Consider the following 57671-nt stretch of genomic DNA (forward strand, 5'->3'; position numbering starts at 1 on the left):
AAAAAATCTAGAAGAAAGTTAGCCGAGGCGTATTTGATAGGAGTGAGAAAGTTGGACCAAGCATTACGTGTTTTTATTACAGTTGTAGAGCAACGAAATTTTACTCGTGCTGCTGAAATACTTCATATGACACAGCCAGCAGTTAGCAGTTATATCCAAAACTTAGAGCGCATAATGGGAACAAAATTATTAGAAAGAACTAATAAGTTTGTTAGGCTTAATAAAGCTGGAGAAATTGTTTACCATCATGCGAAGGATATTTTAGGTCTTTACACGCGAATGGAAAATTTATTAGATGATTTGAAGCATACTGCAAGAGGCACTTTATCTATTGGCTCTAGCTATACTTATGGGGAATATATTCTACCTTATAAGATTGCTACTTTATTGGAGATGTATCCACAAATAAATCCAAATATTATGATAAAAAATTCCCATGAAATTATTGAATTACTCCTACAAAACCAAATTGATGTGGGAATTATAGAAGGGGAAATAAATAATGAAAAAATTAAAATAACCCCCTTTGCATCTGATTATTTATCAATAATTGCAGCATCTGACCATCCTTTATTGGATTTATATAACATAACTCCTTTCGATTTGAGCCATGAGACTTGGCTTGTTCGCGAGGAGGGGTCAGGAACACGGGATATGCAAGAAAAGGGGTTTAAGCAGCTAGGCTTTTATCCTGAAAGACTGATGACTTTTAGTAGTACACAGGTTATAAAGGAATCGATTGAAGCAGGTTTAGGAATTTCTTTACTTTCTCATTCAACTATAAAAAAAGAATTAGAATTAAATAAATTGCAGCTAATGAATATAAAAGGGTTTCCAATTACGAGGAATTTTTCACTTGCAACGACAATTGCAGAATTCCACACAAAAGCAACAGAGGTTTTTATTGAGTTATTAATTAAGTAACTTGATTTTTTATATTAATATACAGAAAAAATTTTAATTTTTTAACCTAGATTTAACCTTTACATGTTATGGTTTGAAGCAAAGGAGTTAGACAAATTAAATGAGGAGGTAAGAAAAGTGAAGAAAACGTTAATTGGTAGTGCGTTGGCTTTTGGTTTATTGATAGGTAGCGGAGGGGTCTCAGCTAATGGAACAATTCCGCCATTAAATATTCAAGGGATGGATATTGAAACGGCTTTAATGATGGTTCAATCTCAGCGAACGAGCTTATTAGATGAACAATTAAAAAGTCAAATCGAGAATGTGCAGCAAAGGAATGAGGATATTGCTGTATTGAATGAACAAATAGCGCTATTAAATCAAGAGGCGGCTACGGCGAATTCAACTAGACAAGCAGAATTAGCGCAACAAATTAATGAATTAAAAGCTCAAATTTCTACACTAGGCAATTCACAGCAAATGGATATGCTACGTCTGCAAAGTTTAAATAATAAGCGTAATGAGGCATTTGATGTGATGACAGATTTTGTGAAGAAAATGCAGGATAGTCGCTCGTCGATTATTAACAATATGCGCTAATGAAGCGAACAGGAGGGGCAGAGATGGAGAAAAATCAATTATTTATTTTAGCGACAGCGGGGGTTGTCACAGCGAGCGCTGTTGCAGGGGGTGGGCTAGCAGCACAAGCCGCTGAAGTCCCATTTTCAGATGTGCAGGAGAAAAACAGTCATTACGAAGCGATTATAAATTTGGCCGAGCGCGGCATTATTCATGGCTATCCCGATGGCACATTTAAACCGAATGAAGCGGTGACATATGCACAGGCTGCGAAAATGATTGCAGGCGTTATTGGCATGGAAGGAACAGGCGAGGAGCTTCTACAATTATCGGGTATTTTGGACAATCCAGCCCATATTAATCAACCTATCACACGTTATAAGATGGCTGCGATTATTGCACAAACATTGCAGTTACCTACTTCAGAGAGTGTAGCCATGCCATTTATAGATGTGGAGGTAGCTCATCAACAAGCAGTAGCTGCGTTATTTGCCAATCATATTACAAAGGGGACATCTACTACTACTTTTAGCGGTAATCAATTTGTGACACGTGGTCAATTAGCAACATTTATCGTTAGAGCAGAGCGTGCAAGCGAGCATGCACGCTCTGTTAATCAGGTTACGGGGGCTACTATTACCGTACAAAATATTGAAAATGGAGAGCTGGTAACAGATGCGCAGAAATGGTCCATTGGCACAAATGCACAGCCCATTTTAAACGTTAAAAATGCGGCTGCTTTAGCTGGGGCAAAGCTAGATGTCATTATTGTAAACGGAGAAATTACTGAAGTGTTGGCAATCGACCTAAATGCATCGGGAGAGTCCAACGCCCATGTAGTATTGGATGGTGGCAATGCCTCTGTTGGTTATATTGTAGTCAATGCTGATTTTATTGAATTAAAAAACATAACAATCGAGGCAGACCTTCGTGTTGCGGGGCAAACTTCCTATATCGCGTTAGACGGAGTAAATGTCTATGGAGAAATGTTTTTACAGGAGAATGAGACACCTAAAGTAGCATCGCTAACTAAGGTAGCCACTAATTTCTTTGTAACGGTAACGGAAATTAACGGCAGCTTCATCAACGCTATTTTTGTGGGATCAGGGGCGGTGATTAATTCTAATGATTCACTACCATATATCAATTTCATTAGCCCATCATTAGAAATAAATGTCCCTCATGTTGGTATGGTTGATATGAATCCCAACATGTATCCAAATCAGGTTTTGGATGGTTCAGCTGTAATTGATTTATTGTCAATGAATCCAGATTTAATGGGGGCGATTCTGGATAATTTGAATAAAATTCGAGCAGAGAATGAGCAATTTTTAGAAAACCTAAGGTCTTCAATGGAGAATAGCGACATGCTCAACGAGCTAGGAGCGAATATTGACATGTCCAACCAGCTAGATGCGCTAATAGCTTCAATTATGAGAACTGCACAGCAACAATTACCTGAAGAACGAATAAGAGAAATTGTCGAACAGCTTGCCCCTAATTTATCACAACAAGATAAAGAAAAAATGCAAGGAGTAGCTGATTCCTATGTTAGAGATGAGTTGCAAAAGTTAAGGCTAGAAGAATTGAAAAAGCAGCAAGAGGCGAGACTGCAGGAGCTAGAAAATAAAAAGAAACAACTAGAAGAGGAGAACCGCAGGAGGGCAGAAGAATTGCGTGCTAGATTACAAGGTAAATTAAAAATAGACAATGTTCTTCTACCTGAGGCAGCAAATGCTGGACTTGTACTTGGAGAGGGAGTAGAGGTAGGAAATATTACAACAGACCTTCCATTAGATCAATTGCGCCAACGAATCGAAAACCGAGGGCAAATCCGCACAATTACACAGGCCAATGGCCAACAATTACCGTTCACTCCAGCAGTCGTAGATAATAGCTCGAGCGGTAGCAATACTGGTGGAGGCAGCTCTGGCAGCGGAAATACAAATCCGCCACTTGTAATAACGAGCCTTGAAGCAATGATTGGCAATGCGCTTGAACAGCTAGCTGAGGTGAAAAATGGCACGATACCTATATCGGAAAATGGTTATGATATTTCTTACGACCAGGCATGGATACCTCAAAGGGCAGTAAATACACTAGAAATGGCGATTACAGAGGCACAAACTATGGTGACAGATGCCAAGCGCTCACCAATTGCTAATCAACGGGTTGCATCCTTAACAAATATGAATCTTTTAGTAGCTGTGACTCAAACAGACATTAATAATATGGTAGAAAAGCTTGAAAAACTAGGAAATATTCAGCATATTGCTAGTGGTTTGCAGGAGCTTGTGGCAATCCAGCAAGCATTAGACGGGGAAGAGTTAATGATTTATTTGGATGGAGAAGAACCAAGTGTTGGCATAGTGTACGAAGCTATTTGGTCCATTCTATATGATAAGTTTGAGGAAGAGCAATTAGCAACTATATTCGGGTTACTAGAGGAAATGCGAAATGCTATTCAAATAACTGGTGATACAGTAACATTTATATTAAATGAAGCGATTTCTTATACCGACCCTGTAACACAGCAAACAACAGAGCTTGTACCAGCAATAATTGCGCAGTTAACAATTAAACAAGAGGTAAACTCACCAACAACTATCATAATTAATGCAATAGGGGCTGGGAAAGATGATTTGGAGCTAGTCCTTACTTGTGCAGAAAGTGTTCCAGTAGAGCTAGTAGACAAAATGGTAGAAGTTACGTTTGATACTACAACAATTGGTGGTGCAATCAGTGGGATAGATGGGAATCAAATTTTTATCACACTAAATGCCCCATCTGAGGGATATCCGAGAGCGATTACACTTGCAGACTATGAATTTATTTTACAACCTATATATTAGAAAAATGTGCGAACGCATCGCTCATTAGATAGCCTGTTAATATAGGATAAAATGGCTTAGACATGTTAGAATCATTCTAACATGTCTTTTCAATAGGTAAGGGGTATTCATATGGAACCAATTATTCAAGCTGGCAATAAAAAAGTGTATCCGATTATTTATAAGCCATCCCAAAATTCGCGTGATAGTATCAACTGCTTTTTAGTAGAGGATGCCTATAGTTTGACGTTAATTGATGCGGGGATAGAACATCCTGTTTATAAGCAGTTTTTCAAGGAGCAGCTTGCGGCATATGGCTTTCAACTACAGGATATTTCACAAATTTTATTAACACACCATCATAATGACCATACCGGGATGGTTAATGATATTGTCGCATGTAAAGAAATCCCTGTTTATGCAAGCGATAAAGCGGTTCCGCGATTGCGTTTCGAGCCCGATTTTTTGCATTATAAAATTGTTTTTTTCGAGCGGTTGTATAGAGCGTACGATGTGTTACATATGCCAGCGGCTATGCAACGTATGGCGAAGTTAAAGGCAACTTATGAGCAGCGCGAGCAATTGAAAGTGCAGGCAGAGATACTTCCGTTGCATCAATCGCAAATGCTAGGTGATTTTCGCATTCATTATTTCCCGGGACATTCGCCTGATTCAATTGCTTTTTATGATGAGAGTACAAAATGGCTATTTGCTGGGGATATTATGTTTGCTAACAGTATACCGAATGCGCTAGTAGATTTTGATGAAGAAGGGGCAATGCTCCCAACTGTGCAGCAACAGCGAGAATCCTTTTATGCTTTGCAAAACTTTGAGCTAGCGCATGTGTTTGCAGGTCATCAGCCGAGCTTTACAAATGCAAAACAAGTAATCGAGCAGAGCTTGCGGCGAATGGAGCTGAAATGGCTACGTATCGAGCAGGCAATGCAGCAAGGGGAACGAACAGGTCAACAATTAGCACAGGCGGTGTACGGCACGAAGCTTGAGAAAGCATTTATTTTTGTACTATCGGATATTATTGGTTATACGCATTATGGCGAAATGCAAAAGAAGATGACCATTCATAAAGAAAAGGAAGTTTGGCTATTTAATAATGAGAGGAGATAAAATATGCGAACAATAACAGACCATATTGGGCGACAGGTGACATGTTCTACCCAACCACAGCGCATTATTTCCATTTGCCCTGCCATTACCGAAACATTATTTGCTATAGGCGCAGAAGAGCTACTAATCGGGCGTACGAAGTATTGCATTTTTCCGAAAGGACAGGTAGAGAAATTAACGGCTGTCGGTGGTACGAAGCAGGTTGATATCAACTTGATAAAGCAGCTAAAGCCGGATTTAATACTTGCAGAGAAAGAGGAAAATACAGCGGAAATTGTGACACAGCTTGAGCAAATTGCCCCAGTGTTTGTAGCGGAGGTGCAAGCGATTGAGGATGGTTATCGTCTTATAGAAACGCTCGGTATGTTAACAAATAAAAATAATAAGGCGACGAAGCTTGTACAGGCAAGCAAAGCGGGCTTTGCCTCTTTACCTCAGCAAAGTCGAGGGCTAGCGGGCTATGTTATTTGGCGCAAACCGTACATGGTAGTTGGCGATACGACGTATATTCATGATGTTTTAGCGCGCCTTGGCTTTGAAAATCCGTTTGCGCAGCTAGACGGACGTTATCCAATTGTATCGCAAGAGCAATTTAAAGCAACACAGTTAGATGTATTATTTCTTGCATCAGAGCCATTTCCTTATAGTGAGAAGCATATTGCTGAATTTCAGGAATTTTTACCTCATACGAAAATTGTACTTGTGGATGGCGAAATGTTTTGGTATGGCGCAAAAATGGTAGAAGCCTCAAGCTATTTAACTGCGCTTGTGAAGCAGCTATAAATATTAGTACATATAAGAAAATCAAAACATAAAACGAGGTAGGTCATAGTGCATTCACAAATAACAACAATTGTCACAATATTCATTACAGCAGGTGTGCTAAATCTTTATTTGAGCTTGCATGTATTAATTAAGCGCCATCATTATACTAAAATTATTTATCTATTTATGGCTTATACCGCATTAATAGCTGTTTATTGCTTTGCGGCAGGATTTGGTTTATTAGCTACATCTATAGAAGAAGTGAAGGTTTGGACTGTTTTTCAATATTTAGGTATAGCAGTAACACCACCATTAGGATTGCTTCTTATCATGCAATATTTGGGGTTTCGCGTAACGAAAAAGGTTTTTATTGGCTTGCTGATTGTTCCTATCATTACATTGTTAATGGTAGCAACGAATGACTATCATCATCTGCACTACAAAATGTTTGAGTTTGATGCTATTTTAGGTAAACCCTACATTTACCAAGAAATTGGGCTATGGTATTCCATTCATGGAGCATTTATTTTTGCTAGCATGCTAGTTGCTTTTTTTCTATTGCTTTTCCATTGGAAAGAAACAGATAAAGTTTATCGTCCACAATTAATCGCATTAATGGGAAGTCAGTTTCTCCCTATGACAATGGCTTTTATCTACTCCCTAGGTTTAACGCCTGACGGTTTTGATCCTGTGCCAGCAGTACTAGTAATCTCATCTTTATTATTTTTATGGGCAATCCGTTCATCAAGTCTGTTTCGTAATATGCCGGTAGCTAAAGATAGGATTTTTAACAGCATTAATGACGGTGTTGTTGTATTAGACGACCATCATCGTTTGATTGAGTTTAATCAAGCATGTAGTCAAATGTTTCCGCAGTTAAAAAGATCCATGCTCGGAATGAGCTTTCAGGATGTATGGGATTCATTATTAAAAACACCTATGCCTTATACACTTGACACGTTAGCCACAATGCAGGAAGTTTCGCTACCAGAAACAGGACGTACCTATCAAGTGCGTTTATCTGCCTTACAGCAGCCGAATTATCAAAATGGCTTAGTGATTATTTTCAATGATATTACAGAGCTAAAGGATTTACAGCTCAAGCTAGAGCAATTAGCTTATTATGATGAATTGACGCAAATCTATAATCGTCGAGCTTTTTTTGAGAAGTGTATGCAACTATATACGGTGGCAAAGGAGCAAAATGCCCCTTTTACAGTGATGTTAATGGATGTGGACTACTTTAAAAAGGTAAATGATACATATGGTCATGCAATTGGTGACCAAGTGTTGGCACATGTTGCACAAGTCTGTAAATCGCAGTTAAAGGACAAGGAATTGTTTGCACGTTATGGCGGGGAAGAATTTGTCCTTGCATTGCCAAATTATTCAGTAGTAGAGGCGGAGCAATTAGGAAATCAAATACGCCAAGCTATAGAGAATACACCATTAGTTAAAGATGACATCGTAGTAGCTACGACAATTAGCGGCGGTTTAGCTGAAGCAGCAAAGGAAATAGAAGAAACTTTATATCAATTATTGAATGCGGCAGATAAAGCATTATATAGGGCCAAGCACAATGGACGAAACTGTATATATGGGGGGCCTGACAGGAAATAAGCGGTTTCATTATTTGCTTTAATAATGAAGGACTAGGCTCGAAAAGTAATGATAACTCTCGTATTGCTAGTATATATTTTAATAATGGCGGAATTGTGATACACTGCTATAAGGTAATAAATGATATAGGAAAATAGGGCGTCTATTTTTCTACAAATCTTAATATATAATGAGGAAGGTAAAAATGAGTAACAGACATACACAATCAGATGTTATCTTAATTGGTGCCGGAATAATGAGTGCTACTTTGGGGGCAATCCTTAAAGAATTAGCGCCAGATTGGAAAATTACAGTGTTTGAGCAGCTTGATAAAGCGGGTGAGGAAAGCTCTCACGAATTAAATAATGCAGGGACAGGACATGCTGCATTATGTGAGCTGAACTATACTTCTGAAAAATCTGACGGCTCAATTGACATCAGCAAAGCAATTAATGTAAACGAGCAATTCCAAGTTTCAATGCAGTTTTGGTCATACTTAGTGCAAAATAAACTAATCGACAACCCGCAAGATTTTATTATGCCGCTACCTCATATGAGTATGGTGCAAGGTGCAGATAATGTAGTGTTTTTGAAAAAACGTTTTGAAACAATGATTCAAAATCCACTATTTAAAGGTATGGAGTTTTCAGATAATCCAGAAACGCTAAAACAGTGGATTCCACTTATTATGAACGACCGCAAGTCTAATGAGCCAATTGCCGCTACTAAAATTGATACAGGTACGGATGTGAACTTTGGTGCTTTAACACGTATGCTCGTTAAAAACTTAGAAAACCAAGGTGTAGAAGTAAACTTTAAACATAGTGTACACAGCATAAACCGTATGAAAAATGGATTATGGGAAGTAAAAGTCCATGATAAAGACGGCTGCAGAATGGAATACCATAAGGCGAAATTCGTCTTCCTCGGCGCAGGTGGTGGAAGCTTAGAGCTATTGCAAAAAACAGGTATTCCTGAAGGGAAGCATATCGGTGGTTTCCCAATCAGTGGATTATTTTTACAATGTAAAAATGAAGAAATTATTAACCAACATCATGCAAAAGTATATGGGAAGGCAGCGGTTGGCGCACCACCAATGTCAGTTCCACATTTAGATACACGCTATATTGATGGAAAAAAATCCCTGTTATTTGGGCCGTTCGCAGGCTTCTCACCGAAGTTCTTAAAAACAGGCTCAAATATGGATTTAGTAGCATCGATTAAGCCGCATAATATTTTAACATTGCTTGCTTGTGGCGCGAAAGAAATGTCTTTAACAAAATATTTAATTCAACAGCTATTATTATCAAAAGAACAACGCATGGACGAGCTACGTGATTTTGTTCCTAATGCAAAATCAGAGGATTGGGAAGTAATTGTCGCAGGTCAACGTGTACAAGTAATTAAAGACACAGAGGCAGGCGGAAAAGGCACGCTACAATTTGGTACGGAAGTTGTTAGCGCGGCTGACGGCTCAATTGCAGCATTATTAGGTGCTTCACCAGGTGCTTCAACAGCCGTTCCAGTTATGCTTGAAGTAATCAAGCGCTGCTTCCCACAAGAGCTGAAAAAATGGGAGCCAAAAATTAAAGAAATGATTCCATCATTCGGTCAAAAATTAATGGACAACCCAGCACTTTTAGAAGAAATTCACGCTTCAACAGCAGAGGTATTACAATTCAACAAATAATTAAAAACGGGGACGTCTGAAAAGCGTGCAAAGCACTTCTTTTCAGGCGTTTCTTTTGTGTTCTATTAAAATAAATAAGTAGAAATTACATATTCGTTGTATCAATAATGAGTTAGTCTTTTCGACGGCTCCATTTTTCATGGGTAAAATTAACCTACTAATTGACAGATAAGATTAAGGTAAAAAATTTTTTAGGTCTAAACATGAAATAAATCAGAGAAAAAACAGTTGTCTAATGGGAATTTGTGCAAGGAATTTATGGTACAATTGTAGTAGTATGTATAAAGTAAGCCTTCATCCTTACAGATTGTTGATTTTATATTCTGGGGAAATACTTACATAACCAATAACTGTATGAATCGGAAGTTATATCCTTACAGCCAGTTAATATTGAATAAATAGAATCATAAAGAAAATAATTATAGAGGACTTATAATGTTGTATGAAAAATAAAAATATAAAAGTTATAATGGCTCTTTCGATAATGCTACTCCTTCTTTTCACTACAGCAAATGTGGTGATTTCCTATATGAAGATGAAGAATACTGTAGAAGAGTCCATTATTAGTCAAAGCCTTTCAATTGGTGAATCAATTGCTCGGTCGATTGATATGAAAACATATAAAAGATTTTTAGGAAATCCAGAAAAAAATAATTACTATTGGGCCATTAGAAGTTATTTAAGCGATGCTAAAGATAAAACGGGTGCGTTATATATGTATACAATGGAAATTAATAATCCAAGTATCGCAAGAGCAATGGTTGTTGGTCAGCCTGTTAACGAAGAGCAATCTGATGATTATCCAATAGGGGAAATTTGCTTAATACCTAAAAAATTCGTAAGGGAGGCATTTTTCCAAGGAACGCCGTTTGTAACGGATTTTGTGGAAGACTCAAAATACGGCACGTATTTAACTGTAGGTGTCCCAATTAAAGATGAGGCTGAGCAAGTAATCGGTTATTTAGGAATTGATTTAAGTGCAAGTTCCTTAGATAACATTAAAAAGGATATTTTAGAAAATAACATTTTACTGTTTATTTTTAATGGTGCTTTAATTATTATTACTATCACTTCATTCTTTTTAATTCAACGCTGGTATCAAAAGGAGCTAGCGAAGGAAGTTGATGAAACAGAAGATACATATCAAACAGAGATTAAATCATTAATTACATCTGTTTCTTCTTTAAGACATGATTTTACGAACCATATTCAAGTGTTATATGGCTTTTTACAATTAAGAGAAGCAGAGCAAGCAAGGCAGTATGTTGAGGCTTTAAGCAAGGAAGTGCAAACACTGGAATCGATTAAATTAGATATTAATCACCCAGGTCTTGCTATCTTGTTACAAACGAAGAAGCTAGCTGCACAAAATAATCAAATTGATATGAGTTTTACAGTTGCGCAAAGCTCCTTTGATTATATAAAAACGATAGATTTAATTAAGATTTTATCAAATCTTATTGATAATGCGATTGATGCAACGATTGTATTACCAGAAGAACAGCGAAAAATTGTTGTAGATTGCACAGTCGATTTTAAAAAGTACATTTTCCAAATAACAAATACAGGGCCTAAAATTTCGCCAAATGCGCCAATTTTTGAGCAAGGATACTCTACAAAACGAGAAGAAAAAGATAAAGTGCATGGACAAGGGTTATTTATCGTTAAAAGCATTGTTGAAAAATATGATGGACAAATTTCACTTTATTCTAAAAATGATTCAGAAACAGTTGCGTATGTGGAGATTCCATTGAAATTTTAGTGTAACTAGAGCGGTTTGAAAAACTTGTTTTAGTCTTTCCAAACAACTTTGGATATAGTATGTACTTTCTTTTTTAGATTATGAAAGCTCCTCCCAATGGGCATAATACTTTATAAGAAATAGAGATAGTTTGCTCTATTTTCTGCTAAATATGACGGAGGAGGAGAACAATGCCACAAGTAGAAGTGAACTGTACAGTGGTGAATTGTATTTTTCATGCCAAAGGTGATCTTTGCGGCGCAGAGCGGATTCAAGTGGATATGGATGAGCGTATAAGCAAAAAAAGTAATATGGAGTTTGCGCGCGATTTTGATTTGCATGCTAACCCAGAAAAGGCTCGCTATTCCTTTGAAACGTGCTGTAATACATTTAGACCTAAGGATGTATAGGTGTAAGGAAACGTCCCCAAAGTAGTGCCACAGCACTGCTTTGGGGACGTCCATTTTGTTTATTTTAATATACTTTATCCCCATTAAAGATAGAGTTTTTCACGATGACATAGTCAACAGTTCGAATGGCATCAAGCTTTGTGCCGCCAGCATATGAAATGGATGATTGTAAGTCTTGCTCCATTTCAATTAATGTCTCCTTTAATGGCCCCTTGTGGTCGACGTACATTTTTTTCCCTTCGACATTTTTCTTTTCACCTTTTTGGAATTCAGAGGCTGAACCAAAATATTCTTTGACTAGTTTGCCATCGATTTCAATTGTTTCACCTGGTGATTCCTCATGACCTGCGAATAATGAACCAATCATAACCATCGTAGCACCAAAGCGTACAGATTTTGCGATATCGCCGTGTGTGCGAATGCCGCCATCTGCAATAATTGGTTTTGTTGCAGCCTTTGCACACCAGCGTAAAGCTGCTAATTGCCAGCCGCCTGTACCGAAGCCCGTTTTAATTTTTGTAATACAAACTTTACCCGGTCCAATCCCTACTTTTGTCGCATCAGCACCAGCATTTTCAAGCTCTCGTACAGCTTCAGGAGTTCCTACGTTTCCTGCGATAACGAAGCTGTTTGGTAAGTGCTTTTTCAGATGCTGAATCATGCGAATAACAGCATTAGAATGACCGTGTGCGATATCAATTGTAATAAATTCAGGCACTAGGTTGTCAGCCGCTAATTGCTCAACAAAAGCGTATTCTTCTTCTTTTACACCAACACTAATTGAAGCAATCAAGCCACGGGCGTGCATATCTTTAATAAAATTAACGCGTGTTTCAGGATTGAAGCGATGCATAATGTAAAAATAGCCCTGTTCAGCTAACATTAAAGCAATTTTTTCATCAATGATTGTTTGCATATTAGCAGGTACTACTGGTAATCGAAATTTATGTCCGCCAAGTGTAACAGACGTATCACATTGTGAACGGCTGTCTACAATACATTTATTAGGAATTAATTGAATGTCTTCATAATCAAATACGTTATCCATCATATAAACACCTCTAAAAACGAATATTTTTTTTATTATGAGCGAAAATGTTCGCCATTTGGTAATTTACCCGATTTTAGAACAAATGTCAAAGGAAACGTAATGAAAAGATAAAATTATGGGGCTAATTTCACCTTTTATTGTTAAAAAACACGCTATTTGCTACTATATGAAGTATATTTGTTTTAACTTGATTCAGTAGAAATCCCCCACTTCTATAAGTGGAGGGATGAATGCAAAAAAATATTTTAAATCAGAGGGAGACTCAAGTTCCCTGCTGATTCAAGTTAAGCCTCTGGCGGATGTCACAGATTTTGAAGGGGAGTTTTTAAACGAGCTCGAAAAAATTTGGACGCAATTATGCGAAGGCGTAATTGACTTCAGCAAATATTTGGTTACTTGTGTCAATTCTGAATGAAGTGTATAGCTAATGTCTTCAATACGGAAAAACAAGTAGCAGGGGTGTAATTAATTGTTTAGGGGGGATTTAGAAATGGCAACAAGTGTTCATCAAGAAACAATTCAAATTACGAAAGAGGCATTATGGCAATTTATTCAAGATAAAGAGAGCTGGGCAGTATTAATTCCGGGTTATCTACATCATGAATTTCCTACTGCACAGCAAATGATTTGGGTATTTCAAGGGGATTTTGGCATTATACAGAAGGCTGTAAAATTACAATTAGACGAAACAGCAAGCGTAGCTGGGGAGAAATTAGCTTTTAACTTAGTCGGCTTATCTGACAATATTAATGGTAGTGGCTATTTTGAAATAGCTCCAGCTGCTGACGGTAATTATTCATTAACTGGGAGCCTAACGATGACTGCTGGTGGCTTTTTGGCCGCGATGATTAATCCTGTATTAGAAGGCTTTGTACCAAAGACGGTGGAAACACTCGTACAATCAATGGCACGAGAAGTGAGTAAGGTAAGTAATTAATTTGCTATGTACACAGTGAGGGCTAGTTGGAAAGCTATGCGGTGAGACTTTCATCAAAATTTGAAAAAATTTATAAATTTTTCATTAGCTATTATGATGCATGTTTGATGAAAGGAGGCAAATGCGATGAAAGAGCATGATTTTGAAAAGTTATTACGAATAAATACTGCTGGCTTTCAATATGGTTTTCCAAAGCTGGCGCATTACCATCGATATGAGCCTACGCCATATACAGGACTTGAGCAGCTTTTTGAGGATTATACATTGCCCGACAATGCTACTTTTGTTGATATTGGCTGTGGCAAGGGACGTGTTCCCATTTATATTCATTATCGCTTCCATATTCCTGTTGTTGGTATTGAGATGGATGAGAAATTTTTTATTGAAGCACAACAAAATAGAGAAGCATATTTAGAAAAGGCGCAGAAAAAGCATGTACCTATTACATTTTTTCGTATGATAGCAGAGCGATATATTGTGAAAAAAGAGGATAATGTATTTTTCTTTTTCAATCCATTTTCTATTGATATTTTCCGTAAAGTAGTAGCGAACATACTATACTCATTTGAATATAGCCCAAGAAATATTCATATTATTCTATACTATCCTGCAATTGATTACTTGTTTTACCTTGAACAAGAAACGCCTTTTACACTACGGAAAGAAGTGCGTTTAAAAGGGGAGTCAAATGTTAATGAACGTATATGTGTTTATACGCTATTATTTTAAATGTTGAACTTCTATGTTAGTTGAAGCTATCGTAGGAGTTCGTACCTATAGGGTGAAACAACCTCTACTTAAACTACTTTGACTTCATTTTAAATTTTGAAAGGGGGGTTTTACAGCCTGTTAATATGGGGTAAATTTGGAGAAAATCAAGAGCAAAAAATATTAAAAAGGTATGGACGTAATAATAAAAATCAAGTACAATACAGGAGCCTGAAATATCTGAATACTTAATTTAACTAGATATTTCGGAATATTTAAAATTATATTGTGCAGGACGAATGTTTTATGTATAATTATCTGAAAATACTAAACATTAGAAAATTGATGAGAGGGTGTTTTATAATTATGAAAAATTATAAACTAAAGAAATTTGCTTCTATATTCTTAGCAACTTCAGTTTTGGCTGGTGCATTAGCAGGTTGTGGCGCTGATTCTGGCGGAAGTTCGTCATCAAACGGTGGATCATCAGGCAGTGGTAACTCTGCTTCTGGCGATACAATCAAAATTGGGGCTAACCTTGAATTATCTGGTGCAGTAGCATCATACGGCTCATCAATTGGTGATGGCGCAACATTAGCGGTAGAGGAAATTAATGCAAATGGCGGCATTAACGGTAAAAAAATTGAGTTAATCAAAGTGGATAATAAATCTGAAAACTCTGAGGCAACATCTGCTGCGATTCGTTTAGCAGAGCAGGAGAAGGTTGTTGCAATGATTGGTCCAGCAACATCTGGGAATACAGTAGCAACTGTACAAATTGCCAATCAATATAAAGTTCCTGTTGTAACAGCATCTGGAACTGCACCAAACGTAACAGAAAATGCGGACGGTTCAATTAATGAATTTGCATTCCGTACATGCTTTATCGACCCATTCCAAGGAACTGTAGCGGCAAACTTTGCAACGAATGAACTAGGTGCAAAAAATGTAGCAATTTTTGCTGATAATGCTTCTGACTATGCAAAAGGCTTAGCTGCATCGTTTAAGGAAACAATTGAAGCGAACGGTGGAAAAGTTGTCATTGAACAAGCTTATGTAGCAAAAGATGTAGATTTCAAATCGACATTAACGAATATTAAAGGGGCAAACCCAGATTTCATTTTCATTCCAGGTTACTATGAGGAAGTAGGCTTAATTGTTAAGCAAGCACGTGAGCTAGGTATCACAGCGCCATTAATGGGGGCTGATGGTTGGGATTCACCGACTTTAGTTGACTTAGCTGGAAAAGATGCATTAAACAATACATTCATTACAAATCACTATTCATCCGAAGATCCTGATGCGACAATTCAGAAGTTTGTAGAAGCATTCAAAGGGAAATACAACCAAGCTCCAAATGCTTTCCACGCTTTAGGATATGACACTGTATACTACTTGAAAGATGCAATTGAGCGTGCGGGTGATGATGTGACAGGCGAAACGATTAAAAATATGTTAGCTGAAACAAAAGATTTAGGCTTAGTGACAGGTACATTTACAGTAGATGAAAAACACAACCCAGTTAAATCGGCAACAGTTCTTGAATTCAAAGACGGCAATCAAGTGTTCAACTCTAAAGTGAATCCTTAATCGTTAAGTGACATGAAAGGGGGGCGAGCGTTGGCCTCCCTTTTTTACCGTTAAATTAAAGGAGTGAGAATAATGGAATGGATACAGCAACTCGTAAATGGGATTTCACTCGGAAGTATATATGCGTTAATTGCCCTTGGATATACGATGGTTTATGGAATTATCAAATTAATTAACTTTGCACATGGTGACGTTTTCATGCTTGGTGCCTTTATCGGCTTCTTTGCAATTGCTAGATGGGATATGCATTTTATTCCAGCTTTATTAATGGCGATGATTTTATGTGCAGTAATAGGGGTTATTATTGAAAGGGTAGCTTATAAGCGTCTACGCAATGCAACACGTATTGCCGCATTAATTACAGCTATCGGGGTATCTTTGTTAATTGAATACACAGTTATTTTCTTCCGTGGTGCATCACCGGAGGCATATCCAGCAGTTTTTGCAAGTACATCTATAGAGGTTTTGGGTGTACAAATTGATACAAAATCTATTTTTATTTTGACGGTATCAATTGTTTTAATGCTATTATTACAGTTTATTGTACACCGTACGAAAATCGGTAAGGCGATGCGTGCCGTTTCGCATGATGCTGATGCAGCACGTTTAATGGGTATTAATGTAGACAATACAATTTCAGCGACATTTGCAATTGGCTCGGCGTTAGCAGGAGCAGCAGGGGTTATTTTCGGTATATATTATACGAGAATCGACCCATTAATGGGCGTATTACCGGGCTTAAAAGCATTCGTTGCAGCCGTTTTAGGCGGTATTGGCATTATTCCGGGTGCAATGGCTGGTGGTCTTGTGCTAGGGGTAGTAGAAACAGTTGTTAGTGCACTCGGGTTTTCTTTATGGCGGGATGCAGCAGCATTCGTTATTTTAATCTTAATTTTAATTTTACGACCAGCGGGCATTTTCGGTAAAAATGCTCGTGAGAAAGTGTAGGTGAGCTGGGATGAAAACGTCTAAAGTTTTTTGGGGCTATGCAGTAGGGGCAATTGCGCTTTATGCAATTGTACAAACTCTTATTTCTTTCGGTATGGTCAATATGCATTATCAAAATATGCTTATTACAATGTGTATTAACATAATGTTAGCAGTTAGCTTACATCTTGTTATTGGTGTAACAGGGCAGTTTTCGATTGGACACGCAGGATTTTTAGCAGTAGGTGCTTACATATCAGCAATCTTTACGATGAAGCTTGGCATGCCATTTGTAGTTGCCATTTTAGCTGGTGCAGTTGTTGCAATGTTAGCAGGTCTATTAGTAGGTATTCCAACTTTACGTTTAAGAGGGGACTATTTAGCCATTGCTACACTCGGCTTTGCAGAGATTATTCGTATTGTCTTTTTAAATATTGATTATGTTGGTGGGGCAGCAGGGATGCAAGTAACGCATCAATCAAACTGGACTTATGCCTTTATCGGTGTAGTTGTTACGATTTTAATTATTTCTAACTTTACAAATTCACGTCACGGTCGAGCATGTATTTCAATCCGCGAAGATGAGATAGCGGCGGATGCGATGGGGATTAACACGACTTATTATAAGGTAGCAGCATTTGCACTCGGCTCGTTTTTCGCTGGGGTAGCAGGCGCCATTTATGCGCATAATTTCTACATTATTCAGCCAACTGCTTTTGGCTTCTTAAAATCCTTTGATATTTTAATTTTAGTTGTACTTGGAGGATTAGGTAGTTTATCTGGTTCAGTTCTTGCGGCAATTTTCTTAACATTCGTTTCGACATATTTACAAGGATTCCCTGAGACACGTATGATTATTTATTCACTTGTATTAATTTTAGTGATGCTATACCGTCCGAAAGGCTTAATGGGGACAAAGGAAATTACAGATATATTTAAGTTCGGTAAAAAGGGAGGTACGAAAATATGAGTACACTTCTTAAAGTCGATGGCTTAGGTATTCAATTTGGCGGTTTAAAGGCTGTACAAAATGTGAATATGTATATGAATAAAGGAGAGCTTATTGGATTAATTGGACCAAATGGTGCTGGTAAAACAACGACATTTAATATGTTGACAGGTGTGTACGCACCAACGGAAGGAATAATCAATTTTGATGGTAAGCAAATTCAAGGGTTAGACCCATATAAAGTAACACGTGGGGGCATTAGCCGTACGTTCCAAAATATTCGTTTATTTAAAGAGCTGTCTGTGCTAGATAATGTAAAGGTAGCAAATCACTCTTTGGCGAATCATAATATTTTGACTTCTATTTTCCGACTGCCAAAGCATTTTTCTGGTGAGGAAAAAATGGAGGAGGAATCTCTCGCATTTTTAAAGATTTTTGGCTTAGATGTGTATCGAGACGAGTTATCGAAAAATTTACCATACGGGATGCAACGCCGGTTAGAAATTGCACGTGCACTTGCGGCAGGACCACAACTTTTATTATTAGATGAGCCAGCAGCGGGGATGAATCCGCAGGAAACGAAAGAATTAATGGATCTTATTGCATTTATTCGAAAAGAATTTAATTTAACTATTTTATTGATTGAGCATGATATGAGTTTAGTTATGGGGATTTGTGAGCGGATTTATGTGCTCGACCATGGTCAGCTAATTGCCGAAGGGTCGCCAGCAGAAATTCGTTCAAATCCAAAAGTGATTGAGGCGTATTTAGGAGAGGAGGTAACAGAAGATGCTGAAAGTGAATGATATCAGTGTGTATTATGGTAATATCCAAGCATTAAAAGGTATCTCCTTGGAAGTAAATGAAGGTGAGATTGTTACGTTAATTGGTGCGAATGGCGCTGGGAAAAGCACGCTCCTTCAGACGTTATCTGGCTTGCTTAAGCCAAAAAAGGGCTCTATTGAATATTTAGGCTCAGCTATTGATGGTAAGGCAGCACAATCCATCGTAAAGGCAGGAATTTCCCATGTACCGGAGGGGCGTCGCGTTTTTGCTAATATGACGGTAGAGGAAAATTTGGAGCTAGGTGCCTATTTGCGTAAAGATAGGGAAGGCATAAAAAAAGATATGGACCATGTTTATGAGCTGTTTCCACGTCTTTTAGAGCGTAATAAACAGCTAGCAGGAACACTATCGGGTGGCGAGCAGCAAATGCTTGCAATGGGACGTGCTCTAATGGCTAAGCCAAAGCTAATTTTAATGGATGAGCCATCAATGGGTCTTGCACCTTTAATGGTAAAAAATATTTTTAACATTATTGAAATGGTCAATAAAGAAGGTGTGACGGTGCTATTAGTTGAACAAAATGCGAATATGGCACTATCTGTTGCACACCGAGCTTATGTTTTAGAAACAGGTAAAATAGTTTTATCGGGTTCAGCAAAAGAGCTACAGGAGAGCGATGAGGTAAAAGCGGCTTATCTTGGTGGGCTGTAATAGGGGGGAGTTGTCTTGCACAATTTGCAAGGCAGCTCTTTTTTCGTTAATGTGATAAATGAAAGGGGAGATAATAAATGACACAGTCAGCACAGTTTTACATTGAGCAGTTGCAGCTTGAAGCACATCCAGAGGGCGGCTATTATAAGTCCAGCTTCCGTGCTAATGAGGAAATAGCAACGCGCGATGTTTTGCGCCCAATTTATACGAGCATATATTTTCTATTGCGTTCACAGGATATTTCTCATCTACATCGTTTACAGTCGGATGAATTATGGTATTACCATGCGGGAAGCCCATTAACGGTACATATGATTTATCCAGATGGGACGTATGAGGCAAAGAAGCTTGGTTTAAATATTGCTGAAGGAGAAACACCGCAAATTTTAGTGCCGAAGCATACGATTTTTGGCTCGTCCGTTGATGAGGCAGCTACATTCAGCTTAGTCGGTTGCATGGTTGCACCCGGTTTTGATTTTGCTGATTTTGAGCTGTTCACACAGGATGAGCTATTAGCCAACTATCCACAGCATGAGGCGGTTATTCGCAAGATGGCGTATGTGAGCAAAGGCAATACCAACTCTTCAATATGATTTTGAAAAGTCATGTTATTTTAAACCCTATCTCTTTTGTCGAATGAACATTATTTTTGTCTGAAAAAAGCATTGTCATCATTCCTTATGATAACCTTGTTCGTGGAAAGAGATATTATGAAAGCTACATCATTTTTAAAAAGTCGTATTAACATTAATTTTTGTTTACCATTTAGTATGATGGGAATCGACACTACAAATGCGCAAATAAAAAAACGAGAAGTAGAAGAAAGGGGCTGTCCAAAAAGCCGTGCATAGCCGGCATTTTGGACAGTAGCGATGATGTTTCGCATCATATAAGCAGAGAACGCCTCTTTTAAAAATGGGGTGAACATTGGCTTTAGCAGCGTTATCCTTCAGTAAAAGGGAAGCGATGAAAACATTTATTTCAATTAGGTGTCAAAACAAAATGGACTTTTCGGACAACTCCTAAGTTAGAACAAGACAATAAGATACTTCATTTACTCATCTCATCTATCTTTCTTTTCAGAAAAGGATATAAACTAAATAACAGAAAAAATCCTATGCTAAGCATCAACGACATACCTATATCTCTACCAATGACATAATAAATAATAAAAAATATAATAATAGATAACACTGCTAAAAACAAAATATCTTTCATGAAATAACCTTCTTATCTCAATATTACCAATAAAAACCTTCGAAATCGCTCTATATCGTCAGATTCTTCAATTTTCAATGCTCGTTTGTTATACTTCTCAAATAATTTAGATGTCATTTCTTTCAACATACTTGCATATTTCTGTTTATTCCAAAGCGAACATAGCAAGTGGGTATAAATTGCTATGTTCGTTTCTTTAAGAAATTTTAAATATATTTCAACTTAAAATCAACACCATTCTGTACCAAACTAATGCACAAGAACGTTCAGATTTATAACAAGAATTTCATCTAACAGTTATTTAGACTATTCAAACAAAAGAATTTTAAAAAGCTCCTCCTTTTATGATTCTGAAATTCTTTAGTATCAAAACCAGAAAACCTTTATATCATTGAGTCTTCACCTTCTATTACTACCAATCAATAAAATCAGGATATTTCAAAGAGATTTGTAGTTCATGCAATGTATGCTTTGTTTCTTTTGCAGCCTGCATAAGTTGGTCTAATAATAACTGGTAATCCTCGCCCTCTACAACTAAACGAATGGCAAATGCCGAAAGATGTGCTGCCCGCTCTTCCTGTGACAAAGCAAGGTACTCGATATTAAGCACATCGACATATTGCGTTGCATAGCGGAAATAGGCAGGTGTTTTTTCATTTAGTACATGTAGGAAAACGGCATAATGCTCCTCGTCAATCAATTCTAGTAAACTGTCTGCAACGAGCGCTTGGAAGTTGCGTACGGTTGCGATATGCTGATTCCAAGGAGAATCGTCGATTAGCTCTTGATGTAAACGGATAAAATCGTTACATGCAATGGCTGTAAATAATAACTCTGGCCATAAAATATTAGCTGCAAAGTAAATGTTTTTTTCGGGCATCATCATTTTTTGCTTTATTTGCATGCCACGATTAACACCGTTTGCTACATATTCGATTTGTTCTTCGCCCTTTGTCGCCTGCCGAAGCTTATAGCACATATTCAAGATGCGGTTGCGTGCTCCTTGGTAATCATAGTAGCGCTTGGCATCACCTGCAATATAGTAAATCGCATTAACTAGCTGGTCGATGTCCCAATAATCGCCGCTAATGCGCGCCCCTGTTAATAGTGGTGTTGGTTGAATTGTAAGCATCATCTTTCCCCCAGACTTGTGCTACGATTGTTTATAGTTTAGTTGCTTGAATAATACTTTTCGCTCTTGCTCTGTTAAGTCTCGCCATTGCCCGACTTTTAAGTTGCCTAAATGAATGTTCATAATGCGAATGCGCTGTAGTCTTTTAACTGAGTAGCCAAGCGCCGTGCACATGCGGCGAATTTGGCGATTTAAGCCTTGCTCTAAAATAATTTTGAAAACATTGTTCGATATTTTTTCGACGCGACAAGGTAATGTTGTCGTATCTAAAATATCGACACCAGATGCCATTCTTTGTAGAAAGTTCTCCGTAATTGGCTTATCCACTTGGACGATATATTCCTTTTCATGATGGTGCTCAGCACGTAAAATTTCATTGACGATATCTCCATCATTCGTTAATAATAGTAGTCCTTCTGAATCCTTATCTAAACGTCCAATATGAAAAATACGCAGTGGGTGATTAATGAAGTCCACTACATTACCCTTAATATGTTTTTCGGTTGTGCTCGTAATGCCAACGGGCTTATTTAGTGCAATGTAAACGAGCTGTTCTTCTCTTGTAACGGGCTGACCATCTACACAGACAATATCCCCCACCTGCACCTTACTACCAATTGTAGCGAGCTCTCCGTTAATCGTAATTCGTCCTTCCTCAATCCATTTATCTGCACCACGTCGTGATACCGCACCTGTTTCAGCTAAAAATTTGTTAATACGCATCGATTCTCAATCCTTTAATTTAGATAATGTAGGGGTGTCTGAAAAGCGGTGTCGCAACACTGCTTTTCGGACGTTCCGATAGTAACGCTTTTCTTTGAAAATGGGATAAACACTATATCCTCCGTGCTTAAAATGAAAAGCAGATTTTCATTTTATTTGAAGGTAGAGGTAATCTATCATTACTATGTCGAAAAGTAGATAACTTGCTTTGGTAGCTTGCAAGTAGAAAGGTTAACGTTCCTTTGCCTAACTAATAGGTCACCTTTATTAAAAGTATAGCAAAAAATATTAGGAGAGACTGTATTTCTTGCTTTTAATGTAATGGACCGAAAATGAAAGATGAAAAGTGAGAGTAATAAAATTTGAAATATTCCACTTTTTCTGACAATATAATATATAAGACTACCTTTCTACTAGCACAAGTTACAGCATAGCATATAGGGTATGATCTAATATTCATAACGAAGGGGAGAGAATTGAATGGTATATGCATTTCCAAACACTGAAGGGGCATTGATTCATTTTAAGGAACGTTATGACAATTATATTGGAGGGAAATGGACGCCACCTACGAAAGGGCAATATTTTGATAATCCTACACCTGTGACAGGGAAAGTGTTCACACAAGTGGCGCGCTCTACAGAGGAGGATATTGAGCTTGCACTCGATGCAGCACATGATGCCAAAGATGCGTGGGGCAGTACTTCACCAACAGAACGTAGCAATATTTTATTGAAAATTGCGGACCGTATGGAAGCCAATCTTGAAATGCTGGCTGTAACTGAAACTTGGGAGAATGGGAAGGCAGTACGGGAAACTTTAAATGCGGATATTCCGTTGGCAATTGACCATTTCCGTTATTTTGCTGGTGTCCTCCGTTCACAAGAAGGCTCACTCAGCCAAATTGATGATAATACGGTAGCTTATCATTTCCACGAGCCGATTGGGGTAGTAGGACAAATTATTCCATGGAACTTCCCGATTTTAATGGCGACATGGAAGCTTGCACCTGCGTTAGCGGCAGGAAACTGCGTTGTGCTAAAACCAGCAGAGCAAACACCTGTCTCGATTTTAGTGCTAATGGAGCTAATCGCAGATTTATTACCACCAGGTGTTGTTAATATTGTAAATGGTTTCGGCTTAGAAGCTGGTAAACCACTAGCATCGAGCCCGCGCATAGGGAAAATCGCCTTTACAGGTGAAACGACAACAGGACGCTTAATTATGCAGTATGCATCACAAAATATTATTCCTGTAACGCTTGAGCTAGGTGGTAAATCACCGAATATTTTCTTTGAGGATGTTATGGCGCATGATGATGAGTTTTTAGATAAAGCGGTAGAAGGCTTTGTAATGTTTGCCTTAAATCAGGGGGAAGTATGTACATGTCCTTCGCGCGCACTTATTCAAGAATCCATTTATGACCAGTTTATGGAGCGCGTGCTGAAGAGAGTAGAGGCGATTAAAACTGGTAATCCGCTTGATCCAAATACGATGATGGGAGCACAAGCTTCTACAGAGCAAATGGAAAAAATCCTTTCTTACTTAGATATCGGTAAGCAGGAGGGAGCAGAGTGTCTAATTGGTGGTGAACGTAACCAATTGGATGCTGATTTTGCAGATGGATACTATATTAAGCCGACTGTTTTCAAAGGCGATAATAAAATGCGCATTTTCCAAGAAGAGATTTTTGGACCTGTTGTCGCTGTAACGACATTCAAAACAAAAGAAGAAGCGCTTGAAATTGCGAATGATACATTATATGGTTTAGGCTCAGGTATTTGGACGCGTGATATGAATACAGCTTATCGCTTCGGACGTGGTATACAGGCTGGTCGTGTTTGGACAAACTGCTACCACCAATACCCTGCACATGCGGCATTCGGTGGCTATAAGATGTCTGGTATCGGACGAGAAACACATAAAATGATGTTAAGTCACTATCAGCAAACGAAAAATTTATTAGTAAGCTATGATCCAAATCGTGCAGGTTTCTTCTAATTTAGAGGAGGTGCTAAAAAATGGTTGAGCGTGTAATCGCGACAGATGCAGCACTCGATTTAATCAATTTATTAGTTGACCGCCATGGACCTGTCATGTTCCACCAATCTGGAGGCTGCTGTGATGGCTCTTCCCCGATGTGCTATCCGCAAGGGGATTTGTTACTAGGGGACCAAGATATATTACTTGGCGAGATTGGTAGCGCGCCGTTTTATATTCATAAAAATCAATATGATTATTGGAAGCATACACAGCTCATTATCGATGTAGTCGATGGGAGGGGCGGCATGTTTTCATTGGAAGGTGTGGAAGGCAAGCGCTTCCTGACAAGGTCGCGTATTTTTACACAGGATGAGCAGCAACAATTGAATATAGGGCATTAATATAAAGACCGATTCGAATTTTCGAATCGGTCTTTATTATCGCAAAACATTTGAATTTCCACGTGTTGGGATGTAACATAAAAAGAAGATTGCTCTTGAAGGAGAGGTTGTACATGGGAAATGCAGTACCAATGAGCTATTCGCGTACAATTCAAGCACGTCTTGTGCTTCCACCAGATACGAACCATCATGGCTCAATTTTTGGGGGACGTGTATTGGCTTATATTGACGAAATTGCTGCAATTGCAGCGATGACACATGCAAAGGGGGAAGTTGTCACAGCCTCTATCGATTCGGTTGATTTTGTTTCGCCTGCCTATGTAGGGGATGTATTAGAGTTAGAAGGTTTGGTGACATCGACAGGACGTACATCGATGGAAATTTATGTGCGCGTTGTAACCCGTAATTTAAAAACACGTGAGGAGCGTTTAACGACGGAATCCTTCGTAACAATGGTAGCCATTGATGCTGAAGGGAAACCAAGGGAGGTGCCTGCCGTTTATCCCGAGACAGAAACGGAAAAACGGTTGTTTGAAACTGCACCGAAACGTAGGGAATACCGTAAAGCAAAACGTGCACTGCAATATTAAAGGAAGCTGTTGGAAAAGGAAATTTTCATTTTTTCTTCTCGTTTAGAGGAAGTACCGCTAAACTTAGTGTTTTTTTATTTTCAAAGAAAGCTCTCTCTATATTGATGAACAAATGTTTTGCTAAAACAACAACGAAAGCGTCCAAAACGCCGGCAACCGCACGGATTTTTGGACGCTCCCAATCAATCTTCTAACTTATTAATTTGCGTCACGATTTGCAATAATTCATCGGAGGATGTAGCAACGATTGTAGACGCTTGTGTTAACTCTGCAATTAAGTTTGAAATTGTACGAATATCATCTGTAGTATTCATATACTGCTGTTTAATACCAGATACGGCCTCAGTAATTGAAGTAAATGATGCGGCAAGGTTTTGCTGTGTTTCGACAGTTTGCTGCACTTGTGAGTCTACATCTTGTACAGAATTAGCCATGCTTAAAATGTTGTTTTCTGTTTCTTTAATTAAGTGTGCTACATTTTGGACAGCCGTTTTTGTTTCTTCCGCCAGCTTTCTGACCTCGTCTGCCACAACCGCAAAGCCTTTCCCGTGTTCACCTGCACGTGCAGCCTCAATGGAAGCGTTTAATGCCAGCAGGTTTGTTTGGTCTGCTATACCTGTCACAAGACCAACAATTTCTGAAATCTTTTGTGAAGATGTACGTAGGGCAGCCATGGAGGCTTCTAAAGTTTCTACCCCTGTTAAAATAGTATCCATTAAACGTGTTTGCGTTTCTAGGTGACTTCTTCCTAAATTTGATTTCTCTTCTGTTTCTGCAACAAAAGCCAGGCCTTGCTCAGTAGCAGAGCTAATGCCACCTGCTTGATGAGAAATTGTTTGGAGTGACGCAGATGTTTCCTCACTCGTATAACTTAGTTCACGCGAAGTGTCTTGCAGTGTATTAATCAATGCGTGCTTAGATGCCTCGAGCTCTAGACGGATGCGCTCCTCTTCGTTTTCATAAGCTTCAATAACAAGCTGCTGCTCAAAGTTAATTACTTTAGAGAAGGCATTAATAGCTCTAATACACTCCCTTTTTGATAAATCTAAATCATTAATAAATTCGATAAATGTTGACATTAATGATTGGAAGGATGCTATATACCATTTCGATTTCAAGCCAATTCGCACATGTACATGTGCAATAACTTTGCGCTCTTCTATATAGGCTGTATTAATTTTACTATCGAAAATATCGTTTAAATGCTTAGTTAATGTGCCTTTTAGGCGGTCGATATGCGAATTTTCTTGAATGATTGCTACTAAATTGGATTGTAAGCTAATTGCTCCATAAAATTGCTCGACCATTATAGGGACTAAATCTTTGGCAAATGGTTGAAGCTGCTTCAAAATAGCTAAGTCCTCTGTTGTCAATTTAAGCAATTGTAGTTGTTTCGCTAAATCAGGGTAATTATTAACATCTAGTTGAACTTGTTGTATATACTTTGCTGTTTCGAAAAAAGTTGATTGTTCCGTAGTCTTTTTTGTAAACCAATTCGCCATTATTTTCTCCATCCCATAATTTATGTAGTTCCTCTATCTTAAAAAATAAAAAACATAACGTTCCTATTGTACTATTTTAAATACGAGTTTTGCAATCTCTTATCGGAAGTATATACGTGATTCGATTTGTTTTTTTAGAAGCTACAAGGTAAAATTAAATGTATCAACTAATGAAGGAGTAACGAACAATGAAATTTCATAAGGGACGTTTAAAGTATGTCGTTCCACTTACAGCTGTTGTCGGAGTTTCATCCACAATGATGCTATTTAATAGATTTGAAGATGTGCCTTCATTGCACAAATTTTTGATTATTGTAGGAGCTGTCTTTTTCGCGGCTGTTATTTCCTATTTCCTTTTCCCACAGGCTGGAGATAATCCAGATGATACAGGACCTTATTAATTAGGAACTTAAAAAAATGAAACTTTCAATGATGTTCTACCGTATATAAAGTACAAACTTTTTAAAATGAGAGGTTGATACATTATGGAAGACAAATGGTCAAAAGTAATTATTCATGCAAGTGCATTTTTTGCACCTGTGTTAGTACCTATTTTATTTTTCTTAATTAGTACAGATAGTGAAGTGAAGCGTTTATCGATACAGGCATTATTATTCCAAGGTGTGATGTGGGTGCTTATTACAATTTCTGCATTTTTATCTTGGATATTAATTGGTATTCCATTCTTAATTATCTTCTCTATAATGCTATTTGTGGTGCCGATTATCGGTATTATCAAAGCGGTCAACGAAACAACATGGGAGTATCCAATTGTCGGACGCTGGGTATAAGTTTTAAAAGTATAAAAAATGGCAAAACTTCGAATGTAGAGGTTTTGCTTTTTTTGTGCTAATTTTGTCCTTCTTAATTGAATTTTTACATTGTAAGGTCTTTTAATTGCATTTCGATTTCGCTGTTTTTATAATTAAGTCAAAGATAGTCAAAGTCAGTTATGGAATTGAGGTGAGAGACAATCGTGCGGAATATATCTGATATAATTGAAGGTTATTTAAAACAAGTTCTCGAATTAAGTGGGCAAGAGCATATTGAAATAAAACGCAGTGAGCTTGCAGATAAATTTCAATGCGTTCCGTCTCAAATCAATTACGTTATTAATACAAGGTTTACAGCGGAACGAGGTTATTTAGTAGAAAGTAAGCGTGGCGGCGGGGGCTATATTCGTATTTTACGTGTTGAGATTCACTCTAAAGCAGCACTTATTGACAATATGATGGAGCAGGCTGGAGAAGCGGTAACGCAACAGGCAGTTGAGCATATGGTATATCGTTTAATAGACGAAGAAATTATTACGAAACGAGAAGCCAAGTTGATATTAGCAGCAGTCGACCGTTCCACATTAGCATTGCCGTTACCACTACGTGACCAAGTTCGTGCATATATAGTAAAGGCGATGCTTATTACGTTGAAATACGATAATAAATAGGTAGGTGATTAGCATGATTTGTGAACATTGTAAACAGAGACACGCAACTGTCACGGTGACAAAAGTACAAAATGGGCAAGCGGTCGCAAAGCATTATTGCGAGCATTGTGCATCCAAATTCCATCCGTTCCAGACAGATATACAGGAGGAACCTGTCAGCCTGCATCAGCTTATTTCAAATTGGTTTGGTGTACCGATGTGGAAAAGCACGCAAGCAGAGGAAAAAAAGACCACACCAAGCACATGTCCGTCATGCGGCTTCACATATCGCCAATTTTTAAAGCAAGGGAAGTTTGGCTGCGCTGAGTGCTATGATACATTCCGGGAGCAGTTGCCCCCCGTGCTTAGCCGTTTACAGGCAGGTACATCACATACAGGGAAATCAGTAGTCATTAGTATGGAGCAGCTCAAGCAAAAAGTAGAGGGCATCCGTCAGCAAATGCAGCGAGCAATTGAGGAAGAGCGCTTTGAGGACGCTGCTAAAATGCGTGACGAAATAAAATTAATTCAGCAAAAGCTTGATGCTGGAGGTGTAGACGTATGAATATCGAGCATTTTTTAAAACATGCGCCTAAGTGCATCGCCGAATATGGTGAGCATTCAGATATTGTCATGACGACTCGTATTCGACTTGCTAGAAATATCGCCAATACACGCTTTCCGCTTAGCTTTTCACAGCAAGAAGCAAATGACGTACAGGAAAAGCTTATGAAGGCATTGCTCACACCACAAGAGCAATTAAATTTTTCTTATTTTCGAATGGCGGACTTATCACAATTAGAGCGTCAATTGTTAGTAGAAAAGCATTTAATTAGCCCTTATTTAGCAAAGCATAAAGAATCAGGGGCGGTCCTTTTATCATTAGATGAATCGACAAGTGTAATGGTTAACGAGGAGGACCACTTACGCATTCAAGTTTTGAGCCCGGGCTTGCAGTTGATGGAGACGTATGAACAGGCGAGTAAGCTAGATAATCGCTTAGGTAAGCAAGTGAGCTATGCATATGATGAGCAGTTTGGTTATTTAACGAGTTGTCCAACAAATGTAGGTACAGGTTTACGGGCATCCATTATGATGCATTTACCAGCATTAACAATGTCTAAGCAAATGAATGTCCTCATCCAAATGATGACACGTTTAGGGATGGTTGTGCGTGGTATATATGGAGAGGGCAGCGAAAATTTGGGTAATATTTATCAAATATCTAACCAAGTAACGCTTGGTAAGTCAGAGCGTGAAATTTTAGAGGAGCTGCAAAAGGTTGTTGAACAAATTATCGGGAAAGAGCGCGCTGCTCGTCAAAAATTACTTGAGCGAGCGCGAGTGACATTGGATGACCGCGTTAATCGTGCATTAGGAACGTTACGCTATGCTCGTGTATTAACGAGTGAAGAGGCGGCATCCTGCCTATCAAGTGTGCGATTAGGTGTTGACTTGAAGTTAATTGAAGGAATCTCACCAAACAGCTTAAATGAATGTGTGATGCTAATTCAACCAGGCTTTGTTCAACAATATGCAGGTACAATGCTCGATGCGGTAGACCGTGATATATATCGAGCACAATATATTCAGAGGAAATTGGGTAAAGATAGTTTAACTACAGGAGAAAAAGGAGAGGAAACATATGATGTTTAATCGATTTACGCAACGTGCACAAAAGGTTTTACAATTAGCGCAGGAAGAAGCTATTCGTTTAAATCACGATGCGATTGGCACAGAGCATATTTTACTTGGTCTCGTACGTGAAGGCGGTGGCATCGCAGCAAAAGCGCTAGAAGCAATTGGTGTTAGCCCTCAAACGATTGAAGCAGGTATTGAAGAGCTCGTAGGGAAGGGAACTGAAAAAGTAGGCTTAACAGTGAGCTATACGCCACGAGCTAAAAAGGTAATTGAATTATCTGTTGATGAATCACGTAAATTAGGTCATTCTTATATTGGCACAGAGCATATTTTATTAGCGTTGATTCGAGAAGGGGAAGGAGTAGCCGCACGCGTCTTAGCTAATGCGGATGTGAGCTTAAATAAAGCGCGTCAACAAGTGCTACTATTACTGGGCAATAACGATGCAAATCAGGCTGGAGGCGGCGCGGCAAGTCCGACTGCGAGCACACCAACTTTAGACGGCTTAGCACGCGATTTAACTGCCATTGCACGTGAAGGCTCATTAGACCCAGTTATCGGTCGTTCGAAAGAAATTACACGTGTCGTTGAAGTATTATCACGACGTACAAAGAATAACCCAGTGTTAATCGGCGAACCAGGTGTAGGTAAGACGGCGATTGCAGAAGGTTTAGCACAGCAAATCGTTAACAACGAAGTACCGGAAACTTTACGCGACAAACGCGTTATGACACTTGATATGGGAACTGTCGTGGCAGGCACAAAATACCGTGGTGAATTTGAGGATCGCTTGAAAAAAGTAATGGATGAAATTCGCCAAGCAGGCAATATTATTTTATTCATTGATGAATTGCATACATTAATTGGTGCAGGTGGAGCAGAAGGGGCAATCGACGCTTCGAATATTTTAAAACCATCTTTAGCGCGCGGCGAATTACAATGTATTGGTGCGACAACATTAGATGAGTATCGTAAATACATTGAAAAAGATGCTGCTTTAGAGCGACGCTTCCAGCCGATTCAAGTTGATGAACCGTCTGTTGATGAAACGATTCAAATTATTTACGGCTTACGTGACCGTTATGAGGCGCATCACCGAGTGAAAATCACAGATGAGGCAGTGGATGCGGCAGCGAAATTATCGGACCGCTATATTTCAGACCGCTTCCTACCTGATAAAGCAATTGACTTAATCGACGAGGCAGGCTCAAAGGTGCGTTTACGCTCATTTATCGTACCGCCAAACTTAAAGGAGTTAGAGGAACGTTTAGAAAGCGTACGCTCTGAGAAAAATGCTGCTGTATCAAGCCAAGAGTTTGAAAAAGCTGCTGCTTTACGCGACTCTGAGCAAAAGTTAAAAGAGGAATTAGAGCAAACAACGAAGGAATGGAAGGAATCTCAAGGTAAGGCGGAATCTCAAGTAACGGTGGAAGATATTGCTGAAGTTGTGTCAATGTGGACAGGAATTCCTGTAAATAAAATTGCGCAGGAGGAGTCTGCAAAGCTGTTAAATTTAGAGGAAGAGCTGCATAAGCGAGTGGTTGGTCAAGGAGAAGCAGTTGAAGCTATTTCACGTGCCATTCGTCGCGCTCGTGCAGGCTTAAAAGATCCGAAGCGTCCAATCGGCTCATTTATTTTCCTCGGCCCTACAGGGGTAGGTAAAACAGAGCTTGCCCGCGCATTAGCAGAAGTAATGTTTGGAGACGAGGATGCGATGATTCGCATTGATATGTCTGAGTATATGGAGAAACATGCGACTTCTCGTTTAGTTGGTGCACCTCCAGGCTATGTAGGCTTCGATGAAGGCGGTCAGCTTACGGAGAAAGTGCGTCGTAAACCATATTCTGTCGTGCTACTTGATGAAATTGAGAAGGCACATCCAGATGTATTCAATATTTTATTACAAGTGTTGGAAGATGGGCGTTTAACGGATTCGAAAGGACGTCTCGTTGACTTCCGCAACACAGTTGTCATTATGACATCAAACGTAGGTGCGGATGCGTTGAAATTCCAAAAAAATCTAGGCTTCAGTGTTGGCAACTCAGCGTCTAGACATAAAGATATGAAGGGCACAATGCTGGATGAGCTGAAAAAAGCATTCCGTCCAGAGTTCTTAAATCGTATTGACGAAATGATTGTATTCCATTCATTAGAAAAAGAACACTTAACAGAAATCATTTCATTAATGGCAGCATCTTTAACGAAGCGTCTACAAGAGCAAAACATCGAGCTAGAGCTGACAGACGCTGCGCTTGCAAAAATCGCAGAGGAAGGCTACGACCCACAATATGGTGCCCGCCCATTACGTCGCGCACTACAAAAACATGTGGAAGATCGCCTATCCGAGGAGCTATTAAAAGGCACAGTATTGACAGGCGGCAAAATTGTTTTCGATTATGTCAATGATGAGTTCGTTGTACGTGCCAAGGAAAATGCTGTGGAGGCTTAATTTAACGTCTTTCAGCGGAAATCTCCCACCACTGTAATTGGTGAGATGAATGCAAGCATTAGACTGATTTTAGCTAGTGCGCAAACACTCGCTGAAGCATAGGGACTCAGTCTAAGAACATTGCATCCTAAGATAACGACTGAGTGACCAACATCGTGTTGGGCTAAAGCCTCTGGCGGATGTCACAGGACGTGAAGGTTTTAGGTTAACTTCCGTTAAATAGCATAAAAAATCTGGACACAATTGCGCTGAGGCGTAATTGATAGAAGCACGAGAAATCACCTTGATTTCTCGTGCTTTTTCGCAATGCTAAGTTTTTTGCGTTCGCATTTCCAATGATTGTGTGCGAATTGTGACTTTAGACCTGTTCGGAAAGTGTAATCGATGACAAAATGGTTTATTAAACTTTAGAAAATCAGTAAAATGAATGGGAAGGCAAAATAAAGTCTCCGGCGAACATCACGAATTTTGAGGAAATTTCCTTCGTAAGCTGAAAAAAATCTAGAGCCGAGGCGCAATTGATAATATGGGGTGATAGGACTATGTTTACGATATTTCAATCAAAAAAAGAGGATATCGAGCAATTTAAAACAAAAATTGATGAACTAAATGCGCAGCTTGATAAAAAGGATCACGAGTTTCAAATTTTTTTAAATGAGTTACATAAGGAAATGATTTCGACAATTGAACAACATGATAAAGTAAACAATCAGCATGTTGTACTAGGTGAAATGGTTGGAGAAATTTTAGATGAGTTTAATAAAGTTGAAAATAGTACAATCAAATCAAACCATATTGCAGAAAATGCATTGAGTAAAGGGAATATTTTAATTTCTGCCTCTGACCAAATGGCGACATTGTCAGTTGAGAGTAAGCAGGCAGTACATGAAGTGGAGCAGCTAATTGATTTATTAGGTGAGCAATCGCAAAAAACCTCTTCAAGCATGAGCGATTTAAGTGAGCGTTCTAAGCAAATTGCGGAAATTGTTAATGTGATTGGAGAGATTTCAAATCAGACGAACCTGCTCGCTCTAAATGCTTCAATTGAGGCTGCGAGAGCCGGGGAACATGGAAAAGGCTTTTCTGTCGTTGCCGAGGAAGTAAGGAAATTAGCAGAAAACACGAAAACAAGCACCGAAGACATCGCAAACTTAACAAAGAAAATCGAAGAGCAAATTGCCCAAGCCTATGAAGACAATAAAAATAATATGCAGCTAGTGACGAATGGCATCGAAAAGAGTGCAGCAACATCTGCGCAAATTGAAAGTTTACTGCATATGATTACGAATGTCCAAACAGGCATTGATGAACTATTAGGCTATATGAAAGAGCAAAAAACCTCAAATGAAGATGTAATGGATAAATTCAAAATGACAACATCTCTATTTGATGACACGAATCGTGTATTAACAAACCATATTGACGAATCTGAAATCGTCACACGTAAATTATTAGAGGCAGTGGAGCAAGTAAAACATTTTCATATTAGAAAATAACGAAATTGGACGGTAGCTTGCGATAAAGCTGCTGTCTTTTTAACTTCTATTAGGTGACTGGACACAAGCTGATAAAAAGGAACTTGGTCTAAGACTATCGCATCTTACTGGCACGACTAAGTGACCAACATCGTGTTGACCAGACTTGCGGCGGGTGTCACAGACTTTGGAGGGAGGCTTGCGTGAATAGGCAGTATTTTATTACTTTGCTATAATAAAGCTAAAAACATCGGAGGTATCATGGCAAAAAAGAAGACAAAATTTATATGTAATGCATGTGGCTACGAATCGGCGAAGTGGATGGGGCGCTGTCCGGGCTGTGGGCAGTGGAACACAATGGTGGAGGAAGTGGAGGTTATTGTCAAGGGACCTCGCGGAGCCTTCCAGCATTCTAGTGCAACAACGCAAAAGGCTGTGCCGATAATGACTGTGGAAACGGTGGAGGAAGCACGCATTGTTACCGAGATGACGGAATTGAACCGTGTGCTGGGGGGCGGTATTGTTGCGGGCTCGCTTGTGTTAATTGGGGGAGACCCGGGCATTGGAAAGTCGACTTTATTGCTTCAGGTGTCCGCGCTACTTTCCAATCGTGGGCAGCGGGTGCTTTATATTTCTGGGGAGGAATCGATTCGCCAGACAAAGCTGCGCGCAGAGCGTTTAGGGGTAAAGTCACAGGAGCTATATATATATTCTGAAACGAATTTAGAGTTTTTGCATCAAACAATCGAAGAGGTGCAACCGAAGTTTGTCATTGTCGATTCGATTCAAACAGTGCACCATCCAGAGGTGACGAGTGCGCCGGGAAGTGTTTCGCAAGTGCGTGAGTGTACAGCGGAGCTAATGCGCATTGCGAAAACGAAAAATATTGCGATTTTTCTTGTGGGACATGTGACGAAGGAGGGGCAAATTGCTGGTCCCCGCCTTTTAGAGCATATGGTGGATACGGTGCTTTATTTTGAAGGAGAGCGCCATCATAATCACCGTATTTTGCGTAGCCAAAAAAACCGCTTTGGCTCAACCAATGAGATTGCTATTTTTGAAATGTTGCACGGTGGTCTAAAGGAAGTATTGAATCCATCTGAATTATTTTTACAGGAGCGTTCACAAGGTGTAGCGGGCTCGACTATCGTTGCATCGATGGAAGGGACGCGCCCTATTTTAGTGGAAATTCAATCACTTGTCACACCTACAAGCTTTAATTACCCAAAACGAATGGCAACGGGCGTAGATCAAAACCGTGTGCAGCTATTAATGGCAGTACTAGAAAAACGCATGGGTATGATGTTGCAGGCACAAGATGCTTATATTAAGGTAGCGGGCGGTGTGAAGCTAGATGAGCCAGCGATTGATTTAGCTGTTTTGACATCGATTGTTTCGAGCTTTAAAGATGAGGCTGTTCGCGCTACAGATTGCTTTATCGGAGAGGTTGGTTTGACGGGGGAGGTACGTCGAGTTTCACGTATCGAGCAGCGTGTGCAGGAGGCAGCAAAGCTAGGCTTTCAACGAGCTTTTATTCCAGCATCGAATATTGGTGGCTGGGACTTCCCACCCGGTATTCAAGTCGTTGGTGTCGAAACGATAGGTGATAGCTTGCGTTTGTGCTTTAATAATTTGTAATGACTGTAAAGGCTGTTAGGAAAGTCTGATTTCCTGACAGCTTTTTTTACTTCTTTTATTTTAAAATGTAAAGAAAGCTGCGAGGTCTAGTGTTCATCATCTTTTTAAATGGGATACTTGCTTTTAAACACGGAGCTTTATTTTAACCAAACAAGAATGAAACGTCCCAAAAGCAGGTGAAGTGCAGTTTTTGGGACGTCCTATCAAATTTCTTGCAAATTAGTGGGCTGTTCATCGCAATAATAAGAGGAACAATGTATAATTATGCTCAAAGAGAGGATGTGATGTGATGTTAAAGAGAGTTATTCAAATTGCCTTTTTATTAATCGGGGGAGCGTTAGGCTTTATTTTTTTACCGCCATTATACGAGTTTATGCATTTATCTTCTAATCCGTGGCTTGACAATCCTATTGTTTCGATTATTTTAGGTGCTAGTTTACTATTTGTTTTATCATTTTTATTATCTGATTATTGCGTCCGTTTAATTGTTTGGATGGAGGAAGTGCTTTTCAAATTGCCGATAGGTGATTTGCTATTTGGAACATTCGGCTTAATTGTTGGGCTAATTGTGGCGTATTTTATCGGCTTTGCGATTGAGCGTATCCCACTACCAGTTGTGCCAGAAGTGTTACCGATTCTTTTCTCAATTATACTCGGCTATTTAGGGTTCCGCATTGGCTTTAAGCAGAGGGAGGAGCTATTGCAGCTATTTACCCCTAAAAGTAATATACAGAAGAAAAAAACTACGGTACAGGATGATATGGCCATGTCGAAGTTATTAGATACGAGCGTTATTATCGATGGGCGTATTGCAGATATTTCTGCCACAGGCTTTGTGGAGGGAGCGTTAGTTGTGCCGCAATTTGTGTTAACTGAATTGCAGCATATTGCTGACTCTTCAGATACATTAAAACGCACGCGAGGTCGCAGAGGTCTAGATATTTTAAAGCGACTACAGGATGAGCGAGCATCACAAGTGCTAATTGTAGATGATGATTTTGAAGAGGTTCAAGAAGTCGACTTGAAGCTAGTGCGCTTAGCGAAGCAGCGCAGCGCACAAATATTAACGAATGATTTCAACTTAAATAAAGTATGTGAGTTACACAACGTGCAAGTATTAAATATTAATGATTTAGCGAATGCAGTGAAGCCTGTTGTTATTCCAGGGGAGGATATGCAAGTCGTTGTTATTAAAGATGGCAAGGAGCATAATCAGGGGGTTGCTTATTTAGATGACGGTACGATGATTGTTGTAGAAGGTGGTCGCAGCTATATCGGGCAGGCAATTACAGTGACCGTTACAAGCGTGTTACAAACATCGGCAGGGCGCATGATATTTGCTAAGCCAAAAGAAAGTTAGGAAGTGAGCAAATGCGATATGAAGTAGTATTGCCTGCTGCGGGCAGTGGAAAGCGAATGGGCGCAGGGCAAAACAAATTGTTTTTGCCGCTTTTAGAAAAGCCCATTTTAATGCACACATTAGAAATATTTGAGCAGGATTGTAATTGTACGGGCATTTGGCTTGCAGTAAAGCCAGAGGAACGAGCATTTATTGAAGAATTGCTTGCACGCTATAGCATTACGAAAGTAAAAGGTTTGCCTGCAGGCGGTGAGGAGCGACAGCACTCTGTGCACTCATGCTTGAAGGCAATGGAGCAAGTAGAGATTGTCCTTGTGCATGATGCTGCACGCCCATTTATTACCCAAGAAATTATTGCGCAATTGGCAAAGGTGGCGTATGAGAAAGGGGCAGCCATTGCGGGTGTGCGAGCGAAGGATACGATGAAGAAGGTGCGTGGCACAGTGATTGCTGAGACAGTTGAGCGTGATAGTCTATGGATGATTCAGACGCCGCAGGCATTTCGCTTCGATTTGCTAGCGGAGGCTGAGGATGTAGCAGAAAAAATTGGCTTTTTAGGTACGGATGAAGCGATGCTAGTAGAACGACTTGGACATGAAGTGCATATTGTCGAAAGTAGTTATGAAAATCTGAAAATGACAACACAGGAAGACTTGCTATTTGGTGAGGCAATTTTGCGTAAACGAGCTTTGCAAAAATAATTAAAGTGGCTAAGGACTGTTTTCATACAGTTCCCTAGCCACTTTTTAATTACCCACTTTCGATAATTGTTTTTCGATAATGGAACGATTTTTTTCTTTGAACAGCTCATTATGTGATGATACCATCCCGTAGCGGTACGCGCTAGGCTCTAAATAAGTTTTAATGGAGTTAACGGCATTCGCTGCATCCTGGAAAGTGCCAATCAGAAGATTGACCTTGCCTTCAAATGCTAAAATGTCACCTGCTGCAAAAATGCCAGGCTGTGCTGTTTCTCCAGTAGCCTTCCCTTCGAAATAATAGTCATCCTTTTTTGGAAGAGCTATTGCTTCATCAAAATCCAATGATGCTTCACGATTATAACCATGACTAATAATGACTTCATCAATTTGGCGGATAGAGTTTTCTTGTGTTTTTGAATTTTCACATGTTACATACTGGATAGCTGTTTTGTCAGCATTGGAAGTGAGCTTTGTAATGGACGTGTTACATTCAATTTTAACACCTGCATTAATTGCTTCTTGTATTGTTGCCTCATGTGCCGATAGCTTTTCGTTTCGGTACACAACCGTGATACTTTTCGCGATTGAGCTAAGCTCAACTGCCCAATCAATGGCTGCATTGCCCCCACCTGAAATAATAACTTCTTTGTCAACAAAGCGTTGAAACGATTGCACGGTATAGTGCAAGTTTGCCATCTCATATTTTTCAGCGCCCTCTAATGTGAGCTTTTGCGGATTAATAATGCCCCCACCGACTGCTAGAAGAATCGTTCGAGAGTAATGACATTCACCCATTGAAGTATGAACGATGAATAAATCATCCTGTCGCTCTATCAAATCAACTTTCGTATTCGTTAAGATTGTTGGGTCAAATGTTTTTGCTTGTTCAATTAATTGCTTAACGAATTGCCCTCCAAGTACAGGTGGATGGCCACCAATATCCCAAATAAGCTTTTCGGGATAAAGCAGTACCTTCCCTCCTAATTCTTGTTGACTTTCGATAAGCTTTGTTTTTAAGCCGCGCAACCCACTATAAAAAGCGCTATATAAACCTGCGGGACCGCCGCCAATAATTGTTACATCATATACATTTTGCACTATATTTCCACATCCCTAAAAAGTATTTAAAACCTAAAAGATGATATTAATTTCTCCGTTGATAACGATTATCATTATCGAGTGACTTCATCATAGCATGAAATTTCAGAAAAGAAAAGTCGGGTCCAAGTGCAATATAGTGCGGGAAATTAAAATGATTATACGTTAGTAAACTTCTGTGCTTGCAAAGCGCGACAATCTTTTGTACCCTTATAAAAACACGAGTATTGATATATGATTAATCAGAGAATAGACTAAAAATTGAAGGGGTGTTTTGTTGTTATGAACTTAAATGAATGGTTGAATGAAAAAATACCAGCAATTACGAGCTCTTTAAATGATATAAATAAGCAGTATGTTGATATTGAAAATTCTATAGGCTTTATCGGACGTGATCAAATCTATAAAATTTTAGATAACTTTCATGAAGTATTATTTCCGGGCATTTACACAACGCCACCAATTGATGAGATGCGCATTAATATTGTGAGTAGTAATAAATTGCGTGAGGCAGCATTAGATTTGCGTGATATTATAGAAAAAGTGTTGATTTATAATATGGAAGATAGCGACCCAGCAAATTGTGGGACGTATTGCCGTGAGCAGGCGGACAAAATTGTGATGAATTTAATTGCTAGGTTCCCAACAATTCGCAAAATGCTGCAAACGGATATTCAAGCTGCCTACAACGGAGACCCAGCGGCACTTTCAACAGAGGAGATTTTGCTAAGCTATCCATCAATTGTAGCAGTGTTTACTCATCGCATTGCGCATGAGCTGTATGAGATGGGTGTGCAAATTGTGCCACGTATTATGTCAGAGTATGCGCATCGTTTAACGGGTATTGATATTCACCCGGGGGCATCGATAGGCGAGTCATTTTTTATTGACCATGGTACAGGGGTTGTTATTGGAGAAACATGTACAATTGGCAACAATGTGAAAATTTATCAAGGTGTGACGTTGGGAGCGTTAAGCTTCCCGCTTGATGCGAATGGAAATCCAATTAAAGGAATTAAGCGCCATCCGAATATTGAGGATAATGTAGTCATTTATGCGGGTGCGACGATTTTAGGTGGAGAAACGACAATCGGTCATGATTCGGTGCTAGGAAGTAATATTTGGCTAACGCATTCTGTCCCACCGTATTCTCGTGTTTATAATTCACAACCATCTCCAAATATTAGTAATAGTCAAATGAAAAACATTGAGTATCATATTTAAAAATTTTAGATAAATTTTTTTGTGCCAAAAGCGAGGCGACAGGCACAAAAACATGTGCTCTTATGGTTATTCGTCACAAAGGGACCGTCTCAAAATGATTTTTTAGACGGTCTCTTCCCTATTTCAGCGCAAATTTTGGTATGATAGGGAATAGAACAGAAGCTTTTATGTGATGACTTTGGGTCACCTTAAATAGTAGAATAAATAAAAATTAAAGGAAGATGAATATGTTTCGAGTAGGGCAAGGCTATGATGTACATGCATTTGCGGAGGGGCGCAAATTAATTTTAGGCGGGATTGAAATTCCACATGAACGCGGTCTTTTAGGGCATTCTGATGCAGACGTATTATTACATACGATTACGGATGCGGCACTTGGCGCAATTGGTGAGGGAGATATCGGACGTCACTTTCCGGATACAGACCCTGAGTGGAAGGACGCTGATTCGGCAAAATTGCTACAGTATATTTGGAAGATTGTCGAGGAGAAAGGCTATGTGTTAGGGAATGTAGATGCAACAATTATGGCACAGCGTCCGAAAATGGCACCTTATATTGAACCTATGCGTAATCGAATTGCGGAGCTGTTAAATGCAGACGCATCACAAGTGAATGTAAAGGCGACGACGACAGAAAAGTTAGGCTTTGTTGGTCGGGAGGAAGGAATTGCAGCTTTAGCTACGATTTTGTTAATTAAAAAACAATAATGGGTGGCTGTTTGAAAAGTGGTTTAACATGCAACTTTTTGAACAGCTATTATTGCTTTTTAGAGTGTAGGTCATGATTTAAAAAGCTGTTTTATATTCATCGCTTGGTCGTTTATAATGAGTGCTTTGCTTTTTTACTCCTATACTTTTAATTGTATAAGGACAGTGGTAAAATGGACAAAGTTGAAAACGGTCGGAAATCCGTTAAAATTCAGGAGGTTTTTTTATGACGAAACAAGTTCGTGTTCGCTATGCGCCATCGCCAACGGGTTTTTTACATATTGGCGGAGCGCGTACAGCATTATTTAACTATTTATATGCCAAACACCATGATGGTAAATTTATCGTGCGTATTGAAGATACGGATATCGAGCGTAATGTGGAGGGCGGGGAAGCATCTCAGCTCGACAACCTGCGCTGGCTAGGAATTATACCTGATGAATCAATCGATATCGGCGGACCGTATGCACCATATCGCCAAATGGAGCGCCTTGATATTTATAAAGAGCATGCGGAGCGTCTACTGGCCGAAGGAAAAGCATATAAATGTTTTTGTACATCAGAGGAGCTCGAGGCATCACGTGAGGCACAAAAAGCAAATGGTGTTGCTGCGCCGACATATGATGGTAAATGCCGTCATTTAACAGCGGATGAAGTAGCGAAGAAGGAAGCGGCTGGAGAAGCTTATACGATACGTATGCGCGTACCAGCAGACACAACGTACAAGTTTACAGACTTAGTGCGCGGTGAGGTTATTTTTGAATCAAAGGATATCGGCGATTGGGTGCTAGTAAAAGCAAACGGTATTCCAACATATAACTATGCGGTCGTATTAGATGACCACTTCATGGAAATTTCACACGTCTTCCGTGGTGAGGAACATTTATCAAATACACCGAAACAAATGATGATTTTTGAAGCCTTTGATTGGGAATATCCACAGTACGGGCATATGACATTAATCGTTAATGACGAGCGTAAAAAGCTCTCGAAACGTGATGAATCAATTATTCAATTCGTAGCGCAATATAAAGATTTAGGTTACTTACCAGAGGCAATGTTCAATTTCTTTGCACTGCTAGGCTGGTCTCCAGAAGGGGAAGAGGAGATTTTCACGAAAGCGCAATTTATCGAGCTATTTGATGAAAAACGTTTATCTAAATCACCTTCTATGTTTGATAAAACGAAGCTTACGTGGATGAATAATCAATATATTAAAAAGCTAGATCGTAAAGAAGTTGTCGCATTGGCATTACCGCATTTACAAAAAGCGAATCTTTTACCTATGGAACTAAATGAAGAGCAAGCTGCTTGGGCTTCTGAATTAATTGGTTTATATCACGACCAAATGAGCTTTGGAGCTGAAATTGTCGAGCTTTCTGCGCAATTCTTTAAAGATGAAATCGACTATGATGCAGAAGCTACAGAGGTGTTAGCGGGTGAGCAGGTACCTGAAGTAATGACATCATTTAAGGCACAATTAGAGTCGCTAGCGTCGTTTGATGCAGAATCAATTAAGGCTGCGATTAAAGCTGTACAAAAAGAAACAGGTCATAAAGGGAAAAATTTATTTATGCCAATTCGTGTAGTAACAACTGGTCAAACACATGGCCCAGAGCTACCGAATGCTATTGCATTAATTGGTAAAGAGAAAGTTATTGCTCGCGTAGAAAAGTACGCGAATTAAATGTTTGATTTTTTTACTAATTTCTGTACAATAAAGCTACTATATATGAAAGCTTTGATAAGGAGAAGTACGTCGCGCATGCTCGACAAGAGAGGACTACCACCGGCTGAAAGTAGTCTGAGCCTAGGCAACACGGAAATGCACCTTTGAGCGCTTCGCTGAAACGGAAAGTAGGCAAGCCGGAGTCGTCCATCGTTAAAAGGACTTTAAAGCGGAAAGTGGACTAATCTTGATTTTAGCATCGCTGAATCAAAACAACGCTTTTGACAGATTGCGAAAAAATTTCCCTAGCGAAATTCAAGAAATCTGACCGAAGCATAGTTGATTTGACCCTTTCAAGCAGAGTGGAACCACGCTAATTATGCGTCTCTGTCACAATTTTGTGGCGGAGACGTTTTTTGTATTGATAATTATAAACGCTAGGCATTTGCGTAAATGGCGATGTCAAGAGGGCTTGGAGAATGATGAAAAGGAGAGAAAAAGATGAGCATTTCGATTTTCAACTCATTAACACGACAAAAGGAAACATTTGTGCCATTAGAAGAGGGCAAGGTAAAAATGTACGTGTGCGGACCGACTGTTTATAACTATATTCATATCGGGAACTCACGTCCTGTTATTGTGTATGATACAGTGCGTCGCTATTTTCAATATGCAGGCTACGAAGTGAAATTCGTATCTAATTTTACAGATGTTGATGACAAAATTATTAAAGCGGCTAATGAGCTAGGTGAAGAAGTATTTGAACTGACGGAGCGTTTTATCGGGGCATATTTCGACGATATTACAGCACTAGGTTGCCGTAAAGCAGATGTGCATCCACGCGTAACGGAGCATATGAATGATATTATTGCATTTATCCAAGTATTAATTGATAAGGGCTATGCATATGAATCAGCAGGAGACGTTTACTATCGAACGCGTAAATTTGATGGTTATGGTAAATTATCACACCAATCCATTGATGACCTAAAGGTTGGTGCGCGTATCGAAGCGGGAGAGAAAAAGGAAGACCCGCTTGATTTCGCCCTTTGGAAAGCAGTAAAGCCGAATGAAATTTTCTGGGCTAGTCCTTGGGGAGATGGTCGACCGGGCTGGCATATCGAGTGCTCTGTAATGGCACGTGAGCATTTAGGTGATACAATTGATATCCACGCAGGCGGTCAAGATTTGACATTCCCGCACCATGAAAATGAAATTGCACAATCAGAGGCGCATACAGGAAAAACATTTGCGCGTTATTGGATGCATAATGGCTATATTAATATCGATAATGAAAAAATGTCGAAGTCATTAGGGAATTTTGTATTAGTGCATGATATTCGCCAGCAAATCGATCCGCAAGTGCTACGCTTCTTTATGTTATCTGTACACTACCGCCAGCCAATCAACTTTGCACAAGATTTAGTTGAGGCAGCACGCACAGGCTTAGAGCGAATTCGCACAGCGTATAACAATGTAGAGCATCGCCTTGCGCGAGCGGCTAATTTAGTAAACAATGCTGAAGGGTGGCTAACGCAAATTGCGGCAATCCAGCAGCAGTTTGAGGATGCAATGAATGATGATTTTAATACAGCCAATGCGATTACGGCTTTATTTGAATTAGCTCGTTTAGCAAATATTTATGTAGCTGAAAGTAATACAGAGCAAGAGGTTTTACAAAAATTCCTTACAACATTTGACCGACTTGGTGATGTTTTAGGGATTGTGTTAAAAGCGGAAGAAGAGCTGCTTGATGAAGAAATAGAGGCGTTAATTGAAGAGCGGAATGCAGCGCGTAAAAACCGTGATTTTGCACGTTCTGACGAAATTCGTGACCATTTATTGAGCTTGAATATCGTATTGGAAGATACGCGTCAAGGTACACGCTGGAAACGAGGGTAATAGGATGTCAGAGCTTCGAAAAGAAGATGTTAAACAATTGAATGCGCTAGCACTTGCCTATATGGGAGATGCGGTGCTTGAGCAGAGGGTGCGCGAACACCTTCTGCGCATGGGGCGAGTGAAGCCGAATACGCTGCATCGTGAGGCGACCAAATATGTATCTGCAAAGGCGCAATCAATGGTCATATATCGTTTGCTAGAGGAAAATTATTTGACGGAGGAAGAGCTTGCGGTATTTAAGAGAGGTCGCAATGCTAAATCAGGCTCCATACCGAAAAATACAGATGTGCAAACATATCGCAACAGCTCGGGCTTTGAAGCGGTGCTCGGTAGCTTATATTTATTAGGACAGTTGGACCGAGTGGATGAAATAATTAATTATGCAATTACAATCGTAGAACAGTAGAGAGGAGTGTCGTAGATGGCAGAGCAAGCTGGTGAAATGATTGCAGGAAAAAACCCAGTATTAGAGGCATTGCGTTCAGGTCGCGAAATGAACAAGCTATGGATTGCAGAAGGTGTCAAAAAAGCAGGCATTCAGGAGCTGTTAGATTTAGCACGTGAGCGTGGTGTGCTCGTGCAGTTTGTGCCGAAGAAAAAGGTGGATCAGCTGTCGGATGCAAACCATCAAGGAATTGTAGCGTCTGTTGCAGCCTATGATTATGCAGAGCTAGAAGATTTATTTTCAGCCGCACAAGCAAAAGGCGAGGATCCATTTTTCTTAATTTTAGATGAGTTGGAAGACCCTCATAATTTAGGCTCTATTATGCGAACGGCAGATGCGGTTGGTGTGCATGGTATAATTATTCCGAAACGTCGCGCGGTTGGCTTGACAGCGGTTGTTGCAAAGGCTTCGACGGGAGCAATCGAGCATGTGCCTGTTGTACGAGTAACGAATTTAGCGCAAACTGTAGATGAACTAAAGGAGCGCGGGATATGGGTTGCTGGTACCGATGCAAAGGGTTCCGCGGATTATCGCAAAATGGATGCTACATTGCCGTTAGCGATTATTATAGGTAGTGAAGGGAAAGGCATGAGCCGTCTACTGAAAGAGAAATGTGATTTTTTATACCATTTACCGATGGTTGGTCATGTTACTTCGTTAAATGCTTCAGTTGCAGCGGCCCTGTTAATGTACGAAGTATACCGTAACCGCCAAGCTTTATAATATGCAAAATGTTTTGCTAGTAGACGGCTATAATATGATTGGAGCTTGGGCGGAATTGCGCCCTTTGCGCGATAAAAGCTTAGAGGATGCCCGTGATCGTTTAGTAGAATTGCTTGCTGAATATAAGGCGACAATGGGATGGCGGGTCATTATTGTATTCGATGCGTATCTTGTACCCGGTACTGAGAAATTGCATATGAAGCACGATGTCGAAGTGCTATTTACGCGGAAAAATGAAACGGCAGACGAACGTATAGAGAAGCTAACGAATGAATTAAAGGGTAGAAAAGTACAAATTCATGTAGCAACCTCTGATATGACCGAGCAAAATGTAGTGTTTGGACAAGGTGCGTTGCGCAAATCTGCTCGCGAATTAGAAATTGAAATTCAAATTGTGCAAACCAAAATTTCATCCAAAGTAAAAAAAACACAAATAGAGAAGCCAGCTTCGCGCATTTCTTTATCTAAAGATGTGGAGCTTGCATTTGAAAAGTGGCGACGCGGCTTGAAGTAGGTTAGCTAGATTTTGATAAGTAACTTCATAGATGATGGGATGACTAGCCAATTTATCCCGCATTAACGGGCGGTAAGACGCCCATTTCAAGATTTAAGTGAAGATACGCTTAGGATAAGTGGGAGATGAACTGCCCGTAAAAGTCCGATTGGTTCACCTAACAATCAGTGGAGGATGAGGAAAACCTCCACTGAGATTGAAGTTTTACTTTATCTGTTATGCCAAATTAAATTAAGCTGAAATCTTTGGTGGATTGCTTGAATAATGGAGAAAAGACTTGTGCAATATAAAATTCATTGACTTCCGCCAAACATATGAAAAAGATGGACAAGCGTTAGCTAAGGGATGATTGATTTTCTGTTTAGTTCAATTATACTGTTGCTAATGATTCTTAAGTGACTGAGGTGAAGCGATTGCTTAAAAGTAGTAAGATGCCAACCATACAGCAATTTGAAGAGCTTTCTGACGAGGAGCTTGTAGATCAAGTTCGACTAGGAAATACAGATGCGTTAGATTTTTTAATAACAAAATACCGCTTATTTGTGAAAGCGAAAGCAAGGTCCTATTTTCTTGTTGGTGCTGACAAGGAAGATATTATACAAGAAGGCATGATTGGTCTTTACAAAGCGATACGAGACTTTAAGGGGGACAAGCTTGCTTCGTTTAGAGCGTTCGCTGAGCTATGTGTTACAAGACAAATTATTACAGCCATTAAAACAGCTACACGCCAAAAGCACATCCCACTTAATTCTTACGTGTCGTTAGACAAGCCAATTTATGATGAAGAATCTGAGCGAACATTGATGGATATCATAACAAGCCCGCAATCTGATGACCCTATGCATGCGATGATTAATCAAGAGGAATTCAACTATCTAGAAGAAAAAATGAGTGAAGTGTTAAGTGAGCTAGAGCAGCAAGTACTGGCACTTTATTTAGAAGGACGTTCATATTATGAAATTTCTGAACTGCTGAACCGTCACGTCAAATCAATCGATAATGCGTTGCAGCGAGTGAAGCGGAAATTGGAGCGTCATTTGGAAGTTGAAGGGATTCGTTGACGCAAGAAGCTTGTTGACAAGCATCATTGTTAGGTGTTAGTCTTGAAAAGACAAAATGCCGAAAAGGTGATACAAATGGCAAAAAAAGTCATTATGAGTTGTGAGAAATGTGGCTCAAGAAACTATGCGATGCCTGCTAAAGAAGGTACAACAAAGCGACTAGAGCTGAAAAAATTTTGCGCACACTGCAATGAACATACGGTGCATAAACAGACAATATAGAGGATATCATTGATTTTGGAGGTTAAGCTAGGATGAGTAAAGTTACAACCTTTCTGCAAGAAGTAGGCGCAGAAATGCGAAAAACAAGCTGGCCAAAAAGTAAAGAGCTAACGAAATATACAGTTGTTGTTATAGTGACAGTTATTTTCTTTGCTTTATATTTTTCGGTAGTTGACCTAGGGATTTCAGAGTTATTCCGTTGGTTCTTAAGTTTGTAAAATAATATTGATGATGAAATAGCCCGTCCGTAGTCATAACGGGTTTTTTCATTTGGCGAAAAATCTTGTCCGGATTTTTGGAGAGGTTTGATGGAAGTTAACGTCATCTTCTTAAAAAACTGTGACATCCGTTGAATTAAAATAACAAAGGAGGGACGGACGAAAAGTCCTTGTAGCTATGGAGAAAAATTGGTATGTAGTTCACACCTATTCAGGTTATGAAAATCGTGTGAAAGCAAATTTGGAAAAGCGCGTTGAAACGATGGGGATGCAAGATAAAATTTTCCGTGTAATCGTTCCAGAGCAAGAAGAAGTAGATGTAAAAGAAGATGGTAAAAAGCGTACAGTTATGCGAAAAGTTTTCCCAGGCTATGTGCTAGTGGAAATCATTATGACGGATGACTCTTGGTATGTCGTGCGTAACACACCTGGCGTAACAGGCTTTATTGGTTCTTCAGGTGGCGGTGCAAAGCCAACGCCGTTATTGCCAGAAGAGGCAGAGCGTTTACTCGCTCAAATGGGTATGAAGGATACAGCAATTGGTGATATTGCCTTAGAGGTTGGCGAGGTTGTGGAAGTATTAGAAGGACCGTTTGCTCATTTCCAAGGGAAAGTGGAAGAAGTAGATGTGGAAAAATCGAAAGTAAAAGTTAGTGTGGATATGTTTGGACGCGAAACGCTGATGGAACTTAGCTTCGAACAAATTCGCAAAATCTAATCTAATTGAGCATAGATAATATACTTGAAATAGATTGTGGTCTACGTAAATTGACAATGTGTGGAAAGCAATAAAATGAAATTTGACTATTATTTGTGCTTGCGTATATGATATAAAAGTGTTATCATTTCATAGGTCAGACTGTAAATTGTTTTCAGTCGGCAATTGATAGATTTTTAATGTTATCGGCAAATTAGCTGACAGACAGATATTTGAGTGGGAGGGGCAACCCAATTACCACATCACGGACTTAAGGAGGTGTGTCTCGTGGCTAAAAAAGTTATTAAAGTTGTAAAACTTCAAATCCCTGCTGGTAAAGCTAACCCAGCTCCACCGGTTGGTCCTGCACTAGGTCAAGCAGGTGTAAACATCATGGGATTCTGTAAGGAGTTCAATGCTCGTACTGCTGATCAAGCAGGTCTAATCATTCCTGTTGAGATTTCAGTATTTGAAGACCGTTCATTTACTTTCATTACGAAAACTCCACCTGCAGCAGTTCTACTTAAAGTAGCAGCTGGTATCCAATCTGGATCAGGTGAACCAAACCGTAAAAAAGTAGCGACGGTTAAACGTGATAAAGTTCGCGAAATCGCTGAACAAAAAATGCCAGACCTTAATGCTGCATCAGTAGAAGCGGCTATGTTAATGGTTGAAGGTACTGCACGTAGCATGGGTATTGCGATCGAAGACTAATTCCCATTTACTTGATGATGCATTTGTTTTTGGAAGGTTGCGGCACTCGAGTGGTGCGCAACCTTTATTCGTGGGAGGTAAAATTCCGCTATAACCACAATCAAGGAGGAAATTATAATGGCTAAAAAAGGTAAAAAGCTGCAAGATGCGGCTAAATTAATTGACCGTACAAAACTTTATTCTGTAGAAGAAGCAATCGAGCTAGCGCAAAAAACTAGCACTGTAAACTTTGATGCAACTGTAGAAGTAGCATTCCGCTTAGGGATTGATACTCGTAAAAATGACCAACAAATTCGTGGTGCAGTAGTGCTTCCGCACGGTACTGGTAAAACTCAACGCGTATTAGTTTTCGCTAAAGGTGAAAAACTTAAAGAAGCAGAAGCTGCTGGTGCAGATTATGTAGGCGATGCTGAGTACATCCAAAAAATCCAACAAGGCTGGTTCGACTTCGATGTAATCGTAGCTACACCAGACATGATGGGTGAAGTTGGTAAACTTGGTCGTGTATTAGGTCCAAAAGGCTTAATGCCAAACCCAAAAACAGGTACAGTTACTTTTGATGTAACGAAAGCAATCGAAGAAATCAAAGCTGGTAAAGTAGAATACCGCGCTGAAAAAGCTGGTATTATCCATGCTCCGATTGGTAAGGCTTCTTTCGAAACAGAAAAATTAGTAGAAAACTTCTTAGCTGTATTTGACGTAGTTCAAAAAGCAAAACCTGCTGCAGCTAAAGGTACTTACATGAAGTCTGTAAACGTAACTACTACAATGGGTCCAGCTGTTAAAATTGACGCTGCTAACGTAGCGGTTAAATAATAAAAAATAGTTGACAACAATTCAACCATTTGTTAATATGGTTTCTGTTGTGAATTATCCATTTGTACCGTAGACAGTAGGAGTGCATTGTGCGCTTAATTTTCCTACCGAGGACAACGGAATTCGGAATCTTTTTAAGATGATGACTTTCTGCCTCTATGTCTATTTTGATATAGGGGCTTTCTTTTGTCGGTATAAATGACTCATTCTAATAGGAGGTGTCATCAAATGAGCAAAGCTGTTGAAGCTAAAAAAGTTCAAGTACAAGAAATCGCTGACAAGTTCCAAGCTGCTGCATCTGTAGTAGTGGTTGACTACCGCGGTCTTACTGTTTCTCAAGTAACAGAACTTCGTAAGCAACTTCGTGAAGCTGGCGTAGAGTTCAAAGTATATAAAAACACTTTAACTCGTCGTGCTGCTGATATTGCAAACGTTGGAGGAATTAACGAACATTTAACAGGTCCAAACGCTATCGCATTCTCAAATGAAGATGTAGTAGCGCCAGCTAAAATTATTAACGAATTCGCTAAAAAGAACGAAGCGTTAGAAATTAAAGCGGGTATTATCGAAGGTACTGTTGCATCACTTGAAGATGTTAAAGCTCTTGCAGAACTTCCATCACGCGAAGGTCTACTTTCTATGCTTTTATCTGTACTTCAAGCACCAGTGCGCAACTTCGCACTTGCAACAAAAGCTGTTGCAGACCAAAAAGAAGAGCAAGGAGCTTAATTGCTACCGAACTTCACAAAAAATCGGCTTAATCGCCTAAAACTTAAAACATAACCTAATGTAGGAGGAAATTAAAATGAATAAAGAGCAAATCTTAGAAGCTATTAAAGCTATGACAGTTCTTGAATTAAACGATTTAGTAAAAGCAATCGAAGAAGAATTCGGTGTAACAGCAGCTGCTCCTGTAGCTGTGGTTGCTGGTGGTGCTGCAGGTGCTGCTGAAGAAAAATCTGAATTTGATGTAGTATTAGCTGCCGCTGGTGCTGAAAAAATCAAAGTAATCAAAGTGGTTCGTGAAATCACTGGCTTAGGCTTAAAAGAAGCTAAAGAGGTTGTTGACAACGCTCCTAAAGCTCTTAAAGAAGGTATTGCTAAAGAAGAAGCTGAAGAAATCAAAGCTAAACTTGAAGAAGTTGGCGCTACTGTAGAAGTTAAGTAATTTCTTGTTAGCATCTCTTAAAATAGACAAGCTCGTCATATGACGGGCTTGTTTTTTTACCTAATTCTTTTTAGCAAGGAGGCGTTACTAAGTGTCAGAGCACTATTATTCTAATAAGCCGCAAGTTGAAAGTAAACCGCGTAAGTGGAAGTTTACACTGCTTGGCTCAGAGTTTATATTTGAAACGGATGCCGGTGTTTTTAGTAAAAATGAAGTAGATTTTGGCTCCCGTGTATTAATTGACACATTTGAAATGCCTGCAATTAAAGGAGCGGTTATGGACGTAGGCTGTGGGTATGGTCCCATTGGTTTAGCTTTAGCAAAGGCGCACCCGGATCGCTTTATTTATATGATGGATATTAATTCACGTGCTGTAGCGTTAGCGCAAAAAAATGCGGAAGTGAACGGGATTCAAAATGTGCAAGTTATCGAAAGTGATGCACTAGCAAATGTAGCGCCTCAAACAGAAGTAGCAGCTATTTTAACGAATCCACCTATTCGCGCAGGTAAAGAAACGATTTTTAAATTTTATAACGAAGCATACGCTATGTTGGTAATTGGTGGCGAGTTATGGGTCGTTATTCAAAAAAAGCAGGGAGCTCCGTCGACTGTAAGTCATTTAGAGGGACTTTTTGCTGAAGTAGAGGTCGTTGAGAAGAAAAAAGGGTATTGGATTGTGCGTGGAAAAAAGTGAATTTTAACTTTTGTCAAGTCAATTCACGCTAAAATATTGACTTGACAAATTGACTGTGATAATATAATAAAATGCAAAATTATTATTTTGAAGAAGTATGCCCTTTTGTATGAATTTGATTTTAAGTAGGGTATGTTTTGCGAGAATTTAGTTTATCATAATTTATTAAGAGCTCTCATCTTTTAGATAGGTGGCGGGCTGAATTATTTATCTTGCTTTCTTTCAGTGGGAGATTCAATTTTCGCTGATGGAGAGAAGTGCAGTCTAAGAGCGCCACATCCAGTGGTAGCGACTGAGTGACCAACATCAAGTTGGCCTAAAGCCTCTGGCAAATGTTACAGTTTTTTAAGAGGAGTTTTCGTACTCATTCGAAAAAAACGGACTAAAGTTAGCTTGAGGTGTAATTGAGTTTAACCGAAAATGAGCTTTTTATAAAGACTCGTTTTCTTTTTGTCTTTCGAAATCATACACTATTTGTATGGTTTTGCAAAGACCTATTATCGCTTTATTGAGGGGTGAATGAGTTGACAGGTCAACTAGTTCAGTACGGACGACACCGCCAGCGTAGAAGTTTTGCGCGTATTAAAGAGGTGCTTGAGCTTCCGAATTTAATCGAGATTCAAACAGCATCTTATGAGTGGTTCTTTGCAGAAGGATTGCGTGAAATGTTCCACGACATTTCGCCAATCGAAGATTTTACAGGTAATCTTTCACTTGAATTCATCGATTATGCTTTAGGGGAACCGAAGTATGATGTGGATGAGTGCAAGGAACGTGATGTAACGTATGCCGCACCATTACGTGTGAAAGTACGTTTGCACAACAAGGAAACAGATGAAGTAAAAGAGCAAGACGTCTTTATGGGGGATTTCCCTTTAATGACGGAAACAGGCACATTTATTATTAATGGTGCTGAGCGCGTTATCGTTTCACAGCTAGTCCGTTCACCAAGTGTTTACTTCCATGATAAAACGGACAAAAACGGTAAAAAGGGCTTTGGTGCAACAGTAATTCCGAACCGTGGTGCGTGGCTTGAATATGAAACAGATGCGAAGGACGTTGTTTACGTTCGTATCGATCGTACACGTAAACTACCGGTTACAGTGTTACTTCGTGCATTGGGCTTCGGTTCAGACCAAGAAATTATCGATATCATCGGTGACAATGAATATTTACGCAATACGCTTGAAAAAGATAACACAGAAAGTACTGAAAAAGCACTTCTTGAAATTTATGAGCGTCTGCGTCCAGGTGAGCCTCCAACAGTAGAAAGTGCGAAAAGCTTATTATTCTCTCGCTTCTTCGATGCAAAACGCTATGATTTAGCGAATGTTGGTCGCTATAAAATGAATAAAAAGTTGCATATTAAAAATCGCTTATTTAACCAAACAATTGCAGAAACATTAGCAGATCCAGAAACAGGCGAAATTTTAGTTGAAAAAGGTACTGTTCTTGACCGACGCACACTAGATAAGTTAATTCCTTATTTAGAAAACGGCATCGGTTTCCGCAAGCTATCTCAAGTTGGCGGCGTATTAGAGGACGATATTACAATCCAAACAATTAAAATCTATGCGCCAAACGATGAAGCACAAAAAGAAATCAATGTTATTTCAAATGCTTATGTCGAAGAAGAAGTGAAAAACATCGTTCCAGCTGATATTTTAGCTTCTGTTTCTTATTTCTTTAATTTACTATACGGTGTTGGTAACACAGACGATATCGACCACTTAGGAAATCGTCGTATTCGTTCAGTTGGTGAGCTATTGCAAAACCAATTCCGTATCGGTTTATCACGTATGGAGCGTGTTGTACGTGAGCGTATGTCGATTAATGACACAGCGTCGATTGTGCCGCAACAATTAATCAATATTCGCCCGGTAATTGCATCTATTAAAGAATTCTTTGGTAGCTCTCAATTATCGCAATTCATGGACCAAACAAACCCGCTTGCAGAATTGACGAACAAGCGTCGTTTATCAGCATTAGGCCCAGGTGGTTTAACACGTGAGCGTGCTGGTATGGAAGTGCGTGACGTTCACTACTCTCACTACGGTCGTATGTGTCCAATTGAAACGCCTGAGGGTCCAAACATTGGTTTAATTAACTCCCTTTCATCATTCGCGAAAATTAATAAATTCGGCTTTATCGAAACGCCGTATCGTCGTGTAGATCCAGATACGGGTCAAGTGACGGAGCAAATTGATTACTTAACGGCTGACGAAGAGGATAACTACGTCGTTGCACAGGCAAACTCATTATTAAATGAGGATGGTACATTTACAAAAGACGAAATCGTAGGGCGCTTCCGAGGCGACAATACGGTATTCAAAAAAGATAAGATTGATTACATGGACGTATCGCCAAGACAGGTAGTGTCTGTAGCGACAGCATGTATTCCTTTCTTAGAAAACGATGACTCGAACCGTGCATTAATGGGTGCAAACATGCAACGTCAAGCTGTTCCGTTATTAAATCCTGAAGCGCCTTTCGTAGGTACGGGGATGGAGCATGTTGACGCGCGTGACTCAGGTGCTGCTGTAGTTGCTAAATACGAAGGGATTGTTGAGCATGTAGAAGCACGCTCAATTCATGTACGACGTATTGAAACAGTTGACGGCAAAGAAGTAAAAGGCGATTTAACGAAATATAAAGTTCAGAAATTCGTTCGCTCTAACCAAGGTACATCTTATAACCAGCGCCCAATTGTTAAAGTTGGAGACCGCGTAAAGCCAAAAGATATTTTAGCTGACGGTCCATCGATGGAGAAGGGTGAGTTAGCACTTGGTCGTAACGTGCTAGTAGCCTTCATGACATGGGATGGCTTCAACTATGAAGATGCTGTTATTATGAGCGAGCGCCTAGTAAAAGATGATGTGTACACATCTGTTCATATTGAAGAATATGAGTCAGAGTCTCGTGATACAAAATTAGGACCTGAAGAAATTACGCGTGATATTCCGAACGTTGGGGAAGATGCACTGCGCAATTTAGATGAGCGTGGAATTATTCGCATTGGTGCGGAAGTACGTGACGGCGATATTCTTGTAGGGAAAGTAACGCCTAAAGGAGTTACGGAACTAACTGCAGAAGAACGTTTATTACACGCAATCTTTGGTGAAAAAGCACGTGAAGTTCGTGACACATCTTTACGTGTACCACATGGAGCAGGCGGTATCGTACTTGATGTGAAAGTCTTCAACCGTGAAGATGGCGATGAATTACCACCGGGTGTAAACCAATTAGTTCGCGCGTATATCGTTCAAAAACGTAAAATCCGCGTTGGGGACAAAATGGCGGGACGTCACGGGAACAAAGGTGTAATTTCACGTATTTTACCAGAGGAAGATATGCCGTTTATGCCAGATGGTACACCTGTTGACATCATGTTAAACCCACTTGGTGTTCCTTCACGTATGAATATCGGACAAGTGCTAGAGCTACATTTAGGTATGGCTTCACGCTATTTAGGTATTCATATGGCAACACCAGTATTCGATGGTGCAAATGAAGAAGATGTTTGGGAAACGATGGAAGAAGCGGGTATGGACCGTGATGGTAAAACAATTTTATATGATGGACGTTCAGGTGAGCCATTCGATAACCGTGTATCAGTGGGTGTCATGTATATGATTAAGCTTGCACATATGGTTGATGATAAGCTACACGCACGTTCGACAGGACCATACTCACTTGTAACGCAACAGCCACTTGGTGGTAAAGCACAATTTGGTGGTCAGCGCTTTGGTGAGATGGAAGTTTGGGCACTTGAAGCATACGGTGCTGCATACACATTACAAGAGATTTTAACTGTTAAATCAGATGATGTTGTAGGTCGTGTGAAAACATACGAAGCAATCGTTAAAGGTGAAAGTGTGCCAGAGCCAGGTGTTCCTGAATCATTTAAAGTATTGATTAAAGAGCTTCAATCTTTAGGTATGGATGTAAAAATGCTAACAATCAACAATGAAGAAGTAGAGCTTCGTGATCTTGATGAAGAAGACGATCTTCAACCGGCTGATGCATTAAACATTGTGCCGACAGATGAGGAAGGCGACACAGTAGAAACTGTAGAGTAACCAGTATCGGGCAGGATTTTGCCCTGCCCGTTTTTTGAATTTTTTCAAATGAAACGATGATGAATGTCGAGCTACGGAAAGGTCTTTATAAAGACTTAGACTAAAGGGAGGTAGGCTCCTTGATAGACGTTAATGAATTTGAATATATGAAAATCGGCTTAGCTTCACCAGATAAGATACGTTCTTGGTCATATGGCGAAGTAAAGAAGCCAGAAACAATCAACTACCGTACATTAAAGCCAGAAAAAGATGGTCTTTTCTGTGAGCGCATTTTCGGCCCTACAAAGGACTGGGAATGTCATTGTGGTAAATACAAACGCGTTCGTTATAAAGGTGTAGTTTGTGATCGCTGTGGTGTAGAGGTTACGCGTGCAAAAGTACGCCGTGAGAGAATGGGACATATTGAGCTTGCTGCTCCTGTATCTCACATTTGGTATTTTAAAGGAATTCCGAGCCGCATGGGTCTTATTTTAGATATGTCTCCACGCGCGCTTGAGGAAGTTATTTATTTTGCATCTTACGTAGTAATTAACCCAGCAGATACAAACTTAGAAAGCAAGCAGCTACTTTCTGAAAAGGAATACCGTGCTTACCGTGAAAAATTCGGTGCATCATTTGATGCAGCGATGGGTGCGGAAGCGATTAAAAAATTACTTGAAAAAATTGATCTTGAAAATGAAACAGTCACATTAAAGGAAGAATTAAAAACAGCTCAAGGACAGCGTCGCACACGTGCAATTAAGCGCCTTGAAGTAGTGGAATCATTCCGTAACTCTGGCAATAAACCGGAGTGGATGATTTTAGATGTACTACCTGTTATTCCTCCAGAGCTTCGTCCGATGGTTCAATTAGATGGTGGACGTTTCGCAACATCAGACTTAAACGATCTTTACCGTCGTGTAATTAACCGTAATAACCGTTTAAAACGTTTATTAGACCTTGGTGCACCTAGCATTATCGTCCAAAACGAAAAGCGTATGTTACAGGAAGCGGTAGATGCTTTAATCGACAATGGTCGTCGTGGTCGTCCAGTAACAGGTCCTGGTAACCGTCCTTTAAAATCACTTTCACATATGCTGAAAGGGAAACAAGGTCGCTTCCGTCAAAACTTATTAGGTAAACGTGTAGACTACTCTGGTCGTTCGGTTATCGTAGTAGGACCGAATTTAAAAATGTACCAATGTGGTCTTCCGAAAGAGATGGCAATCGAGCTATTTAAGCCTTTCGTAATGAAGGAATTAGTAGAGCGTGGTCTAGCTCATAATATTAAGAGTGCAAAACGCAAAATTGAGCGTTTACACAATGAGGTTTGGGATGTATTAGAGGATGTTATACGTGAGCACCCTGTACTTCTAAACCGTGCACCGACGCTTCACCGACTAGGTATTCAAGCGTTCGAGCCGACATTAGTGGAAGGTCGTGCAATTCGTCTACATCCATTAGTATGTACAGCCTACAACGCTGACTTTGATGGTGACCAAATGGCGGTCCACGTTCCATTATCAGCAGAAGCGCAAGCGGAAGCTCGTTTATTAATGTTAGCAGCACAAAACATTTTAAACCCTAAAGATGGTAAACCAGTAGTTACTCCATCTCAAGATATGGTATTAGGTAACTATTACTTGACGCTTGAGCGTGAAGGAGCTCGTGGTGAAGGGTCTGTTTTCTACGGCCCTGACGAAGTGTTAATCGCATACCAAAATGGCCATGTTCATTTACACACACGTATTGCCATCCATGCAAGCTCTGTCCAAAATGAAACATTTACGGAAGAGCAAAATAAAATGTTCTTATTAACAACTGTTGGTAAAGTAATTTTCAATGAAATTTTACCAGAATCATTCCCGTACATTAATGAGCCAACAGATGTAAACCTAGAGCAAAAAACGCCTGAAAAATACTTTGCAAAATTAGCAATCGATGCGGAACAATTGGCTGAATTGGAAGCGACTGAAGGCTATGCTGACTTATCAGAAGCTGAAAAAATTGATGCACAACGCAAAGCAGTTCTACAAAAATACTTTGCAGCTGTACCAGTAGTGCCTCCATTCCGTAAAAAGTTCCTAGGGAATGTTATTGCGGAAGTATTCAAGCGATTCCATATTACGGAAACATCAAAAATGTTAGACCGTATGAAAGATTTAGGCTTTAAATATTCTACTCGTGCGGGGATTACGGTAGG

The 57671-nt window shown here is 39.6% G+C and carries 54 protein-coding genes and 1 other annotated feature (1 of these 55 cut by a window edge); of the genes, 49 read left to right on the top strand and 5 right to left on the bottom strand.

The features are described from left to right. The first annotated feature begins 51 nt into the window (after window positions 1-51). The 9 genes from MHH70_RS11845 (at window position 52) to MHH70_RS11885 (ending at window position 11643) form a co-directional block, all read left to right on the top strand. Window positions 52-924, top strand: a complete 873-nt coding sequence (locus tag MHH70_RS11845) for a LysR family transcriptional regulator (RefSeq protein ID WP_066168677.1) — start codon at window positions 52-54, stop codon at window positions 922-924. Window positions 925-1041: 117 nt separating this feature from the next. Next, window positions 1042-1503, top strand: a complete 462-nt coding sequence (locus MHH70_RS11850) for a hypothetical protein (protein ID WP_342471579.1) — start codon at window positions 1042-1044, stop codon at window positions 1501-1503. Between the two features lie 23 nt (window positions 1504-1526). Continuing rightward, window positions 1527-4334, top strand: a complete 2808-nt coding sequence (locus tag MHH70_RS11855) for an S-layer homology domain-containing protein (RefSeq protein ID WP_342471580.1) — start codon at window positions 1527-1529, stop codon at window positions 4332-4334. A gap of 111 nt (window positions 4335-4445) precedes the next feature. Next, window positions 4446-5438 (top strand): MBL fold metallo-hydrolase, encoded by a 993-nt coding sequence (locus MHH70_RS11860; RefSeq protein ID WP_342471581.1) that lies wholly within the window; start codon window positions 4446-4448, stop codon window positions 5436-5438. A 3-nt stretch (window positions 5439-5441) separates the two neighbouring features. Next, entirely contained in the window at window positions 5442-6221 is a 780-nt protein-coding gene (locus MHH70_RS11865) for a helical backbone metal receptor (RefSeq protein ID WP_342471582.1), read from the top strand. 48 nt (window positions 6222-6269) lie between these two features. After that, window positions 6270-7823, top strand: a complete 1554-nt coding sequence (locus MHH70_RS11870) for a diguanylate cyclase (RefSeq protein WP_342471583.1) — start codon at window positions 6270-6272, stop codon at window positions 7821-7823. Window positions 7824-8007: 184 nt separating this feature from the next. Beyond that, a complete protein-coding gene (locus MHH70_RS11875) occupies window positions 8008-9492 on the top strand; it encodes a malate:quinone oxidoreductase (RefSeq protein WP_342471584.1) in 1485 nt (494 codons plus the stop codon). Window positions 9493-10021: 529 nt separating this feature from the next. Continuing rightward, window positions 10022-11254 carry a GHKL domain-containing protein gene (locus MHH70_RS11880; RefSeq protein ID WP_235616083.1) on the top strand — a complete coding sequence of 411 codons (1233 nt, stop codon included), beginning with the start codon at window positions 10022-10024 and terminating at the stop codon, window positions 11252-11254. A 170-nt stretch (window positions 11255-11424) separates the two neighbouring features. Continuing rightward, window positions 11425-11643: a DUF1540 domain-containing protein gene (locus tag MHH70_RS11885; RefSeq protein ID WP_066168697.1), complete on the top strand. Its 219-nt coding sequence runs from the start codon at window positions 11425-11427 to the stop codon at window positions 11641-11643. Window positions 11644-11707: 64 nt separating this feature from the next. Here MHH70_RS11885 and guaC read toward each other — a convergent pair whose 3' ends face one another. Continuing rightward, the gene (guaC, locus tag MHH70_RS11890; protein ID WP_107943579.1) at window positions 11708-12691 is read right to left on the bottom strand and encodes a GMP reductase; all 984 of its coding nucleotides are present in this window, start codon (window positions 12689-12691) and stop codon (window positions 11708-11710) included. Between the two features lie 229 nt (window positions 12692-12920). On the opposite strand from guaC, the gene MHH70_RS11895 reads away from it, so the two are divergent. From MHH70_RS11895 to MHH70_RS11935, 9 genes are all read left to right on the top strand, one after another. Continuing rightward, window positions 12921-13109: a hypothetical protein gene (locus tag MHH70_RS11895; protein ID WP_107943512.1), complete on the top strand. Its 189-nt coding sequence runs from the start codon at window positions 12921-12923 to the stop codon at window positions 13107-13109. Between the two features lie 75 nt (window positions 13110-13184). Next, the gene (locus MHH70_RS11900; RefSeq protein ID WP_342471585.1) at window positions 13185-13631 is read left to right on the top strand and encodes an SRPBCC family protein; all 447 of its coding nucleotides are present in this window, start codon (window positions 13185-13187) and stop codon (window positions 13629-13631) included. Window positions 13632-13757: 126 nt separating this feature from the next. Further along, window positions 13758-14360, top strand: a complete 603-nt coding sequence (locus tag MHH70_RS11905) for a class I SAM-dependent methyltransferase (protein ID WP_342471586.1) — start codon at window positions 13758-13760, stop codon at window positions 14358-14360. A 342-nt stretch (window positions 14361-14702) separates the two neighbouring features. Next, complete coding sequence (locus tag MHH70_RS11910) at window positions 14703-15929, top strand: ABC transporter substrate-binding protein (RefSeq protein ID WP_066169082.1); 1227 nt, start codon at window positions 14703-14705, stop codon at window positions 15927-15929. 72 nt (window positions 15930-16001) lie between these two features. Next, entirely contained in the window at window positions 16002-16877 is an 876-nt protein-coding gene (locus tag MHH70_RS11915; protein ID WP_342471587.1) for a branched-chain amino acid ABC transporter permease, read from the top strand. Between the two features lie 10 nt (window positions 16878-16887). Continuing rightward, window positions 16888-17826 carry a branched-chain amino acid ABC transporter permease gene (locus tag MHH70_RS11920; protein WP_066168711.1) on the top strand — a complete coding sequence of 313 codons (939 nt, stop codon included), beginning with the start codon at window positions 16888-16890 and terminating at the stop codon, window positions 17824-17826. Beyond that, entirely contained in the window at window positions 17823-18611 is a 789-nt protein-coding gene (locus tag MHH70_RS11925) for an ABC transporter ATP-binding protein (RefSeq protein ID WP_107943508.1), read from the top strand. Before MHH70_RS11920 ends, MHH70_RS11925 begins: the two co-directional genes overlap by 4 nt. After that, window positions 18595-19302 carry an ABC transporter ATP-binding protein gene (locus tag MHH70_RS11930; protein ID WP_107943507.1) on the top strand — a complete coding sequence of 236 codons (708 nt, stop codon included), beginning with the start codon at window positions 18595-18597 and terminating at the stop codon, window positions 19300-19302. The genes MHH70_RS11925 and MHH70_RS11930 overlap by 17 nt, the downstream gene beginning before the upstream one ends. A 77-nt stretch (window positions 19303-19379) precedes the next feature. Further along, window positions 19380-19895, top strand: a complete 516-nt coding sequence (locus MHH70_RS11935) for a cupin domain-containing protein (RefSeq protein ID WP_066168720.1) — start codon at window positions 19380-19382, stop codon at window positions 19893-19895. A 1037-nt stretch (window positions 19896-20932) separates the two neighbouring features. On the opposite strand, the gene MHH70_RS11940 is transcribed toward MHH70_RS11935, so the two are convergent. After that, complete coding sequence (locus MHH70_RS11940; RefSeq protein ID WP_235616082.1) at window positions 20933-21655, bottom strand: hypothetical protein; 723 nt, start codon at window positions 21653-21655, stop codon at window positions 20933-20935. 18 nt (window positions 21656-21673) lie between these two features. Continuing rightward, window positions 21674-22375: a 23S rRNA pseudouridine(2604) synthase RluF gene (gene rluF, locus MHH70_RS11945; RefSeq protein ID WP_066168729.1), complete on the bottom strand. Its 702-nt coding sequence runs from the start codon at window positions 22373-22375 to the stop codon at window positions 21674-21676. Window positions 22376-22855: 480 nt separating this feature from the next. Here rluF and adh point away from each other — a divergent pair, with 480 nt between their 5' ends. From adh to MHH70_RS11960, 3 genes are all read left to right on the top strand, one after another. Continuing rightward, window positions 22856-24376 (top strand): aldehyde dehydrogenase, encoded by a 1521-nt coding sequence (adh, locus tag MHH70_RS11950; RefSeq protein WP_066168732.1) that lies wholly within the window; start codon window positions 22856-22858, stop codon window positions 24374-24376. A gap of 20 nt (window positions 24377-24396) precedes the next feature. Beyond that, window positions 24397-24759: a DUF779 domain-containing protein gene (locus tag MHH70_RS11955; RefSeq protein WP_066168736.1), complete on the top strand. Its 363-nt coding sequence runs from the start codon at window positions 24397-24399 to the stop codon at window positions 24757-24759. A 113-nt stretch (window positions 24760-24872) separates the two neighbouring features. After that, window positions 24873-25349: an acyl-CoA thioesterase gene (locus MHH70_RS11960; protein ID WP_066168739.1), complete on the top strand. Its 477-nt coding sequence runs from the start codon at window positions 24873-24875 to the stop codon at window positions 25347-25349. A 182-nt stretch (window positions 25350-25531) separates the two neighbouring features. On the opposite strand, the gene MHH70_RS11965 is transcribed toward MHH70_RS11960, so the two are convergent. Next, window positions 25532-26851 carry a globin-coupled sensor protein gene (locus MHH70_RS11965; protein ID WP_066168742.1) on the bottom strand — a complete coding sequence of 440 codons (1320 nt, stop codon included), beginning with the start codon at window positions 26849-26851 and terminating at the stop codon, window positions 25532-25534. Between the two features lie 188 nt (window positions 26852-27039). Here MHH70_RS11965 and MHH70_RS11970 point away from each other — a divergent pair, with 188 nt between their 5' ends. The 10 genes from MHH70_RS11970 to ispD all read left to right on the top strand — a co-directional run bounded on the left by MHH70_RS11970 (window position 27040) and on the right by ispD (window position 37538). Next, the gene (locus MHH70_RS11970) at window positions 27040-27252 is read left to right on the top strand and encodes an acyltransferase (protein ID WP_066168745.1); all 213 of its coding nucleotides are present in this window, start codon (window positions 27040-27042) and stop codon (window positions 27250-27252) included. 84 nt (window positions 27253-27336) lie between these two features. Then, window positions 27337-27642 carry a DUF4870 domain-containing protein gene (locus tag MHH70_RS11975; protein WP_066168748.1) on the top strand — a complete coding sequence of 102 codons (306 nt, stop codon included), beginning with the start codon at window positions 27337-27339 and terminating at the stop codon, window positions 27640-27642. A 185-nt stretch (window positions 27643-27827) separates the two neighbouring features. Then, window positions 27828-28295 carry a CtsR family transcriptional regulator gene (locus tag MHH70_RS11980; protein WP_066168750.1) on the top strand — a complete coding sequence of 156 codons (468 nt, stop codon included), beginning with the start codon at window positions 27828-27830 and terminating at the stop codon, window positions 28293-28295. A gap of 13 nt (window positions 28296-28308) precedes the next feature. Next, window positions 28309-28839 carry a UvrB/UvrC motif-containing protein gene (locus MHH70_RS11985; protein WP_066168752.1) on the top strand — a complete coding sequence of 177 codons (531 nt, stop codon included), beginning with the start codon at window positions 28309-28311 and terminating at the stop codon, window positions 28837-28839. After that, the gene (locus tag MHH70_RS11990) at window positions 28836-29930 is read left to right on the top strand and encodes a protein arginine kinase (RefSeq protein WP_107943503.1); all 1095 of its coding nucleotides are present in this window, start codon (window positions 28836-28838) and stop codon (window positions 29928-29930) included. Before MHH70_RS11985 ends, MHH70_RS11990 begins: the two co-directional genes overlap by 4 nt. Continuing rightward, complete coding sequence (locus MHH70_RS11995) at window positions 29920-32364, top strand: ATP-dependent Clp protease ATP-binding subunit (RefSeq protein ID WP_066168757.1); 2445 nt, start codon at window positions 29920-29922, stop codon at window positions 32362-32364. Before MHH70_RS11990 ends, MHH70_RS11995 begins: the two co-directional genes overlap by 11 nt. A 542-nt stretch (window positions 32365-32906) precedes the next feature. After that, window positions 32907-33860, top strand: a complete 954-nt coding sequence (locus MHH70_RS12000; protein WP_066168760.1) for a methyl-accepting chemotaxis protein — start codon at window positions 32907-32909, stop codon at window positions 33858-33860. A gap of 240 nt (window positions 33861-34100) precedes the next feature. Continuing rightward, window positions 34101-35477 (top strand): DNA repair protein RadA, encoded by a 1377-nt coding sequence (gene radA, locus MHH70_RS12005; protein WP_107943502.1) that lies wholly within the window; start codon window positions 34101-34103, stop codon window positions 35475-35477. Window positions 35478-35766: 289 nt separating this feature from the next. Beyond that, window positions 35767-36837, top strand: a complete 1071-nt coding sequence (locus MHH70_RS12010) for a PIN/TRAM domain-containing protein (RefSeq protein ID WP_066168766.1) — start codon at window positions 35767-35769, stop codon at window positions 36835-36837. An 11-nt stretch (window positions 36838-36848) separates the two neighbouring features. After that, window positions 36849-37538, top strand: a complete 690-nt coding sequence (gene ispD, locus MHH70_RS12015) for a 2-C-methyl-D-erythritol 4-phosphate cytidylyltransferase (RefSeq protein ID WP_342471588.1) — start codon at window positions 36849-36851, stop codon at window positions 37536-37538. 45 nt (window positions 37539-37583) lie between these two features. Here ispD and MHH70_RS12020 read toward each other — a convergent pair whose 3' ends face one another. Further along, window positions 37584-38636: an NAD(P)/FAD-dependent oxidoreductase gene (locus MHH70_RS12020; protein ID WP_342471589.1), complete on the bottom strand. Its 1053-nt coding sequence runs from the start codon at window positions 38634-38636 to the stop codon at window positions 37584-37586. A 282-nt stretch (window positions 38637-38918) separates the two neighbouring features. Between MHH70_RS12020 and epsC the strand changes: the two genes are divergently transcribed. From epsC to rpoC, 18 genes are all read left to right on the top strand, one after another. Continuing rightward, complete coding sequence (gene epsC, locus MHH70_RS12025; RefSeq protein WP_066168776.1) at window positions 38919-39860, top strand: serine O-acetyltransferase EpsC; 942 nt, start codon at window positions 38919-38921, stop codon at window positions 39858-39860. A gap of 227 nt (window positions 39861-40087) precedes the next feature. After that, complete coding sequence (gene ispF, locus MHH70_RS12030; protein WP_107943499.1) at window positions 40088-40567, top strand: 2-C-methyl-D-erythritol 2,4-cyclodiphosphate synthase; 480 nt, start codon at window positions 40088-40090, stop codon at window positions 40565-40567. A 226-nt stretch (window positions 40568-40793) separates the two neighbouring features. Beyond that, a complete protein-coding gene (gene gltX, locus MHH70_RS12035; protein ID WP_342471590.1) occupies window positions 40794-42254 on the top strand; it encodes a glutamate--tRNA ligase in 1461 nt (486 codons plus the stop codon). A 483-nt stretch (window positions 42255-42737) separates the two neighbouring features. After that, entirely contained in the window at window positions 42738-44138 is a 1401-nt protein-coding gene (gene cysS / locus MHH70_RS12040; protein ID WP_107943497.1) for a cysteine--tRNA ligase, read from the top strand. A gap of 4 nt (window positions 44139-44142) precedes the next feature. Then, window positions 44143-44544: a Mini-ribonuclease 3 gene (locus MHH70_RS12045; protein ID WP_066168801.1), complete on the top strand. Its 402-nt coding sequence runs from the start codon at window positions 44143-44145 to the stop codon at window positions 44542-44544. A gap of 15 nt (window positions 44545-44559) precedes the next feature. After that, window positions 44560-45306, top strand: a complete 747-nt coding sequence (gene rlmB / locus MHH70_RS12050) for a 23S rRNA (guanosine(2251)-2'-O)-methyltransferase RlmB (RefSeq protein ID WP_066168804.1) — start codon at window positions 44560-44562, stop codon at window positions 45304-45306. 1 nt (window position 45307) lies between these two features. Continuing rightward, complete coding sequence (locus MHH70_RS12055; protein WP_066168809.1) at window positions 45308-45820, top strand: NYN domain-containing protein; 513 nt, start codon at window positions 45308-45310, stop codon at window positions 45818-45820. Window positions 45821-46251: 431 nt separating this feature from the next. Beyond that, a complete protein-coding gene (gene sigH, locus MHH70_RS12060) occupies window positions 46252-46881 on the top strand; it encodes an RNA polymerase sporulation sigma factor SigH (RefSeq protein WP_342473198.1) in 630 nt (209 codons plus the stop codon). A 75-nt stretch (window positions 46882-46956) separates the two neighbouring features. Then, window positions 46957-47103, top strand: coding sequence for a 50S ribosomal protein L33 (rpmG, locus tag MHH70_RS12065; protein WP_107943577.1), 147 nt, complete (start codon window positions 46957-46959; stop codon window positions 47101-47103). Between the two features lie 32 nt (window positions 47104-47135). Then, entirely contained in the window at window positions 47136-47321 is a 186-nt protein-coding gene (secE, locus tag MHH70_RS12070; RefSeq protein ID WP_066168815.1) for a preprotein translocase subunit SecE, read from the top strand. A 178-nt stretch (window positions 47322-47499) separates the two neighbouring features. Beyond that, complete coding sequence (nusG, locus tag MHH70_RS12075) at window positions 47500-48039, top strand: transcription termination/antitermination protein NusG (protein WP_066168818.1); 540 nt, start codon at window positions 47500-47502, stop codon at window positions 48037-48039. A gap of 267 nt (window positions 48040-48306) precedes the next feature. After that, window positions 48307-48732: a 50S ribosomal protein L11 gene (gene rplK / locus MHH70_RS12080; protein ID WP_066168821.1), complete on the top strand. Its 426-nt coding sequence runs from the start codon at window positions 48307-48309 to the stop codon at window positions 48730-48732. Between the two features lie 117 nt (window positions 48733-48849). After that, on the top strand, window positions 48850-49548 hold the full coding sequence (gene rplA / locus MHH70_RS12085) for a 50S ribosomal protein L1 (protein ID WP_066168824.1): 699 nt from the start codon (window positions 48850-48852) through the stop codon (window positions 49546-49548). A gap of 49 nt (window positions 49549-49597) precedes the next feature. Next, window positions 49598-49742: a sequence feature (ribosomal protein L10 leader region), on the top strand. Between the two features lie 34 nt (window positions 49743-49776). Beyond that, entirely contained in the window at window positions 49777-50277 is a 501-nt protein-coding gene (gene rplJ / locus MHH70_RS12090; protein ID WP_066168827.1) for a 50S ribosomal protein L10, read from the top strand. A 76-nt stretch (window positions 50278-50353) separates the two neighbouring features. Continuing rightward, window positions 50354-50716, top strand: coding sequence for a 50S ribosomal protein L7/L12 (rplL, locus tag MHH70_RS12095; protein ID WP_066168830.1), 363 nt, complete (start codon window positions 50354-50356; stop codon window positions 50714-50716). Window positions 50717-50807: 91 nt separating this feature from the next. Next, on the top strand, window positions 50808-51410 hold the full coding sequence (locus MHH70_RS12100; protein ID WP_342471591.1) for a class I SAM-dependent methyltransferase: 603 nt from the start codon (window positions 50808-50810) through the stop codon (window positions 51408-51410). Window positions 51411-51925: 515 nt separating this feature from the next. Then, complete coding sequence (gene rpoB, locus MHH70_RS12105) at window positions 51926-55489, top strand: DNA-directed RNA polymerase subunit beta (protein WP_201261956.1); 3564 nt, start codon at window positions 51926-51928, stop codon at window positions 55487-55489. 119 nt (window positions 55490-55608) lie between these two features. Continuing rightward, window positions 55609-57671, top strand: partial view of a DNA-directed RNA polymerase subunit beta' gene (rpoC, locus tag MHH70_RS12110; protein ID WP_342471592.1) — the 5' portion only. Its footprint extends 1624 nt past the window's final position; only the first 2063 of its 3687 coding nucleotides appear in the window; it begins with the start codon at window positions 55609-55611; its stop codon lies beyond the right edge, outside the window.

Source organism: Metasolibacillus sp. FSL H7-0170 (genome assembly GCF_038593115.1).
Lineage (GTDB): Bacteria > Bacillota > Bacilli > Bacillales_A > Planococcaceae > Metasolibacillus > Metasolibacillus fluoroglycofenilyticus.

What these genes read in the sequence shown, in the direction of transcription:
- MHH70_RS11855 (WP_342471580.1), top strand. Translation starts at nt 1,527, where the DNA reads ATGGAGAAAAATCAATTATTTATTTTAGCGACAGCGGGGGTTGTCACA.
- MHH70_RS11860 (WP_342471581.1), top strand. Translation starts at nt 4,446, where the DNA reads ATGGAACCAATTATTCAAGCTGGCAATAAAAAAGTGTATCCGATTATT.
- MHH70_RS11865 (WP_342471582.1), top strand. Translation starts at nt 5,442, where the DNA reads ATGCGAACAATAACAGACCATATTGGGCGACAGGTGACATGTTCTACC.
- MHH70_RS11875 (WP_342471584.1), top strand. Translation starts at nt 8,008, where the DNA reads ATGAGTAACAGACATACACAATCAGATGTTATCTTAATTGGTGCCGGA.
- MHH70_RS11880 (WP_235616083.1), top strand. Translation starts at nt 10,022, where the DNA reads ATGAAGATGAAGAATACTGTAGAAGAGTCCATTATTAGTCAAAGCCTT.
- MHH70_RS11885 (WP_066168697.1), top strand. Translation starts at nt 11,425, where the DNA reads ATGCCACAAGTAGAAGTGAACTGTACAGTGGTGAATTGTATTTTTCAT.
- guaC (WP_107943579.1), bottom strand. Translation starts at nt 12,691, where the DNA reads ATGGATAACGTATTTGATTATGAAGACATTCAATTAATTCCTAATAAA.
- MHH70_RS11895 (WP_107943512.1), top strand. Translation starts at nt 12,921, where the DNA reads ATGAATGCAAAAAAATATTTTAAATCAGAGGGAGACTCAAGTTCCCTG.
- MHH70_RS11900 (WP_342471585.1), top strand. Translation starts at nt 13,185, where the DNA reads ATGGCAACAAGTGTTCATCAAGAAACAATTCAAATTACGAAAGAGGCA.
- MHH70_RS11905 (WP_342471586.1), top strand. Translation starts at nt 13,758, where the DNA reads ATGAAAGAGCATGATTTTGAAAAGTTATTACGAATAAATACTGCTGGC.
- MHH70_RS11915 (WP_342471587.1), top strand. Translation starts at nt 16,002, where the DNA reads ATGGAATGGATACAGCAACTCGTAAATGGGATTTCACTCGGAAGTATA.
- MHH70_RS11920 (WP_066168711.1), top strand. Translation starts at nt 16,888, where the DNA reads ATGAAAACGTCTAAAGTTTTTTGGGGCTATGCAGTAGGGGCAATTGCG.
- MHH70_RS11925 (WP_107943508.1), top strand. Translation starts at nt 17,823, where the DNA reads ATGAGTACACTTCTTAAAGTCGATGGCTTAGGTATTCAATTTGGCGGT.
- MHH70_RS11930 (WP_107943507.1), top strand. Translation starts at nt 18,595, where the DNA reads ATGCTGAAAGTGAATGATATCAGTGTGTATTATGGTAATATCCAAGCA.
- MHH70_RS11935 (WP_066168720.1), top strand. Translation starts at nt 19,380, where the DNA reads ATGACACAGTCAGCACAGTTTTACATTGAGCAGTTGCAGCTTGAAGCA.
- MHH70_RS11940 (WP_235616082.1), bottom strand. Translation starts at nt 21,655, where the DNA reads ATGATGCTTACAATTCAACCAACACCACTATTAACAGGGGCGCGCATT.
- rluF (WP_066168729.1), bottom strand. Translation starts at nt 22,375, where the DNA reads ATGCGTATTAACAAATTTTTAGCTGAAACAGGTGCGGTATCACGACGT.
- adh (WP_066168732.1), top strand. Translation starts at nt 22,856, where the DNA reads ATGGTATATGCATTTCCAAACACTGAAGGGGCATTGATTCATTTTAAG.
- MHH70_RS11955 (WP_066168736.1), top strand. Translation starts at nt 24,397, where the DNA reads ATGGTTGAGCGTGTAATCGCGACAGATGCAGCACTCGATTTAATCAAT.
- MHH70_RS11960 (WP_066168739.1), top strand. Translation starts at nt 24,873, where the DNA reads ATGGGAAATGCAGTACCAATGAGCTATTCGCGTACAATTCAAGCACGT.
- MHH70_RS11965 (WP_066168742.1), bottom strand. Translation starts at nt 26,851, where the DNA reads ATGGCGAATTGGTTTACAAAAAAGACTACGGAACAATCAACTTTTTTC.
- MHH70_RS11970 (WP_066168745.1), top strand. Translation starts at nt 27,040, where the DNA reads ATGAAATTTCATAAGGGACGTTTAAAGTATGTCGTTCCACTTACAGCT.
- MHH70_RS11975 (WP_066168748.1), top strand. Translation starts at nt 27,337, where the DNA reads ATGGAAGACAAATGGTCAAAAGTAATTATTCATGCAAGTGCATTTTTT.
- MHH70_RS11985 (WP_066168752.1), top strand. Translation starts at nt 28,309, where the DNA reads ATGATTTGTGAACATTGTAAACAGAGACACGCAACTGTCACGGTGACA.
- MHH70_RS11990 (WP_107943503.1), top strand. Translation starts at nt 28,836, where the DNA reads ATGAATATCGAGCATTTTTTAAAACATGCGCCTAAGTGCATCGCCGAA.
- MHH70_RS11995 (WP_066168757.1), top strand. Translation starts at nt 29,920, where the DNA reads ATGATGTTTAATCGATTTACGCAACGTGCACAAAAGGTTTTACAATTA.
- MHH70_RS12000 (WP_066168760.1), top strand. Translation starts at nt 32,907, where the DNA reads ATGTTTACGATATTTCAATCAAAAAAAGAGGATATCGAGCAATTTAAA.
- radA (WP_107943502.1), top strand. Translation starts at nt 34,101, where the DNA reads ATGGCAAAAAAGAAGACAAAATTTATATGTAATGCATGTGGCTACGAA.
- MHH70_RS12010 (WP_066168766.1), top strand. Translation starts at nt 35,767, where the DNA reads ATGTTAAAGAGAGTTATTCAAATTGCCTTTTTATTAATCGGGGGAGCG.
- ispD (WP_342471588.1), top strand. Translation starts at nt 36,849, where the DNA reads ATGCGATATGAAGTAGTATTGCCTGCTGCGGGCAGTGGAAAGCGAATG.
- epsC (WP_066168776.1), top strand. Translation starts at nt 38,919, where the DNA reads ATGAACTTAAATGAATGGTTGAATGAAAAAATACCAGCAATTACGAGC.
- ispF (WP_107943499.1), top strand. Translation starts at nt 40,088, where the DNA reads ATGTTTCGAGTAGGGCAAGGCTATGATGTACATGCATTTGCGGAGGGG.
- gltX (WP_342471590.1), top strand. Translation starts at nt 40,794, where the DNA reads ATGACGAAACAAGTTCGTGTTCGCTATGCGCCATCGCCAACGGGTTTT.
- cysS (WP_107943497.1), top strand. Translation starts at nt 42,738, where the DNA reads ATGAGCATTTCGATTTTCAACTCATTAACACGACAAAAGGAAACATTT.
- MHH70_RS12045 (WP_066168801.1), top strand. Translation starts at nt 44,143, where the DNA reads ATGTCAGAGCTTCGAAAAGAAGATGTTAAACAATTGAATGCGCTAGCA.
- rlmB (WP_066168804.1), top strand. Translation starts at nt 44,560, where the DNA reads ATGGCAGAGCAAGCTGGTGAAATGATTGCAGGAAAAAACCCAGTATTA.
- MHH70_RS12055 (WP_066168809.1), top strand. Translation starts at nt 45,308, where the DNA reads ATGCAAAATGTTTTGCTAGTAGACGGCTATAATATGATTGGAGCTTGG.
- sigH (WP_342473198.1), top strand. Translation starts at nt 46,252, where the DNA reads ATGCCAACCATACAGCAATTTGAAGAGCTTTCTGACGAGGAGCTTGTA.
- rpmG (WP_107943577.1), top strand. Translation starts at nt 46,957, where the DNA reads ATGGCAAAAAAAGTCATTATGAGTTGTGAGAAATGTGGCTCAAGAAAC.
- secE (WP_066168815.1), top strand. Translation starts at nt 47,136, where the DNA reads ATGAGTAAAGTTACAACCTTTCTGCAAGAAGTAGGCGCAGAAATGCGA.
- nusG (WP_066168818.1), top strand. Translation starts at nt 47,500, where the DNA reads ATGGAGAAAAATTGGTATGTAGTTCACACCTATTCAGGTTATGAAAAT.
- rplA (WP_066168824.1), top strand. Translation starts at nt 48,850, where the DNA reads ATGGCTAAAAAAGGTAAAAAGCTGCAAGATGCGGCTAAATTAATTGAC.
- rplJ (WP_066168827.1), top strand. Translation starts at nt 49,777, where the DNA reads ATGAGCAAAGCTGTTGAAGCTAAAAAAGTTCAAGTACAAGAAATCGCT.
- rplL (WP_066168830.1), top strand. Translation starts at nt 50,354, where the DNA reads ATGAATAAAGAGCAAATCTTAGAAGCTATTAAAGCTATGACAGTTCTT.